The 57,671-nt window shown below is 45.8% G+C and carries 42 protein-coding genes and 1 riboswitch (1 of these 43 running past the window's edge); of the genes, 5 read left to right on the top strand and 37 right to left on the bottom strand.

What is annotated here, in order from left to right; translation table 11 throughout:
• A protein-coding gene (gene gldA, locus ABZD21_RS06920; protein WP_372773898.1) for a gliding motility-associated ABC transporter ATP-binding subunit GldA crosses the window boundary here: on the bottom strand, window positions 1-372 show its start. 540 nt of this gene lie to the left of the window's left edge; only the first 372 of its 912 coding nucleotides appear in the window; its start codon is at window positions 370-372; the stop codon falls past the left edge of the window.
• 303 nt (window positions 373-675) lie between these two features.
• Here gldA and ispG point away from each other — a divergent pair, with 303 nt between their 5' ends.
• On the top strand, window positions 676-2,535 hold the full coding sequence (ispG, locus tag ABZD21_RS06915) for a (E)-4-hydroxy-3-methylbut-2-enyl-diphosphate synthase (protein ID WP_372773897.1): 1,860 nt from the start codon (window positions 676-678) through the stop codon (window positions 2,533-2,535).
• 2 nt (window positions 2,536-2,537) lie between these two features.
• On the opposite strand, the gene ABZD21_RS06910 is transcribed toward ispG, so the two are convergent.
• The 15 genes from ABZD21_RS06910 to ABZD21_RS06840 all read right to left on the bottom strand — a co-directional run bounded on the left by ABZD21_RS06910 (window position 2,538) and on the right by ABZD21_RS06840 (window position 29,401).
• The gene (locus ABZD21_RS06910) at window positions 2,538-3,158 is read right to left on the bottom strand and encodes an HAD family hydrolase (protein WP_372773896.1); all 621 of its coding nucleotides are present in this window, start codon (window positions 3,156-3,158) and stop codon (window positions 2,538-2,540) included.
• 270 nt (window positions 3,159-3,428) lie between these two features.
• Entirely contained in the window at window positions 3,429-5,696 is a 2,268-nt protein-coding gene (gene bglX, locus ABZD21_RS06905) for a beta-glucosidase BglX (protein WP_372773895.1), read from the bottom strand.
• Window positions 5,697-5,911: 215 nt separating this feature from the next.
• Window positions 5,912-7,396: a glycoside hydrolase family 30 beta sandwich domain-containing protein gene (locus ABZD21_RS06900; protein WP_372773894.1), complete on the bottom strand. Its 1,485-nt coding sequence runs from the start codon at window positions 7,394-7,396 to the stop codon at window positions 5,912-5,914.
• Window positions 7,397-7,445: 49 nt separating this feature from the next.
• Window positions 7,446-8,798 (bottom strand): MFS transporter, encoded by a 1,353-nt coding sequence (locus ABZD21_RS06895; protein WP_372773893.1) that lies wholly within the window; start codon window positions 8,796-8,798, stop codon window positions 7,446-7,448.
• A gap of 116 nt (window positions 8,799-8,914) precedes the next feature.
• Complete coding sequence (locus ABZD21_RS06890) at window positions 8,915-10,351, bottom strand: MFS transporter (RefSeq protein WP_372773892.1); 1,437 nt, start codon at window positions 10,349-10,351, stop codon at window positions 8,915-8,917.
• 36 nt (window positions 10,352-10,387) lie between these two features.
• A complete protein-coding gene (locus tag ABZD21_RS06885; RefSeq protein ID WP_372773891.1) occupies window positions 10,388-11,341 on the bottom strand; it encodes a glycosyl hydrolase family 17 protein in 954 nt (317 codons plus the stop codon).
• A gap of 175 nt (window positions 11,342-11,516) precedes the next feature.
• Window positions 11,517-12,449, bottom strand: a complete 933-nt coding sequence (locus ABZD21_RS06880) for a hypothetical protein (RefSeq protein WP_372773890.1) — start codon at window positions 12,447-12,449, stop codon at window positions 11,517-11,519.
• A gap of 53 nt (window positions 12,450-12,502) precedes the next feature.
• Window positions 12,503-13,396: a glycosyl hydrolase family 17 protein gene (locus ABZD21_RS06875; RefSeq protein WP_372773889.1), complete on the bottom strand. Its 894-nt coding sequence runs from the start codon at window positions 13,394-13,396 to the stop codon at window positions 12,503-12,505.
• 27 nt (window positions 13,397-13,423) lie between these two features.
• Window positions 13,424-16,885, bottom strand: coding sequence for a hypothetical protein (locus tag ABZD21_RS06870; protein ID WP_372773888.1), 3,462 nt, complete (start codon window positions 16,883-16,885; stop codon window positions 13,424-13,426).
• A 124-nt stretch (window positions 16,886-17,009) separates the two neighbouring features.
• Window positions 17,010-17,864, bottom strand: a complete 855-nt coding sequence (locus ABZD21_RS06865; protein ID WP_372773887.1) for a family 16 glycosylhydrolase — start codon at window positions 17,862-17,864, stop codon at window positions 17,010-17,012.
• A 132-nt stretch (window positions 17,865-17,996) separates the two neighbouring features.
• On the bottom strand, window positions 17,997-19,640 hold the full coding sequence (locus ABZD21_RS06860) for a family 16 glycosylhydrolase (protein WP_372773886.1): 1,644 nt from the start codon (window positions 19,638-19,640) through the stop codon (window positions 17,997-17,999).
• 12 nt (window positions 19,641-19,652) lie between these two features.
• On the bottom strand, window positions 19,653-21,725 hold the full coding sequence (locus ABZD21_RS06855; RefSeq protein ID WP_372773885.1) for a hypothetical protein: 2,073 nt from the start codon (window positions 21,723-21,725) through the stop codon (window positions 19,653-19,655).
• 19 nt (window positions 21,726-21,744) lie between these two features.
• The gene (locus ABZD21_RS06850; protein WP_372773884.1) at window positions 21,745-23,232 is read right to left on the bottom strand and encodes a RagB/SusD family nutrient uptake outer membrane protein; all 1,488 of its coding nucleotides are present in this window, start codon (window positions 23,230-23,232) and stop codon (window positions 21,745-21,747) included.
• 11 nt (window positions 23,233-23,243) lie between these two features.
• A complete protein-coding gene (locus tag ABZD21_RS06845) occupies window positions 23,244-26,276 on the bottom strand; it encodes a SusC/RagA family TonB-linked outer membrane protein (RefSeq protein WP_372773883.1) in 3,033 nt (1,010 codons plus the stop codon).
• Window positions 26,277-26,500: 224 nt separating this feature from the next.
• On the bottom strand, window positions 26,501-29,401 hold the full coding sequence (locus ABZD21_RS06840; protein ID WP_372773882.1) for a triple tyrosine motif-containing protein: 2,901 nt from the start codon (window positions 29,399-29,401) through the stop codon (window positions 26,501-26,503).
• A gap of 91 nt (window positions 29,402-29,492) precedes the next feature.
• On the opposite strand from ABZD21_RS06840, the gene ABZD21_RS06835 reads away from it, so the two are divergent.
• Window positions 29,493-30,233 carry a 5'-methylthioadenosine/adenosylhomocysteine nucleosidase gene (locus ABZD21_RS06835; RefSeq protein ID WP_372773881.1) on the top strand — a complete coding sequence of 247 codons (741 nt, stop codon included), beginning with the start codon at window positions 29,493-29,495 and terminating at the stop codon, window positions 30,231-30,233.
• On the opposite strand, the gene ABZD21_RS06830 is transcribed toward ABZD21_RS06835, so the two are convergent.
• The 7 genes from ABZD21_RS06830 to ABZD21_RS06800 all read right to left on the bottom strand — a co-directional run bounded on the left by ABZD21_RS06830 (window position 30,230) and on the right by ABZD21_RS06800 (window position 41,577).
• Window positions 30,230-32,848, bottom strand: coding sequence for a TonB-dependent receptor plug domain-containing protein (locus ABZD21_RS06830; protein ID WP_372773880.1), 2,619 nt, complete (start codon window positions 32,846-32,848; stop codon window positions 30,230-30,232). The genes ABZD21_RS06835 and ABZD21_RS06830 overlap by 4 nt on opposite strands.
• Window positions 32,849-33,490: 642 nt before the next feature.
• Window positions 33,491-35,548, bottom strand: coding sequence for a M3 family metallopeptidase (locus tag ABZD21_RS06825; protein WP_372773879.1), 2,058 nt, complete (start codon window positions 35,546-35,548; stop codon window positions 33,491-33,493).
• Between the two features lie 32 nt (window positions 35,549-35,580).
• Window positions 35,581-36,180 carry a flavin reductase family protein gene (locus ABZD21_RS06820; RefSeq protein ID WP_372773878.1) on the bottom strand — a complete coding sequence of 200 codons (600 nt, stop codon included), beginning with the start codon at window positions 36,178-36,180 and terminating at the stop codon, window positions 35,581-35,583.
• Between the two features lie 424 nt (window positions 36,181-36,604).
• Entirely contained in the window at window positions 36,605-37,489 is an 885-nt protein-coding gene (locus ABZD21_RS06815) for a carbohydrate kinase (protein ID WP_372773877.1), read from the bottom strand.
• Between the two features lies 1 nt (window position 37,490).
• Window positions 37,491-38,981, bottom strand: a complete 1,491-nt coding sequence (locus ABZD21_RS06810; protein ID WP_372773876.1) for a mannitol dehydrogenase family protein — start codon at window positions 38,979-38,981, stop codon at window positions 37,491-37,493.
• A 27-nt stretch (window positions 38,982-39,008) separates the two neighbouring features.
• Window positions 39,009-40,721 carry a cytosine permease gene (locus tag ABZD21_RS06805; RefSeq protein WP_372773875.1) on the bottom strand — a complete coding sequence of 571 codons (1,713 nt, stop codon included), beginning with the start codon at window positions 40,719-40,721 and terminating at the stop codon, window positions 39,009-39,011.
• A gap of 22 nt (window positions 40,722-40,743) precedes the next feature.
• A complete protein-coding gene (locus ABZD21_RS06800; RefSeq protein WP_372773874.1) occupies window positions 40,744-41,577 on the bottom strand; it encodes a hypothetical protein in 834 nt (277 codons plus the stop codon).
• 365 nt (window positions 41,578-41,942) lie between these two features.
• Here ABZD21_RS06800 and ABZD21_RS06795 point away from each other — a divergent pair, with 365 nt between their 5' ends.
• A complete protein-coding gene (locus ABZD21_RS06795) occupies window positions 41,943-42,671 on the top strand; it encodes an NUDIX domain-containing protein (RefSeq protein WP_372773873.1) in 729 nt (242 codons plus the stop codon).
• A gap of 11 nt (window positions 42,672-42,682) precedes the next feature.
• On the opposite strand, the gene ABZD21_RS06790 is transcribed toward ABZD21_RS06795, so the two are convergent.
• The 11 genes from ABZD21_RS06790 to ABZD21_RS06740 all read right to left on the bottom strand — a co-directional run bounded on the left by ABZD21_RS06790 (window position 42,683) and on the right by ABZD21_RS06740 (window position 52,918).
• Window positions 42,683-43,174 (bottom strand): hypothetical protein, encoded by a 492-nt coding sequence (locus ABZD21_RS06790; protein WP_372773872.1) that lies wholly within the window; start codon window positions 43,172-43,174, stop codon window positions 42,683-42,685.
• A gap of 215 nt (window positions 43,175-43,389) precedes the next feature.
• A complete protein-coding gene (gene pepF / locus ABZD21_RS06785; RefSeq protein WP_372773871.1) occupies window positions 43,390-45,282 on the bottom strand; it encodes an oligoendopeptidase F in 1,893 nt (630 codons plus the stop codon).
• 236 nt (window positions 45,283-45,518) lie between these two features.
• On the bottom strand, window positions 45,519-46,298 hold the full coding sequence (locus ABZD21_RS06780) for a radical SAM protein (protein ID WP_372773870.1): 780 nt from the start codon (window positions 46,296-46,298) through the stop codon (window positions 45,519-45,521).
• A 28-nt stretch (window positions 46,299-46,326) separates the two neighbouring features.
• Window positions 46,327-46,815, bottom strand: coding sequence for a hypothetical protein (locus tag ABZD21_RS06775; RefSeq protein ID WP_372773869.1), 489 nt, complete (start codon window positions 46,813-46,815; stop codon window positions 46,327-46,329).
• The gene (locus ABZD21_RS06770; protein WP_372773868.1) at window positions 46,812-47,198 is read right to left on the bottom strand and encodes a DUF4296 domain-containing protein; all 387 of its coding nucleotides are present in this window, start codon (window positions 47,196-47,198) and stop codon (window positions 46,812-46,814) included. Before ABZD21_RS06770 ends, ABZD21_RS06775 begins: the two co-directional genes overlap by 4 nt.
• A gap of 213 nt (window positions 47,199-47,411) precedes the next feature.
• Window positions 47,412-47,623: riboswitch (cobalamin riboswitch) on the top strand.
• Window positions 47,624-47,765: 142 nt separating this feature from the next.
• Complete coding sequence (locus ABZD21_RS06765; protein ID WP_372773867.1) at window positions 47,766-47,963, bottom strand: hypothetical protein; 198 nt, start codon at window positions 47,961-47,963, stop codon at window positions 47,766-47,768.
• Between the two features lie 28 nt (window positions 47,964-47,991).
• On the bottom strand, window positions 47,992-49,353 hold the full coding sequence (gene radA, locus ABZD21_RS06760) for a DNA repair protein RadA (RefSeq protein WP_372773866.1): 1,362 nt from the start codon (window positions 49,351-49,353) through the stop codon (window positions 47,992-47,994).
• A 785-nt stretch (window positions 49,354-50,138) separates the two neighbouring features.
• Window positions 50,139-50,975, bottom strand: coding sequence for a hypothetical protein (locus ABZD21_RS06755; RefSeq protein ID WP_372773865.1), 837 nt, complete (start codon window positions 50,973-50,975; stop codon window positions 50,139-50,141).
• A gap of 9 nt (window positions 50,976-50,984) precedes the next feature.
• Entirely contained in the window at window positions 50,985-52,178 is a 1,194-nt protein-coding gene (locus tag ABZD21_RS06750) for a DNA cytosine methyltransferase (protein ID WP_372773864.1), read from the bottom strand.
• On the bottom strand, window positions 52,172-52,396 hold the full coding sequence (locus ABZD21_RS06745; protein ID WP_372773863.1) for a helix-turn-helix domain-containing protein: 225 nt from the start codon (window positions 52,394-52,396) through the stop codon (window positions 52,172-52,174). The genes ABZD21_RS06750 and ABZD21_RS06745 overlap by 7 nt, the downstream gene beginning before the upstream one ends.
• A 105-nt stretch (window positions 52,397-52,501) precedes the next feature.
• Window positions 52,502-52,918, bottom strand: a complete 417-nt coding sequence (locus ABZD21_RS06740) for a very short patch repair endonuclease (RefSeq protein ID WP_372773862.1) — start codon at window positions 52,916-52,918, stop codon at window positions 52,502-52,504.
• Between the two features lie 166 nt (window positions 52,919-53,084).
• Between ABZD21_RS06740 and ABZD21_RS06735 the strand changes: the two genes are divergently transcribed.
• Window positions 53,085-54,389 carry an MFS transporter gene (locus ABZD21_RS06735; RefSeq protein ID WP_372773861.1) on the top strand — a complete coding sequence of 435 codons (1,305 nt, stop codon included), beginning with the start codon at window positions 53,085-53,087 and terminating at the stop codon, window positions 54,387-54,389.
• Between the two features lie 141 nt (window positions 54,390-54,530).
• On the opposite strand, the gene ABZD21_RS06730 is transcribed toward ABZD21_RS06735, so the two are convergent.
• On the bottom strand, window positions 54,531-55,724 hold the full coding sequence (locus ABZD21_RS06730) for a DUF438 domain-containing protein (RefSeq protein ID WP_372773860.1): 1,194 nt from the start codon (window positions 55,722-55,724) through the stop codon (window positions 54,531-54,533).
• Window positions 55,725-55,847: 123 nt separating this feature from the next.
• Window positions 55,848-56,285, bottom strand: coding sequence for an Rrf2 family transcriptional regulator (locus tag ABZD21_RS06725; protein ID WP_372773859.1), 438 nt, complete (start codon window positions 56,283-56,285; stop codon window positions 55,848-55,850).
• 114 nt (window positions 56,286-56,399) lie between these two features.
• On the opposite strand from ABZD21_RS06725, the gene ric reads away from it, so the two are divergent.
• Window positions 56,400-57,101 carry an iron-sulfur cluster repair di-iron protein gene (ric, locus tag ABZD21_RS06720; RefSeq protein WP_372773858.1) on the top strand — a complete coding sequence of 234 codons (702 nt, stop codon included), beginning with the start codon at window positions 56,400-56,402 and terminating at the stop codon, window positions 57,099-57,101.
• A gap of 327 nt (window positions 57,102-57,428) precedes the next feature.
• Here the strand turns inward: ric and panD are convergent.
• The coding region (panD, locus tag ABZD21_RS06715) for an aspartate 1-decarboxylase (RefSeq protein ID WP_372773857.1) at window positions 57,429-57,671 on the bottom strand (243 nt) is incomplete at its 5' end.

Below are 57,671 nucleotides of genomic sequence, written 5' to 3'. Positions count from 1 at the left end.
CTCCGGGCCAAGTCCGGTCATTTCGATTACTCGGTCGGCCTGCTGTTTCTTGTTTTTTAGGTGGTACATGCCCGCAGTGAGCTCCAGATATTCCCGAACATACAAGTCAGTATAAAGCGGGTTGTGTTCCGGCAAATAGCCAATCTGCTGTCTGAGCCGATGATTTTCGGGCGAAACCTCTTCGCCGTTAATGCTTACTGTACCTTCGTCGGCTGCCAAATAACCGGTAATAATCTTCATTAGGGTTGACTTTCCGGCACCGTTTGGTCCTAAAAAACCGACGAGCTCGCCGCTATTTAGCTCGATGCTAAGCTGATCGACTGCTTTTTGCTTGCCATAAAATTTTGAAATGTTTTCTATTCGGATCGTCATGCCTTCAAGTTTGAGACCAAAAATAAGGAAATCGGGAAGATTCGCTTAACTTTAAGTCCTCGAAATTTAATTTTAAGGTAATCACCGTTTCATGCTTTTCAACTTCTTTTGACTGTCTGTTAAAAACGCTCAGCAATTTGAAGCTAACATTTGTCATCTTTTATTGCCCACAAGAGATAGAGTCGGGAAGGTGCCGTAAAATTGCAGCGAATTGGGGGTAATTTCTTATAAATTAGGCTTCGACATTTTGTATTTATTAACTTTAACTTAACTTTGTGGCTCTCTTAAAACGCGTGACTGAACATGGAAGATCGGAATTTTAACTATATCAAGGATTTGACGAAGTATCAACGCCAGCAAACGGCTGTAGTTCAGGTTGGTAAGATACCAGTGGGGGGAGATTATCCGATTCGTATTCAGTCCATGACTGATACTGATTCAAAAGATACGGAAGCGACAGTTGACCAGATTATACGCATTATAAAAGCTGGTGCCGACTATGTTCGGGTAACGGTAAAAGGAATGCCTGATGCTGAGAACCTGAAAAACATAAAGCGGGAGCTGGTTGCACGAGGCTATGAAAATTCGCTCATTGCCGATATTCATTTCAACCCAAAGTTAGCTGAAATTGCTGCGAAATATATTTCGAAAGTGCGAATCAACCCCGGTAATTTTTACGATAAACGGGCCCGGTTCGAGCATCATTTATACACCGACGAGGAATACAAAGAGGAGTTGCAAAAGATTGAAGAGCTGTTCATTCCTTTTCTGCAGGTACTGAAAGAAACAAACACAGCATTGCGGATTGGCGCTAACCAGGGTTCATTGTCCGATCGGATTATGAGTCGTTATGGCGACACACCTGCCGGAATCTCCGAGTCGGTGATGGAGTATTTGCGCATTTGTAAGAAAGTGGATTTCAAAAATGTCGTAATCTCCATAAAATCGAGCAACACCCGGATGATGGTGTACACGGTTCGGTTGCTGAATAAACGAATGCGATTGGAAGATATGGAGTTTCCACTTCATTTGGGTGTTACCGAAGCAGGCGAGGGTGAAGATGGCCGCATTAAGTCGGCAGTTGGCATCGGAGCTTTGCTGGTTGACGGTATTGGAGACACCATCCGGGTGTCGCTAACCGAAGCTCCTGAGAAAGAAATACCGGTGGCCAAGAAAATGGTCAACTACATTAAGTCATACCAAAATCACCAGCCAATAACGGCTCCGTTATTTGCCCAGGTAAACCCGTTTGAGTACGAGCGTCGCTCGGTTCGTCCGGTAATGAACATGGGCGGAAAGCAGGTACCGGTGGTTGTAGCCGACCTGCGCGAACGGAGTCTTTCAGAGATCCTTCCGCTTCGCGGGAAACAAATTCCGGAATATTTCCTGAATGGCGACCAGATCCTCGATCTGGAAGGCAATGTGTACCCGATTCTCGACCTCGAAGAATATTTGTTTGGTGGCAGTCACTGGGGACAAATGAAATTTATTCGAACCAATAAAATGGAATTCGACCGTTTCATGTCTGAGAACCCGGAAATTATTACCAAACTGAAACAAACCCGGAAAACCGTTTTGGTTCTGGAAAGTTTCAATAAAAATCCATTTGCGGAGCTACGTGCGTTTTTCATGACGTTGGAATCGCACATCTGGAAAGTACCTGTAATCATTCATCGAGCTTACAAAGAGACTAGTTTGGAAGACCTTCAGATTAAAGCGTCGATTGATTTGGGCGGGCTGTTGATTGATGGTTACGGCGACGGAATCTGCATTACCAACGAAGGTGAAAATGTTACGTTTACCGACTTGAAAGATCTCAGCTTTTCTATCCTTCAGGCCAGTAGGATGAGGGTAACTAAAACCGAGTTTGTGAGTTGTCCGGGATGCGGACGAACACTATTCGATTTGCATGAGACGACCCGGAAGATCAAAACACATTTCAAGCACCTGAACCACTTGAAGATTGGAATTATGGGTTGCGTGGTTAATGGTCCCGGTGAGATGGGCGATGTGGATTATGGTTTTGTAGGAGCCGGAAATGGTAAGGTAAACCTGTATAAAGGGCAGTCGCTCAAGAAACGCCATATTCAATATGAAAATGCTGTTTATGAATTGGAGAGCCTGATTCGTGAGAATGGCGATTGGCGCGAACCGGAAGACTAAAATTAGAAGAAAGATAATAAATCGGATTCGGGTGTGAGCCAAATGGTGTTCATACCCGTTTTTTTTGCTCCTTCAATATTGGCATCCGAATCGTCGACAAACAGCGTTTCCTCCGCATTTAAACCCGCATCATTCAATACGTGTACAAACGACTCCGGAGCTGGTTTGCGCAGGCCGATTTCGTTCGAGTAAAAGTCTTTTACAAAAAGCTGGGATAGCGAGTGTCCGAATGCCCGCTCAAATAGTCCCTGAAAATGTCGGATATGAATGGCATTTGTATTCGAAAACAGATACACCCGATAATCAGCAGAAAGTCGTTTAACCAGCTCAATGCGATCCCGGAAATAGTCTTTGATCATGGCACACCAGGCAGCGTCGATGGCTTCATCGGAAACTTGTTGAGGTAGCAGTTGTTGAATCCCGGCTCGAAATTCGTCTTCATTCAGCTTGCCCGATTCCATGTCGAGGAAAACCTGATGTTCGTATCCCCACCCTCCTGGGCGAATGAGGTCGGGCATACCCAATTGGCGAAAAGCCTGAATGGTTCGCTCCGCATCGATCGCTAAAAGCACCCCGCCGAGATCGAAGATAATATTTTTGATTTGCTGATTCTGCTGTTTCATACCGGTAAAACTACACAAAGACAGCTGGATTTTGAAGGGAAAGCCATCATTTTCTCATCCATCCTGACTATTTCCTGCAAAAGTGCAGGTTGCGGGAAAGCTTTGATTTTGGCTCACAGGAACCAGCAGAATCCGGCTGTTAGGAGTTCCGGCTAGCGGAGGTAAAAAAGCCGGGATCGTTGTTTATCCCGGCCATATCGTAGATCAGAAACGCCGCTGTAGCTTGTGTTAAGCCAGTCGGTGCATGTTCCACATCGCGAAACAAATTTGCTATTTCAGTACGAAACTGCCGGCAAGACCTTCCTGCGAACTGGTGCCGATAAGAACATCAAACTCGCCGGGTTCAACCAGAAACTCGCCTTCGCCATTGTAAAAACCTAGTTCGTTTTCAGTTAACACAAACGAAACTGTTTTCGATTCATTGGCTTTGAGGCTGATTTTTTCAAAGCCTTTCAGTTCTTTCACCGGACGAACCACCGAGGCAGCTCTATCATGCAGGTATAATTGCACAACTTCTTCGCCATCAATACCGCCGACGTTCGCCACTGTTACTGTCAGCTTAACGTTTTTGGGATCGGAATCATCAATGGTTAGATCGCTGTAGTCGAATTCGGAATAACTCAATCCGAAACCAAACGGGAACAGTGGCGAGTTTTCCTCGTCGGTATAATGCGACCAGAATACATTTTCTTCGGCGTTTGTTGGCCGGCCTGTGCTGAAGTGATTGTAATAAATCGGACATTGTCCTACGCTTCGCGGAAACGACATTGGAAGCTTTCCGGAAGGATTGTATTCACCAAATAACACATCGGCAATGGCATTACCCGATTGTGTTCCCAACTGCCAGGCTTCCACAATTGCCGGAATATTAGCGGCAGCCCAAGGTAGGGCCAGCGGACGGCCGTTCATCAGCACCAATACAATGTTTGGGTTGACTTTGTAAACCGCTTCCAGTAGCTCCTGTTGCAATCCCGGTAGGTCGATTTGGGTTCGGCTGCGGGCTTCGCCGGAGTGGAACCCATGCTCGCCCAGCACCATCAAAACTACCTCTGATCGTTTAGCCAGGTTAATAGCTTCGTTGAACCCACAGCGATCAGTTGTGTTGATATTCAGTTCTTGCACAAATGAAACCGGTCCGGTGACCACATCGGCTCCTTTGGCGTAAGCGAAGCCTGAAGAATGAATCATGAGACCTTCCAACACCGAAACTGCTGTGCTGTCGTCTGAGCCAATCCGCCAGCTTCCCAGCGGGCTTGTTTTATCGTTTGCCAGTGCACCAATAACAGCGATTTTTTGTCGGTTTTTTTGCAGCGGCAGCAAGTTATTTTCATTCTTTAGCAGAACAATCGATTTGCGGGCCATGTCCAACGCAGCCTTTTGATGGGCTTCATTGTAGAGCAGGTCCTTTTCACGAATTTCATCGCAATAGCGATAAGGGTCGTCGAATAATCCAAGCTCGTATTTCACCCTCAGAATCCGGGAAGCCGCTTCGTCAACGACAGACTCTGCTACTTTTCCTTCTTTTACCAGCTCTACCAAATGGCTGACAAAGGCGTCCGACTCCATATCCATATCAGAGCCGGCATTCGCGGCAAATTGCGCGGCCTCCTTCAGGTCTCTCGCATAGCCATGAGTTACCATTTCGGCTCCGCTGGCCCAATCGGAGACTACAAAACCTTTGAAACCCCATTCGCCCTTCAGGATATCGCGCTGCAAAAAGCTGTTTCCGGTAGCCGGAACTCCATTGACGATGTTGAACGCGTTCATCACGGTTTTTACGTCCGCTTCAACAAGTGCCTTAAAAGGCGGGAATACAATATTGTAAAGGGTGGAGGTACCTATATCAACCGTGTTATACTCGCGACCAGCCTCGGAAAAGCCGTAGCCGGCGAAGTGTTTTGCGCAAGCAGCAATGGTATTGTTCGCGCTAAGATCGTCGCCCTGGAAACCCCGAACACGCGCCACGCCAACTTTGGCGCCGAGATAGGGATCTTCACCGGCACCTTCCATTACCCGTCCCCAGCGTGCATCGCGGTAGATATCTACCATTGGTGCAAAAGTCCAGTTAATGCCCACAGCCGAAGCTTCAATAGCAGCCGTTCTGGCAGATTGTTCAATTGCTTGCAGATCCCAGCTAGCGGCTTCGGCCAAGGGGATCGGCGATAGGGTTTTATGACCATGAATTACATCGAGCCCAAAAATTAGCGGGATGCCCAGGCGCGTTTCTTCTACTGCTATCTTTTGCAGTGCAAGAACCTGTTCAACTCCGCGAACATTGAGGAACGAACCGACCTTTCCCAGCCGGAGATCTTCATATTTCTTTTTCGCGTCTCCACCTGTTGGCACGGGACCGGTAGCGTCGTAAAACCCATTGTACTGCACCATTTGACCGACTTTCTCTTCGAGGGTCATTTTAGCCAGTAAGCTTTCAACTTTTTCTCCGATCACATCCTGTTTCAACTCAGAACTTTTTTGATTGCAAGCGTTCAACACAAGTACTGCTAAAATTGCGATGATTGTCCATTTCGTTTTTTTCATTTTCAACTATTTTGAGTCACGATTATTAGTGGAATACGCATTAAGTTACAATAATATGGCGAACTGGTATTTTTCGGAAACGATGTTTCAAAATAGGTCATTCGGAACACGAAGGTCACTCTATCGTTGGTTCTACCAGTTTAGTCCGCCTGAAAAACTTAACGGAATTGGTTGAACGTTTCCCGACTGAATTAACTTTTTACGTGATGATTCAACTACTTTAACACAACCGTTTGTATTGCTTGTCCGGAAATTGAAAAAGCAATTTGTCTGTTGGGAACCGATACCTCCAACTGCTGCGGATTTTCACCGGTATTTAAAATAACCAATACGATGGAACCGTCCGGATTTTGAGCCGCCGTTAACATTAGGTTGGTTTCAGAAGTTTGGAATCCGATGCGAGTTGCTCCGGGTCTGATAAACTTACTAAAATGAGTTAGGGTGTAATATAAAGGAGTGAAGTACACTTCGTCCATTTCTGGATCGACAATGACCGGCGCGGTACACCAGTTTTTGAACCAGTTTGGTCCACCTTGCCGGTCGAGTACCATGTTCCAGTCAATCCAACCTTCAACCCAGTTATTCATACAGCCAATGATGTCGCGCGCGTAGCGATAAACCGGTACATATTTGGGATGGTGGTGTTTCTGATCTTCAGGAGCCCAGTCCCAACCCCAGTCAGTCGCTTCGGCCGACCAGTACCATTCATCATCTTGCCAGTGAGGAACTTCGGCGTCGACACACGCTTCGGACTGAATAATTGATTTATTTGGAGCTGCCTCGTGTGTAAATTGCAGCGATTCGGCAAACCAATCAACGGTGCTGGCATACCAGTGAACAGCCATACCATCGAAATATTCAGATGATTCATCATTTTCATACATGATCCGGGCCCACTCTTCCAGTTCATCACCCCGGTTTTGGTCGTACCCAAATATTTTAACTTCAGGGTGGGTTGCCTTCAACGTTGGTCCCAGGTGATTTTTCACAAAATCAACCATTTCTTCCGGAGAAAAGTGCATGCTTTCCCAATTGTTGTTGTTTCCAAGCGGTTCGTTTTCAACGGTCACACCCCAAATGTCAATACCTTCATTTTTGTAGGCATCAATGTATTTAGAGAAGAACAAAGCCCAGGTGTCGTTGTATTCCGGTAAAAGCTTGCCACCTCTCCAGTCGTTATTGTCTTTCATCCAGGGTGATGCGGTCCAGGGCGACGCCATAATTTTAAATCCATCTTCAGAGATGGCCATCGCTTCCTTAATCATTGGAATGAGGTCATCGCGGTCTTCATCGATTGAGAAATGCTCCAAGGTGGTGTCTCCCGGAACCGAAGCGTAAGAGTAATTACTCAACGAAAAGTCGCATGAGTTGATATGAGTTCGTGTTAAGGAATAAGCTGCTCCCCGGCTGCTAAAGTAAGCGTTGAGTATCGAGTCTCTGTTTTGCTTACTCAACTGATTGAGCAAATAAGCCGAAGCCTCGGTAAACGAACCTCCAAATCCGGTGATTGTTTGGAATTTTTCTTCCGGCAAAATTTTTACCACTACCGGATTTTCAAGCGTTTGAAATTCGGTAATTTTCTCAAGTTTATGTCCACTTGCTGATGTTTCAAAAACCTCCATATTTTGGTTGTTTTGTACGCTACAGCCCGCCAGTAGTAGGATGGCAAGCATACTTGTGAAGTAAGGAACTATTTTCATCGGGTATAATTTTTTGTTGAAATTCGGGTGTCTGTAGAATGGAGCGGTTTTAATCCTCAGCCCTTCTGGCTTCCAGATCCTTTTGCATTTCCATCGTGGTTTTATGATCGATATTATAGAAGTAAAGCAAAATAGCACACGACATATAAAGAATGCCCGGGAACACCGAGATCATCATTTTAATACCGGTAATGGCTGTTTCGGATTGTACGGCATTGGGCTCGAAATGAAACAGCGCTAAAAACCAACCGGCTAATGCGCCTCCGATTCCCCATCCGGCTTTTTGGGCGAAGGTGGCTGCTGAAAAGACCAAGCCGGTGGCTCTTCTTCCAGATTTCCATTCAGAATAATCGGCAGTGTCGCCCAACATGGTCCATAAAAGCGGAACAGCCGGAGCATAGGCCATTTTGGCTAAAATATTGAAGCCGTAGATCCAATAAATGTCATTCACACCAGGGATGTATAAAAGGATGAAGAAAAGACCTGAAAGCAGTGAGCTTGCGAGAAACACGTTCCGGTTTCCAAACCTTTTTGCCAATGGTTTCGAAAAGGGGATTGTTATAATTAAAGCGATTGTTCCAATAACGTTGAATAGCTGCACATTCTCTTCGTTGCCGATGTAGTATTTGAAATAATAGGCCACCGCGAGGTTCTGCATAGCAAACATGATAAAGGAAATGATGCCGACAAAAAACAGGATGACCCAGGGACGGTTGCGAAACAGGTTTTTGATGTCGGCACGCAGGTCGACTTGTTGCTCTTTGAGTGGTTGCACCCGTTCGCGGGTTGTTTTAAAGGTAATGAGGAACAAAACGAGGCTGATTGCGGCAAACAAGATTAACGTATACTGATAGCCTTTGGCACTGTTGCCTCCGCCAAAATAGTTTGCCAAAGTTAAGGCTGTACCCGAAACAATGAGCTGCCCTATAAAGGCGAAGATAAACCGGTAGGAATTCAGTCCGGCCCGTTCGTTCGAATCGGCAGTCATTACAGCTCCCAGCGAAGAATAGGGGAGGTTGATGGCCGTGAAAACTGTCATCAGCAGCAGGTAAGTTGCTCCGGCATAAATTACTTTGCCTGTTTCGCCCAAATCGGGAGTGGTAAAGGTGAGCACGGCCAGCACGCTGTAAGGAAGAGCCATCCACAACATGTAGGGGCGAAATTTTCCCCAACGGGTATGGGTTCGGTCGGCAATGATCCCCATGATGGGGTCGTTTGCCATATCCCAGAAACGAGCGATCAGCATGATGGTACCGGCCGCCGCGGCAGAAATCCCATAAGTATCGGTGTAGAAAATCAGAATCCAGAAACCGACCATATCCCACACGAAATGGGATGCTGTGTCGCCCAGGCTGTAGCCTATTTTTTCTTTGAGGCTAAGTTTCGCAGCAATATTATTCATTTGTTTCGTATTTAGGTTTTTATGATGGTCGGCTAAAATGTACCGACATTCAACTTTACGATTGACTTTTGATAATGTGAAATAAGCATTTTCAACTTCAATAGGAAATTGTTTTATTACTGATGAAGTGTTTTACCGCGACGGGAAACCAATGCCTGACGAATCTCGTGCGCTCGTTCTTCGGTGATATTGTATTTCCAAATGATTGCAATGGCCATCAGGGCTGTCACAATAGGAATCAGAATATCGGCAATGCGCAGGTTCGTCAATGTTTCTGCTGATTGCAGGTCAATTGTTTGGTCGAAACCGACTGCCTGTAGAACAATCCCACTCGTTAGTAAGGCCAGTGCCGTACCAAGTTTCACCATCCACCAGTAAACAGCGCCGAACATTCCTTCGCGACGCTCACCGTTGTTCAGCTCATCGAGGTCGCAAACATCAGCGGTCATCGACATCATTAGGGTGAACAGACCTCCAATTCCGAATGAAAGGAACGGAATGGGCATGAACATCATCCAGGGATTTGCCGGATTGAATCCCCACCATTTCAATCCATAACCAATAATCGATATGAGGGTGGCAATGATGAACGCGTTTTTCTTGCCCACTTTTTCTGAAATTTTCGTCACCACAGGAATCACCAGAAAAGCGGTCGCCATGGCACTTACCGTTCCAAACCAGGCAGGCCAGGTTCCCGACGCGACTTTATCGCCCTGAAACAGGTAGTAGACAATAATGAACATGGCAAATTGAGCGATGGTTTGGAATCCGTTGAAAATGAAAAAAGTAGCACCGCATAGTTTCATAAATGGTTTGTTTTTCACCGTCAGCAGGATTCCCCGGAAAAACTCTTTGGTGTTCGCCGCGAGTTCTTTCGTCGACAAGTCGGCCATTTTATCTTTGTCCGGCACAATCATCTCGCGGTTAAACAGTGCCGGCATAATTCCCAGAATCATACATGCTGCGCCAACCCAAATGGCCAGGATTCTGGCTCCTTCCGGAGCTGTGGCAAAGATATCCGGATCGTAAATAATCACCCAAAACCAAGGCGCGATCATCCAGGCTACCTGTCCCATCCATTGCGATACAGCCATCAAACGGGTACGTTCGTTGTAGTCGGGAGTCATTTCGTAGCCTAAGCCAATTAAAGGTGTGGCAAAAATGGTATAGCCGATGTAGAAAAAGACTGAGACGATTAGGAAATAAACGAAATTATAGGTTTGCGAATTGTCGGGATTCAATTGCCACATGACCATAAAAGCGACACCGGTAATTGCACTTCCGACTAAAATATACGGTTTTCTTCGTCCCCATTTCGATTTTGTGTTGTCGGATATGAAGCCCATGATCGGGTCGGTCAGGGCATCGATGAGCCGGGGAAGGGCTCCCAGAATTCCAGCCATCACCGGATTCATATTTAGCGACATAACCAGCACAACCATAAACACTCCGAGCGCTGCCGGAAATAGCTGGTTTGCCAAATGTCCCGAACCAAATGCTAATTTTTGCCCGAAGGGTACAATGTCTTCTTTCGCCGTTTTGTAGTGTGCCATAAGTTTGATTATTGATTTGTGTTGGTTCTATTGTGGTTATTGCATTACTTTTTTAGGTTTTCGGTCAACAGTAAAGAGTCCCCAGTGTTTTTCGGCTCCGTTTGGATTTGCGGGATCACCTTTCCAGTCTTCGTCGAATGCTTCAAAGAAAAAGGTGGTGATATTCATTTCTATTGCCCAGGCGTATAGATCGTTATAGTATTTGAGTTGTTTTTCTTCGCTGGCCCGTTCGCCAAACTCCGAAGCGATGCTTGCCCAGCCTGCCTCGGTGATAACAAGCCGGCTATCCGGCAGCGCATCACGTACTTTTTGCACATTTTCGATGGTGTACGACATGGCTTCGTTGATATCTTTGCCTTCCCAAACCGGATAAACATGAATGGCGACAAAGTCGAGCTCGCGAGCTAATTTTTGCCCATTGGCCGCCCACCATTCATAATTGTCGGCTACGGTAACCGGCTGATCAATCGCTCCTTTTACACGTTGAACATAGGCGATAATACTGTCTGTGTCAACTTTGTGGTCATTCCAGTCAACCAGTGCTTCGTTGCCAACATTTACAGCAATCACCTGCTCCGGATATTGGTTGGCAAGCCGGATTCCCCGGTCAATTTCCTGTTGGTTGAGGAGGTAGTTCTGATCCAATTCTTCCTGGGGAATGGGTTCGGTTAACCAGACACATGTTTCGTGATTACTCAGTTCAGCTTTAAGCCAGATGCCAAGCATCACCTTAATATTCAGTTTGTTTGTTTTAATAATTCGAAGGACTGCTTCGGAGTTTTCGCCGCAGTCGTACAAGCGAATTAGGTTGAACTGTGAGTCGGTTGAGATTATTTTGAGGTCTTCCAAAATTTGCGCATCCGTAGGATTTACTGCACCGTCTCCCCGGTCGGGGTGCTGTCCGGTTCTGAAGCCTGAGTAACAAACAGCTCTGGCGACACCGTTCAATAAATCGTCTGTTTTTTGTTGAATCGGCCTTTGTTCCGGCATAGCTGGTTCTATAATTTTTTGATTCGGCTGTCGATTTTGAAAGCAGCTGATAATGCTAAACGTCAGTGCAACGAGTAGAGCTAACCTGGATCTTTTAAAAAGAATAGAGCGATTTTTCATCTGTCGTATATTTCAAATCAGTTTTTGGCAGTATTGTCTGAATCCCGTTTAGTCGCTATCGTGTAGCGAAAAGCGATTTCATAACCTGCTTGGGTTTTCGGTCAACGGTAAAGAGGCCCCAGTGTTTTTCCGGTTCCAGTGGTTCAGGAGATCCTTTCCAAGGCTCATCGAAGGCTTCGAAAACAAAGCAGAGAATCTTGTCCTGCTCGCACCATTCCATTAAGTCGTTGTAATAGGCTTCCTGTAATTCTTCGCTCACATTTTCGGGGTCGATACCACGTCCGTTGGAATTTGTTGCCCATCCGGCCTCGGTGATAACAACCGGCTTGTGCGGATACAGATTCGCTACTCCGAGGTAATTTTGTTTGGTATATTCGAGCGACTCGTGTATGTTTTTATATTCCCAAACCGGATATGTGTGGATGGAGATGAAATCAATTTCTTCAACCAGAGGTTTTAGCTTGTTGTGCCAGGGCACATAGTTTTCGCAGAAGCTAACCGGCTGTTTGGTATTGGCTTTGAGCATCCGAACGTAGTTGATCACGCTCTCAACCGGTACATAGTGGTCGGTCCAGTCAACAGTGGCTTCGTTGCCGGCTGAGAGGGCTACAATGATGTCGGGATACTGGTTTGCCAACCGAATCAGTTTTTCGATTTGATTCCGGTTCTGTTCTTTGTTTTTTAGCAACACCTCTTCGGGGTAGCTACCGCCCCAAGGGCAGCCAAAGTTGTTCATCTCGGCAGCAATATAGGCTCCGAGCATGATTTTAAAGTTGAGCTTTTCGTTCCTGATTACTTCCAGGACGGTATCTGTCTGTTGGTCGCAGTCGTACAGACGAAGGTATTTCCAGTGATTGTGTAAAATCGTCAGGTCTTCCTTAATTTGCTCATAGCTGGGGTAAATTCCCGAATCGGGACTTTGACCCTGCCGAAATCCGGAATAACAAATCGCTTTCCCAAATTCAATATTGAAGGTGTTATTTCGCATGATAGAATGAAAAAAAAACCGCTGGCGAAACAATGCTCGCCAGTGGTTATTAATTACTTATTGGTGTATTTCAGCTTTCCGTCCTTGTCCCAAAGTCCCCAGTAGGCACCAACATCACCTTCAACGCCTTGTTTCCAGGCTTCGTCGAACGAAGAGAACCAGAACAGCTCAATGCCTTCTTGTTTCGACCATTGTTGAGCGTTGATGAAATATTTGATGGCATTACTCAAAGATGGTTCCGATGCTTCAATCGCCGATCCGAGGTTTGGCCAGCCCGTTTCGGTGATGATCACCCGTTTGCCGGGGGCGGCATTTTTCGCTTTATGGTACATGTCTTTCATGTACAGCAGCGAGTAGTCGATGTGGCAGCCTTCCCAAAAGGGATAGCAATTGGCAAAAATGACATCGCAAGCCTCGGCAATTGCCGGTCGGTCGCAAAATTCGTAGTAGGCATCAACGTAGCCAACCGGAATGGTTGGAATCGCTTTTTTAACTTTCCGGATGTAGGAGAGTAACACCTCCTCCGGAAGATCATCACGATAGAGTACTTCATTGCCAACAGCCGCCAGATCGATCACTCCTTCGTTGGCCAGTTTGATCAGGTTCTGAATTTCTTCCTCGTTTTTTTCTTCATCTTCACCAAGCCAGGCACCCACCATTGTTTTTAATCCGTATTGTTTGGCAACCTTCGGTATTAGCTCGTTGCCCTCGGAAACCGAAAAAGTTCTAATCCACTTGGTATACGGGCGAATAATCTCCATTTTTTGGTGGATTTGTTCCTCGGTTATTATGTCTCCCGGGCTTTGGAAATCCAGATACGGACTAAAACAGAGCCCGTGCATACCTTGGTTCAGGATATCGGTAAACAGGGAACGAAGGTCGGATTCCTGCGTATTCGAGAAATCGCGGCCAGCAAGAGACAGTATATTTTCACTTCTGAATGACATAGTAGTTCGTTTTTTTTTTCAGCGTTTTTATAGCTTCGTGAATGACACCTTAATTCCGGTGATTGAGCCATCGCGACGGAATATTGGTGTGCTGATATTCTCTCCGATCGCATGACCTTTTAGCACCGTTTCTTGTCCGTTGGCGTAGGAAATGAGCGTCTTGTTTTCATCAGATATTTCGTAGACCACCGGAACCTGGCAGATTGTAAAGGCCAGTTGCCCGGGTTGAAGGTCGATCGTTTGAGTTTGGCCGCTGATATCGGTATGCTCAAAGGTGTCTGCTTCTTTCAACATTTCCAGCGGATTCATCAACGAGGTTTTGAACGAGATTACTCCCCGGTCAACATGAACACCCAGTTCGCCCATTCGCGAAATAACGTCTTCCTTCACCTGACCGGTCATTCCGGGTTGTTTAGCGCCGGCATGGGCCGGTGTGTGCGAGTATGCGTCAATCGGGAAGGCACCATATAAATCAGGCGATTTGTACAAGCCAAGACCTGCCTTAATTTCATAGTAGTGATCTTTTATTTTGCCCAAAGTTGCCGGATTGGCACCCTGTGTCACTCCATCGAAATAGCATTCCTGTACGGCAAGTAACAACTTGGAAACCATGTGCCAATAAATACTGCCAAGGCCTTCGTAGGCGAAGAAAGTGCCCGAGCGGCCGGTAAACGACTGGTGATCGAAAATTTCTTCGAATGCATCCAGAATGAGTTGTTTTTCTTGCTGAAGAAGGTGTCCGTATTTGTCGGCGTTAAGTTGGTTCAACGCTTTCTCCAATGTGTCGGCATTCCGGATGGTGCCGTTGAAATGGCATACACCGGTTACATCGCGCGAAAGGATCGACGTATTGTTGTCTTCAATCAGTTTGGTTAATAGGGATGAAGCCTTCATGCGTTCATCCGGAATGTTGTTTTTGGCTTCAAAACGCGGAAGATCACGGTCCGGGTACAGGATGTAGCTGTATTGGTCGGGACGGAACAATTTGCTGGCTTTAAGCGCATTCATTACGTCAAGACTCTCAGTTACCGAAAGGTAGCCTGAGCTCAAAACAGCCACTTGTCCTTCGAGCATTTCGTAGAGATAACGAATAGAAACGCTATCGTCGGCAAACGAAATCAGGTTGTAGGCATGGTAAAGTCCATCGGGGCGTTTGTTTGCGCGAATCGACTGATCCATATAGGCCAGACAAAGGTTGCTGAAATTCAGCAAATCGTTAACCGACACTTCTGATTTTGCACCGGAGAATGAATCGTTGTAAATCCGGTCGCGGTAGCTGCTGGCCGCTTCTCCCAAGCTGTCGGCAAAACGACGTCTGTCGGCGTTGGAAAATCCACTTTCAAGCAGGGCTTTATTTTCGGCAAACAGCTTGTGGATGCTGTCGAGTAAGGTTTTAACTTCTTCGGAAATGGCGACTTTTTCAAGTGATGTGTGGCTAAATTTACCGATCCAGAAGTTCAGGAAACGTCGCAGGTAATAAAGTGTCACCATTGACACTCCGTTTCCGACCAGCGCGTTATTCGCATCGTTCCATTCGGGGCGCTGGGTGTTCAGCCAGATACCCGCTTCGGGAATAAAATTACTCAGCTTTGCCAGCAAGGTCACCAGTATCTTTTCGGTTAGGTTAACGCGGTATACCTCACTGTTTTTGGTTTGCAAAAGGCGGGCGTCGGCGCCAATTTGGCTCACCGAAGCTTTGATCGCTGCATTCAGGTTGGCATCAAAAACAATGGTGTCCTGTGGGTTTTTCACCATCTCGCTGTATGGCTTTATGCGATAGGGGACGTTGGCATAGGCGAAAATGTCGAGGTGCAACAATTCGTCCAGTTTGGCCGGATGATATTTTTGTGACAGTTCGAGGAACTTTTCGAGATAGATAATTTGGTGGTCGCCCCAATAGCCGATATACGCCCATGGGTCTTCCGGATCGGGACACTCCCAATCAATCCCTTCGCGGGTAATCCGGTAGGGGTTGTATCCGTCAGGAGTCGACGCGTTTACAAATTTGCTGATCATTCCTTCAATAAACTCCGGATACGACAGGCTTAATGCCTCCCAGTTTTGGAAGATATCGCGCCAGTTGCCCTGGTAGTTCAGTTTCGGAGAGCCATCATTATTTTTTGTTTCAATGGAGAAAACGTTCCATGGACGGCTTGGATCGCCGTGTCGGCGGCTGAATGTGAGCGGAAGATATTCGTAGCTAATCCGCATCAGATCCGCATTGCCGGTTTTTTCGGCTTGTTTCAGCAAATCGTCATATTGAATTTCGGTTGGCAGTTGATTGAGCCAATCGCCCCATTGCTTGTTAACCAATTTGTTTATTTGCGACACATAGTGCTTGAAATCGGCTGTGTCGACCGTGTAGTTGTTTGTGAAGATACCACCACGCATCACATTGAACATTGTGTTGGTGAAATGGCGAACAGAGCAGAGCGTTTCGTGGCTCATCTGCAGGCCATCAGCATTGGCAACAATCTTTTTAAGGTTTGAAGTTCCCGTCTCAATGTTTTCATTAAGTTGGCTGATAATCTGGTCGCTGCTAAGAATGAATTGGTTCAGATTGGCAACAGCAGTATTGTCCTGATTAATCTCGGCAACAATGTACCACGCTTTGCTGGCCTCTTTAGCCAATTCTATTGTTGTGTTTACAAAATAAGCGCCACGGGTTGCTCTTACATCAGTTTCGGTTTCAACAGGGAGACCAAGTTTGAAGTTTTCGAGTTGTTTGGCCGATACCAGAACCTTCCGTTTTTCATCAAGTCCGTATGACCATACCGTTGTGGTTTTCAACGATTCGCTTGGTTCGGCGCGGTCAACCGGAATTGCACTTAGCATGAAGAGACCGAGTCCGGATTCCGGCAGTAACTCGTTCTTTTTGTAGCCATCCAGCAAGTTGCTGTATTCATTCTGAAAGTTATAGTCAATTCCGTAGGGGAGGATATTCTGAATGCCGTCGAGCACTTCAACTATTAAGTTGTCGTGGCTTTTATTTGTGATAACCGATTTGCGGACAAACCCAAAGCGTTCGCTGTTACTCCAGCTATAGGTAAAAGAGAGACCCAGATCCAGGTTGATTTCTTCAAAGATGATTTTGTTCCCGCAAGTGTTTTTATACAGGTTTCTTTGAACTGAGTACATTCCTTTCTGCTTTTTTGAGAACGGTTCCCAGAGGAACGTTTTGTCGTCCTTTTCAACCAAAATCACGGTTTTAGGTCCGGTTAAATCGTGGAAGTCGTGAATTTTATCGTCGGTATAATACGGAAACAAAGCATTGTTCCGATCTTTTCTACCGGCAGATAACGACCCGTTACTGGAAAGGAACATCCAATGATCCGAATCACTGACGATACTCATAAAGAAGTCGGGCATTTGATCTACCTGACTGATCTTGTAGAATTTCTCGTTGTTGATATCAACAAATGTACCTTCAACCTTTGATTGGTTACTGTTTAAACAGGTTTGTCCTAAGTAAATGTTACGTTTATTCATTTATCAGTTTTTTTTCAATTCAAAATCATCATCTCCCCGCTGTTCTACATCACTGTACTGATCGTAGTTTAAACCCTTTTTTATCGGTTAATTTCAAATGTTACCCGATGTCAGAAATGAATCATCAATCAGCGTTGTCCGATTGAGACTCTTTTTTTTGGTATATTCTTACATAGTCAATTTCCATCGTCTGAGGGAAAGCTTCATCGTCGATTCCCTTAATGTTTCCCCACAGGCCGCCAACAGCCACATTCAGAATGAGGTAAAACGGCTTGTCGTAGGGCCATTTCGATGTTCCCAGACCCTCATTTTCGTACACGAAATAGAGTTGGTCGTCAACGTAAGCTTTTACGAAATCGGGTGTCCACTCCCAGGTATAAGAGTGGTAAGCCGTGGTGGCATCGTTAATGTGGATAGTATCCGTTTTCTGAGTTCCCACCTGCCATTGGTAGTCTTTTGAATGTGCGGAAGCATGAATAACACCGGGATCGTGCCCAACATGTTCCATAATGTCGAACTCGCCCACATCGGGCCAGTTTCCATCGGGGAAGCTCCAGCCACCGGGCATCATCCAGATTGCAGCCCAGGTTCCTCGCCCGGCTGGTATTTTTGCACGGGTTTCAATTTTTCCATATTGCCAGTCGGCTTTCGAGATCAGCCTGGCCGACGTATATTTTTTATCCTGATAATCTTCGCGAAGCGCGGTAATATTCAGTACACCTTGGGCTACACTCGCATTTTCAATGCGTCCATCGGTGTAGTGTTGGGCTTCTTCGTTTCCCCATTTGAATTCATTGCCAACCGTGTCGTAAGCCCATTTAGTTGAATCCGGCAATCCATTATAATCAAATTCATCATTCCAAACCAGTTGGTAGTCATCCGGTGAGGTCTCTTCTGTCTGCATTTGCTTGCTTGTTGAGTTGCAAGCGATCATACTCCATGCGATAAAAATGAGGAAAATGTGATTCCTAACGTTCATTGTATTTTGTGTTATAGATAAAGTTAGCCTGTAACTGTACCGAAAACCTGTACAGCGAATAATCGGATAAGAGGGGAGATTGAATTCTCTCCCTCTTATCCGTATTAGTAGTTCAGTTTAGACTGAAAATTATTAGTCGATATTTTGGTAAACCCTTACGTAATCGATTTCCATCGTTGCCTCAGTAAACGAAGCGTCGATTTCTCCACCTAAGCTTCCGCCCATTGCTACATTCAGGATGATGAACTGATTGGCGTCAAACGGCCAGGTGTCAGCATCTTTTGTGTCTGGAGCATAAGTGTAGTAAACTTCATCGTCAACCAGGAAAGAGATTTCGTCGGGTGACCAGTTCACCGAATAGATGTGGAATTCGTCAGAAGAATCTGAAACGGTTGTACTTGCCATATTTACCGTTGCGCCCGAGCTGGATGGAGTGTGGAGTGCACACTGCACATAACCCGGATTGTTTCCGATCGCTTCCATGATATCCATTTCGCCGCAAGCAGGCCATCCGGCAGTTGTAATGCTGGAGCCCAGCATCCAGATTGCTGGCCAGGTACCGCCGCCAACCGGAAGTTTAGCTCTTACGTCTACCCGTCCGTATGTAAAGGCGAACAAATCCTGCGTTTTAAGGCGAGCCGAAGTGTAGGAAGAGCCATCCGCTTTCGCTGTAATTTTCAGGGTACCATCCGATACGCTAACGTTCTCGGTGTTGCTGGTGTAGGTTTGCGATTCACCATTGCCCCAGCCACCTGCACCCAGGTCGTAATTCCAGTTCGAAGCATCAGGAGCACCAGCTGTTTCAAATTCATCCGACCAGACCAAGTCTGTATATTCAACATCAACGCCGGCTGTTTCTGTTCCAGGTTCAATTGATGTAAGGGTTTGGTACCAGGCGTATGTTTCGTCTTCTTCAATACGTACTTTCAGGGTCGTCGCGGTAACTTCAATAATTTCGAATTCGCTCTGTCCAACATACCAACACATGAAACCTTCATCGGAGAACGACATGCTTGTTCCTCGGTATCCGCCATCAACCGTTGCGATCGATGAAGCAGGAGAGAACGAAACATTTTTCACTCCATACAATGAGGGAACAACGTCATCGCCATAGCAAAGGTCGCCTGTAACTCCCAATGTGCCAGCATAAGTACCGGGAACAAAAGCCGAGCCGGCTGTTTGTTCGAATGTCATTCCGTCGTCGGTTTTAGTGAATACAAATACAGCGTCGTACATACAGGTTTTCTCCCAGGCAGCGGCAGAATACCATTGGTCATAGGTTTTAGCTGGATCTTCGAAGTTTGGTCCCAGTCCAATGTGCCCCTCTTCATCAGCAGCCCAGTACCAGGTTTTAGAGCTTCCTCCGGTTAGTAATTCAAGGGCTTCGTCATCGGAAAAGCTGCTATAAACCTCAACCTGAATGGTTTTGGATGCAGAAAGGCCACCGGTACCAATTGCTGAAACTGTTACGTTATAGGTAACTATGCCCGTTTTTGAAAACTGATGAGAAATGGTGCCATCAGCGTCAATTTTATCGTCTTTTCCATCACCAAATGAATAGTTGAACGTGATTTCATTGTCGGCTGAGGCGGTAAAGTTTACAACGCCAGTTCCATCTCCGTAAGGGTTTTCACTGTCGACCCCAACGATTTCATAGGAGACTTCAACATTTGAGGGTGTTACCAACTGCCCAAGTTCGTAGTTGTTATCGTCGCACCCGCTGAAGATTAATTGGACGCCCAGAAGTAGGGCTATCAGATATGTTATACTTTTCATTGTACCTTATTTTTAGTTTTTCACAAGCTTATATCTCCACCATGCACCTAGGACTTCAATGTCCAGGATCATCACTGTATTTCCTTCCGAGAGCTCGATATCATAAGTAATCGATTCGGGGGCATTGGCCGGGTCCTTCAATTCACCGCCGTTGTATGCTTTAGGAATACCAAGGTAGGCTCCTTTGCCGTCGAGTGTTACTGTGCCGGCAACGGCATCGTAAGTGAAGGTAGCAGCAGCTGTTCCGTCGTGCGGAGCGACCGGTGTACCGCATGCATCACTACCACCTTGCCATGCCTCAACCCAGGTGTCGTCACCCAGTACGTTGCTGAATGAACCATCGTTGCCAAAGACATAGGTGTCGTCGAAGAAGCAAGCTCTGGTTGTTACATCGTCAACGCTGTTTGACCAATAAGACAGATCGCCAAGGGACGGTCCTACACCCAGAGCATCGGCTTCGGGGGCCATTTGCCATGTTCCGGCAAGCGGAGAAACAACAACATCGCTTGATTTCACCAGCTGGAATCTCCACCAGCCACCGTCGACTTCAATTACCAGTGTCAATGCACTATTGTCATCCGAAAGGGTGGCCTTGTAGGTGATTGAAGAAACTGCATCGTCGGGGCTGAGTAGTTCACCGCCGTTATAAACTTTGGCTAATCCCAGGTACGCCCCTTTTCCATCAATGGTCAGAGTGCCGGCGGCTTCATCGTAAGCGTAGGTAGCCATTGCTGTTCCGTCGTGCGGCGCAACCGGAGTTCCACAAGCATCGTTTCCACCTTGCCAGCCTTCAATCCATGACTCGCCTCCCAGATCGTTGCTGAAAGATCCGTCGGTACCAAAGGTGTAGGTATCATCGAAATAACAAGCTCTAAGGGTTACGTCATCGACAGAGTTACCCCACCACCAATATTCGCCCTCGACGGGACCTACAGAAAACGCATCGGCCACCGGAGCCATAACCCATGTTCCGGCAAGAGGAGATACCTCGGTTGGAGGAGTTACTTGTTTCACGCCGTCGAAATAGTAGGTTGAACCATCACCAACGTTTCCAAAGTCGAAGAATAATACCACTTTTTGGTATTCGTTAGCCACATCAATTGACGAGAAGTTGAATTCCAGTTCTTCCCAGGCATTTGCTACGGTTGTTGTAGCGTCTACTTCGGAAGCGATGCTGCCGTCGGTCAGATTTTCAAATTTCAACTTAACGACCGCGCCTGATTTTGGTGACCAAACTTTCACTTTGAAAAGTGTCTTGGTTGAAAAGTCAATCGGGTTTTCCAGAGTAAGAGCAGTTCCGGCCCAGGTTTCGGCGCCAGAGGCTTTTACAGCCTGAGCTACTCGTGAGCTGGTGTTTACGCCTGTCGCGTCAGGGTTGTCGATAACTGAAGACGACAGTCCGCCGAAATCGCCAAAGGCATAGTTCACCAGGTATGATTCAAAATCAATTGGCAGATTAATAGGATCGGAAGCCGCGTCAATAGTGAGCGTTTCAGTATATTCCGTTGTTGCCGCTCCGGCACTTTTTGCAATTACTTTTACGATATAGTCACCTGGCTCAGCATAGGTGTTTGTTGCTGTTTCTCCGGGTAAAATGTGAGTCGCTTCTTCATCTTCCACATCACCAAAATAAATATCTATGATGGTGGCGTAGGTTGCCGTTGCTGAGATAGATACGATTTTTGGGTTCGCAGCATTTTTAGTAATCGTCACCACCAGATCCTCAGGAGCTTTAAAGGTCACGTTCAGCTCCTTGGTTGCTTCGGTTGTGAGGTCGGTAATCCCGGTTGCAGCTATCACAACCGAATAAACACCTTCAGTATAAGTATGTGTAACCGAACTTTGGCCGGTAATTTCTCCTGAATCTGTTCCGTCGCCAAAATCGATATTGAATCGGGTCGCTCCTTCGGCATTGGGAACGATGGTCACCAAGCCGGTATTGTCCTGAGTGATATCGAAGACCGCGTCAACGTTTGACGGAGCCTGAATATAGTCCAGCGAGTAGAATTTATCTTCGTCTGTTGTGCAGGAGAATGCGAACAGCGTGATAAACAACAGCGCAAGTATATTTTTGTAGTTTTTCATTTTTTAAGAATTTATTGGTTTAATAATTGGGGTTTTGACTCCAGTTTCCATTCGAAAATTCAACTTCTTCCAACGGAATAGGGAAGACTTCGTGTTTGCCTTCAACAAAACCATCAATTTCATCTGCTGCTTCACCAGTTCTTACCAAATCGAAGAAACGATGTCCTTCGCCCATTAATTCTACCCGACGTTCGTGATAGATTGCATCGGTCAGGGCAGTACCTGTGAGTGTAATATTGTGGTCAGAGTCGCCAAACGCTCTTTCACGGACTTGATTTAAGTAGCCTTGAGCTTTGCTGTCGTTCGGGCTCGATTTACGGTTGTGAGCCTCAGCAGCCATCAATAAAACATCGGCATAGCGGATTGCGCGGTAGTTGTTTGGGTTCGTCAGGTTCAGGTCGCCCTGGGCTTCAGAACTTCTTGTGCGAGGAATGTATTTCCGGTTGAAATAGCCGGTGTGTTCATATCCGGTTGAGTATTCTGCTCCGGTTTCGGCAGACCACGCCTCAATATCCAAAATGGCCACGTCTTTTCTCGAGTCGCCATCTTCAAACTCGTCAACTACTTCTTGTGTTGGCACGTTAAAGCTGAATCCTGAAGTGTACAATGGACCTGAGTAGCCGCGAACGCCACTGAAACCAACGGCTACGTTACCCTCGCTACATTGAAGACAACCAAAGGCGGCACCTTCAACATCGGTATATTGGACTTCAAAAATTGATTCAGATCCGTTTTCTCCGGCAAATTCGAAAATGTCAGAGAAATCCTCCACCAATGTATAGTTTCCATCATCAATCAGGTCGTCTAAAATCAACGCAGCTTCGTCAAATTTATCCTGAAACAAATAAGCTTTTCCGAGCAGAGCCTGAGCGGCACCACGAGTAGCACGTCCAATTTCGGTCGGAGTTTCAGGTAATACTGATTCGGCAAACAACAAATCTGATTCGATTTGCGCATAAACTTCCGAAACCGATGAACGGGGAATGCTGGTCTCGTCGCCCAAAGTAAAGCGTTCGTCTACTTTCAACGGAACAGGACCAAACCATTTTACCAGCTCGAAATAGTAGTAGGCACGCAGAAAGCGAATTTCGCCGATCATTTGCTCTTTACTATCGAACTCGATTTTATCTTGAAACTCCATGAAATAGTTGGTGCGTTGTACACCGGCAAACATCCAGTTCCAAATATCTTGCAAGTTGTCGTTTGACGACGTATGGATCATGTCATCTATTTGCTGCCAGCCAACTACGTCGGTCGCACTTTCACCACCGCAAAGAGTGTTGTCTGACGCGAATTCACCTACAATCACATTGGCATAAGTTGATTGAAGCATATCGTAGGCAGCTACCAGTGCGCTGTAGTAATCCGATTCTGAATTGAAATAGTTTTCAGAATCAATGGAATATTCCGGGTCGATTTTAACAAAATCATCGGTACATGAGAATGTAAATGCAGCGAATGTTAATGCGACCGTGAAAACAATTTTTTGAACTATTTTAGTATTCATCGTTCTGTTTTTTAGAAGTTAAGATTTAAGCCGAAAGTGTATGTTCTGGCAGCGGGATAGAATCCGTTGTCGAACCCACTTCCAATCGGATCGCCGCTTGAGGCAGCCGGATCGTAACCTTGATAGTCTGTCAGGGTGAACAAATTACTGACGCTGGTGTACAGTCGCAGTGACTTGATTGAGAGTCTGTCAGTTATTGAGGCAGGGAATGTATAGCCTAGTTGGATGTTTTGCATGCGCAGGAATGAACCATCTTCAACAAAGAATTCCGAGAACACATTGTTCGATGTTGCAGCGGTAGTCACGCGAGGGACATAGTTGCTGGTTCCTTCGCCGGTCCAACGGTTTAGACGATAGCTAAGTTTATTTACATCGGAAATTACCCGCTCATAGTTGCGAACGATATCGTTTCCGAGTGACGCATAAGCGTAGGCGATAAAATCAAATCCTTTGTAATTGAGGGAGATATTTAACCCCATTGTTGCGTCTGGAATCGGATTGCCAATATCGGTACGGTCGTCAGTGTCAATTACGCCGTCTCCGCTAACATCTACAATACGGATGTCGCCGGGTGATGCATTGGCTCCCAAAGCGATTTGAGAAGGGTGAGCATCAACTTCTTCCTGATTTTGGAACAAACCATCAGTTTTGTATCCGTAGAAATAACCAATTGGTTTTCCAACTTCCATGCGGGCAGGTGAGGGTTGACCGACACCGAATGATCCGCCTTCAACATAACCGGTACTGTTGTTAACTTCAAGAACTTCGTTGTTCAGTGTTGTAACGTTGTAGTTTACACGGAAGGTTAAATCTTTGGTGATGTTGCCACGATAGCCCACCGCAAATTCAAAACCACTGTTGCGAACTGTTCCCGCGTTTACTGTTGGTCCGGAAGCACCTGGTGCTGATGTGCCCAAAATGCCCGATACCGGGATGTCGCTAATCAACAGATTGTTGGTTTTCTTAATGAAATAGTCGGCGTTAATATCCAACCGGTTATTGAAAAGTTTGAGGTCAGCACCGGCGTCAAACTGTTCCGATTGTTCCCATTTGATGGATTCGTTCGGAGATGAACCAACGGCGGTTCCATTTACCAGTGAACCATCGAAAACATAAGTTGCCTCGCCGTCAAGCTGAGAAATATACTTGAAATCGTCGATCTTGTCCGATCCTAAAATACCATAGCTTAAACGAAGTTTCAAAAGATCGATCTGATCGAATTTTTCCATGAAACTTTCTTTGGTCATGTTCCATCCCGCAGTTACTGATGGGAAATAGGCAGCCGTGTTGTCGGGACCAAATTTTGTTGAGGCATCTCGTCGTAGCATGGCTGACAAGAGATATTTAGCCTGGTAATCGTATTGTAAACGGGCGAAATACGACAATCTTCGTTGATCGTAGGTCCATGAGCCCGATGTTTTTGTGTCGGAAGTTCCGTTGGCTAGGCTAATGTCAGCAAAATCCCACGAGTTATTCGGAATATCATATCCGGTTCCATCCAGGTGGTCGCCCCACGATTTGTAAACCGTATTACCTAAAGTAGCGGTTAGGTGGTGGTCATCGCCAAAAATGCGATCGTAGGTAACGAATGCATCAAACGTATAATCGTTGTAGTTGTTCCGATCCTGATAGACGCTGCTGCGAGATACGTCGAATACTTTCCCACCGTAGCTAATTTCTTTCGAGAAGCTTTTTGACTTATCGTTTGTCGTGTTAAATCCAACCCGGGTTGTCGCCGTCAGGTTTTCCATCAGGTCGAATTCAAGACTGAAGTTACCATTCCACTTACCCAAATTGTATTCGTTGTAAGTATTTTCGAGCTGTGCCAATGGGTTAATTACCTCGTTTCCTAAGCTTGAAGGAGCGAGATAGTATTCGCCATCTTCATCATATACAGGCATTGTTGAGGGCATATTCAAGGCATTGAACAAAACAGAACCCAAGCCAAATTCGTTAATCGTTTTCCGATCTACGTTTGTGAAGGTGATTGACGATTTAAACTTGATCCATTTTGACAAATCGGCTCCCAGGCTTAATCGGCCGGTACTCCGTTCGTAACCTGTTTTAGGTCCTCCAATAATACCTTCCTGATTTAAATTTGAGGCACTAAACGAGTAAACCATTTTATCGGTACCACCCGAAATGTTTACGTCGTTGCTGTAAACGGGCGAAGTCTCGAAGATTTCGTCTTGCCAGTTTGTGCCAGTACCCAAATTGGAAATACTTGTAAATGGCAAATCATCGCCGGCAGCAGCATAGGCTTCATTTAGTAAAACGGCATACTCGGTTGCATTCAGCACCGGCAGTTTCCGAGTTGTTTCCTGAATCCCGACTGAACTGTTTACACTAACTTTTGTCGCCTGATTCTTTTTACCCGACTTGGTCGTAATCAAAATAATTCCGTTTGCTCCAACTGTTCCGTAAATTGCGGCCTGAGCATCCTTAAGTACAGTAATTGTTTCAATGTCGTTCGGGTTTAAGGTATTCAAATCACCTTGGTAGCCATCGATAATAGCTACCGGAGAGGCATCGCCATTGGTTGAAATACCACGAATACGAATGTCCAAACCTGAACCCGGAGCACCCGACTGTGATGTTACATTTACCCCAGACATGGTTCCTTGCAGAGCTTGTTCAACTTTTACAGGCTTTAAATTTTCAATTGTTTCGGCGTTAACCATAGAAACTGCACCCGTAACATCTTCGCGTTTTTGAGTACCGTAACCAATCACCACAACTTCGTCAACACCAATGGCGTCGTTTTCCATGATGATATTGAAAGTGGTTTTTCCGTTAATAACTATCTCCTGAGATTTCATCCCGATAAAGGAGAGTTGAAGCGTTCCGTTGGATGGTGCCTGGAGGGTGAAATTTCCATCCATATCGGTTATTGTACCCTTTAAAGTACCTTTAATAACTACCGAAACACCCGGTAGCGGTTGTCCGTCATCTTTGGAATTAACCTGACCGTTAATGGTCAGATCCTGAGCGTAAGCACTAAATCCAAAAAATGCACAAAACAAAAAAACTAGTAATTTTTTCATAAGTCACTTTTTAAGTCTTGTTAAACTAAATCTGACGCAAAAGTGACGCTATAGGGGGATATCGCCAAAAAATGAGCTACTTCAATAATACTACATGCGTAGGTTTTAACATACTACATAAATACTACACGTGTTGTGTTAATGCGTTGAAAGACAAACGTTAAGAATTTTTAAAGTTGTGGAATATCATACTTCAACCATCGTGCTGCTATACAGCATGTTGGTTAGATTCCCGATATCAGGGTGGTCAAATTGGTGTTTCGGTCTACCTCCAGTTTTTTCCGTAAACGGTAACGGGAAATCTCGACTCCACGCTGGGAGATGTTTAAAAGTGTCGCAATTTCTTTTGAGGATATGTTCATTTTGATGTAAGCGCATAATTTCATCTCGCGTGGTGTGAGGGTGGGGTATTTCTCCAATAGTCGTTTGAAGAAGTCTTCATGTACCTCATCGAAATAAGTTTCGAACAGCTCATTTTGTTTCTGGTTATCGAATTCTTTATCGATTCGGTTAATGATTAAGCTAATTTTCGACTTGAGGGCGCTTTCCTGAGTTTGGGATTGCAGTGTTTTGAGCTCGGATTTTATTTTCCCTAAAAATTTATTCTTTTGAATTAAGCTCATGGTTTGGTTGGCCAGCTCTTTGTCCAGGTGAATCATTTTTCCGTGAAGCTTTTCGTTTCGCAGTCGGATGATTTCTTTTTCCGAAATCAATGCTTCACGCTGGTAGGTTTGCAATTGATTTCGGTATTGCTGAAGATGCTTGAGTCGTTCTTTGCGTTTCGAAATTTGAATGCGGTAATACACAAACCAGCTTAATAGAATAATAAGTAGGAGGCCCGCCAGACTATAAAAAATATAGGCGGTGAGCGAGCGATACCAGGGGGGTGTAATTTTGAAACTGAAACTGGCAATATTGCTTTCCTGACCGTGTGTGGTACCCGCTTTTATTTTCAAGGTATAGTTTCCTTCGCGGAGGTTCATAAATTCGCAAACGGTTGATTCGGACCATTCAGACCATTCTGAGCTGTAATTTTCCAGGTAGTAACTGTAGCGGATGTTCTTGCCGTTGGTATAATCCGGGCAGGTGAAGGTAAAACGCAGGTGATTCCCTTTGAACGGATAGGCAAACCTTTTTTGAAGAGCTTTTGGCTGAAGGGCCGCAGGAAAGTAGGCCTTGTTGCTCTGCTTGTTCAGTACTTCGCGGATGAAAACCTTCATTTGGCTGTTCGACTGGGTCGCGTAGTTCGGCGAGTAATGCGCTAAACCGTCCTCTAGCGCGATGAACGTGTTTTTCTGATCGGCGACATAAATATGCTCAAAGCCTGCAATTTGACGGCCGCGTAACTTCTGAAAAGGGAGACTCACATCGGTGTAGCTGCCATCTTCCTGAAAACGCAGAACCCCGGGGCCTTCAGGTGCCGAGTACCAGATGTTTTTAAATGAATCTTCGAAGAGATAATTGATTGAATGTTGGTGATCGAACAGTTTGTTGTAGTCGTTTGCTGACTCAAAAGCATTTTTTTGTTTGTTGTAACGATAAATTCCTTCCGGTGTGGTATAGACCAAATTGTTTTTCATTTTCATCAGATTGATGAAATTGTCCGTTGGAAGGCCATTCTTCGAATTGTAGTGCGTTGAGCTCAAAACCGAATCGAGCTTATCGTTCAGGGTAATTTTATATACTCCTTTGTAGCCATGGCTCATCCATAGGTTGCCATCAGTATCTTGCTCGATCAGGCGGGAGGCTTCAGAGAATCCTTTGATCCGGTCGACGAAACGCCACGATTTTCCATTCTCTGTTTTGCGGAAAAGAGTGAGGCCGTTGAAATTGCCTCCAATCAGAATGTCGGAATAGCCGTTAGGCGACAAAAATGTCCAGGCTCCGTTCACATCCGAAATTTGCGTGGCTGTTTCTCCTTCAATCACATACGTACCGTTGTTGTGTCCACATAGCAGAACGCCATCGTGCACTCCCAAATACCAGGTTTGTCCAACCGTTTTTGGAATTAGCCGAAATGGAATGGGGGTCAGGGTTGTTCGCTCTGGCCAGTCTTTTACAAACAGGCCATGATTGGTTCCGACATACAATTTGTTCTGGTGGATAAGTGTACTGTAGGTGGCACCAAGTCCTTCAGGATCGTCAATGTAGGTGAATGAGGAATTAATTTCGATGTAATCAATTCCATTGTCCAGCCCCAGCCAGAGATTCTCGTCTTGGTCTGCACCGATCGCCAGGATCGTGTTGTTTTGCAAGCCTTTCTTTTTGTTGATGTATTGAATGATTTGACCACTCTCATCGGTTACCATCAGCCCGTTTTGGATTGTTCCGAAAGCAAAATAGGAGTTGTTGAACTTCGTAGCCGAAAAAATCTGGTTTTCAATCAGAAAATTGTTGGCTTCATTTTCCCAGGGAGTCAATGTTTCTTCGTCATAAATATACACCCCGTTGTTGACGGTTCCGATCAATACTTTGGTCGCGCTCAAGGGCAGAATCGTCCATATTTCTTTGTCGGCCAATACTTCCAGTCCGTCTATCTTTACCAATTTTCCTTGTCGGTATTCCATCAGGCCTTCCTCTTGATCCTGAATCCACAGCAGTCCGTTCACATAAAACGAAAAGTGAATTCTGTTTTTCAAAGGAACTTCAATTAGTCGGTCGTCGCGGTAGATGAATAAGTGCGTGTAACTTTGAAAGATAACGCCGATGTTTGTGATGTGAATGCGCCAGACCTCATCAAAGTTTTTCTGGTTGTCTTCCAGTTTGTCGCTCAACGAGTGATAGGTCAGCAGTCCGGTCGCATCGGGTTCCATGTAGCCAAACTCGTTTTGCTGACCGATGTAAATCCGGTCGTTTTCATCCATCTTAATACTTCGTACAACCGAGGGGTTTTGCAGTCCGTATAGTTGCCAGTGCGAACCGTCAAATTCAAGCAGCCCGTCGTTGTTAGCGAAATACATGAAATTTTTGCTGTTGCGTTCAATTTGCCAGTTCTGAGCCCCGGCGCGGTAATTGTGCTTTTTTATGTTGTGTATTTCCGGAATGCCAATGTCTTTGATCTGCCCGTGTCCTGAAATACACAGGGAAAACAGAATGTATGTGAGGATAAAGTGTTTAAAGTGCATAAAGCAAATATATAAATCAATATTCTTGCATACTAAGCATAGTTAAAATAAATTGCTGCTTTAATTCTATCAAGCAACCAAATCTCATAAAATGAAAACCGGTTTAATTGGAGCAATGCGCGAAGAAATTCTTCTGCTCGAACACGACATTGAAAATTTGAAGATTGTTGAACATGGTGTTCGCAAGTTTTACGAAGGCACCATTGGCGGCAAAGAAGTGGTTATGTGTTTGTCCGGATGGGGGAAAGTTGCTGCGGCTTCAACCGCAACAAGCCTGATTAACCTGTTCGGAGTCGACCAAATCGTGTTTATCGGTTTGGCAGGTTCGTTGAAAGCCCATCTGGAAATCGGCGATATTGTAGTGGCCGACAAGTTGGTTCAGCACGATATCGATTTAAGCAGACTGGATGGTTTTCATGGAGTGGAGCCTCCTTTTTATAAGAAGTTCAGGTTTCCGGTTCGCAAAAGTGCTCAACGGCGGGCACTGGAAGCTGTGACACAATTTGGCTATAATTTGCACGATAAGAAATATCCGGAGATTAGTTCGGATTATCATCCCAAAGTATATATTGGTGCCATAGGTACTGGCGACCAGTTTGTTGCTTCGGCGAAGGGAAAAGAGAAAATTACCGCACACCACCCCGACTTGTTGTGCACTGAGATGGAAGGTGCAGCAATTGCACAGGTTGCTGCCGACTATAGCATTCCTTGTTCGGTTATTCGTATTATATCGGACAATGCCGATGAGGAAGCGCATGATTCATTTGCTCAGTTTCTTTTTCGCGACATCAGTAAAATCTCGGTTGAGATTGCCCGGTTGATGTTTGTCTAAAAATTGAGGCTGAGTCCGGCTCGCCAGCTTGTATTTTTTCCGTATAGAGCCATGTTTGAGCGGAACATTCCGACTTCGCTCTCGTTGGTAAACAGTTGGTTGATGTATTGACTTCCAAGTATGTTTTGCACTTCGGCGAAAATATTAATTGTCCACTTTTTTCGAAACTGGTGATAGTAGTTCAGTCCGGCTCCAAGTTTATCAAAGGCTGGCAGCTTAATCTGCTCAGGAGTTTCGGTCTGGTCGAAATCGTGCACCATCATTGGCGCGTAAGTTCCAAATGACCGATAATAATTCAGGTTGATTTCCAGTCCTTTATAGAAATTGAATTCATTTTTGATGTAGATGCTTTTGGGTGCGGCGTTATCGGTTTGGTATCCCGAAAAAGGCAAATTCGTTTCACTAACAAGCTGATTGTTGGTGTCGTATGTTTGCGCTAATACCGAGTTGTCCAGTGTCCATTCGCCGTATGAGGCATTTACGTAAAGGTTGAAGCGCTTGAAATATTTCATTTGTCCGCTGAACTCGACACCACGATGAAACTGGTTAATTCCGGAAAGTACCGCCAATGATTCGTCCTCGTTTAACATCAGGCGCTGAATGTCTGTTCGGTTTTGTTGATACATGGCATAGCCACGCAGCGAAAGAAAGAAACGTCCGCTGCTAAGAACGTAAGCCATTTCGCCGGAAAACAGGTTTTGGTTTTTTGCGGCAGTATTTTCCCAATTGTTTTCAGCAGGGAAAAGTACATCAAACCGGACGGGACTGCTTGACGCCCCGCCGTTTAGTTGAAGGGAGTGGATCGAATTTAACCGGTAGGTGATGCCGCTCTGCACTCGCCAGCCAACTTGATTGATCCAGTCGGTTTTTTGCTGTGAGTCGGAATTTAAATACGAGTAATAGTCTTCGCGTTGCAGGCTTTTGATGTAAAAAGCTCCCTCTGCGTATCCAAAAGCATGGTTGCCTGTTTTTTGTGCTTTTATGCTGAAGCCTGCCTTTCTGATTTGCGATTTGTAATGATAATCAACCGGTTCAGCGCTTCCTGTTTTCGGAAGAAAACTGGATTCCAAAAAATTCTGAACCGCTTCCGAATTTCCGTTTAGATCTGCTTCGCTCAAAAATTCGTCCGCTCCAAGTAGGTTGTTCACTGCTCCGAAATGATCGGCTGTGTATTGCTCGAGATCGGCTGCCATGTAAAACTGTGTGTTTTTGTCGAACTCATGAATGAGCTGACTTTGCAAGCCAAATCTGGTTGTGCGGTTTGCTGCAGCTAAAATTGAAATTCCGTCATTTTCCGAAATAACCCGGTTGGCGTTGTAAATGGCAATTGTGTCATAATCAATCAGTCCCCGATCGCGCGGTAATTGGTCCGGCAGCATTCCGTTCATGTAGCCACCGGGATAGGTTTGTGCACTGTTTTCGAGTTCGGCATACAGTTGGCTCACCAGTTTGGTGTTTACCCGAAGGTGCCAGTGGTGGGTCAGCACAGAGAGATTCGCCAGGCCAAAACTTCCGTTCCAACCCAACTCTTTGTTGTCCAATAATCCCCATTCACTATTGTAATCTATTCCATACAAACTGGTTCGTGCAACAGAATCCGGACGGTTGCGCAGATCGGCTTGCCAGCTTTTTAGCACCGAGGTAAACAGGATGCTGTGCATGTGGCTAATTTCTTTATGCAAATTGAAATAGAGCCCATAGGATTCAAATCCGGTAAAGTCGGGAACTCCGTCTCCGGCAGTTCGATCAAGCTTTAATGAAAAAGCTAAATTGCGTTTGCTCACGCCGGAATGGATGGTTGCCGCTGTTTTTAAATAGCCGTTAACACCCGTTGAAGAAAGTAAGCGTACTCCAGACTTTTTGTTCGGCATAAAAGGAAGTACGTTTATCAGCCCGGTCTGACCCAATTCGCTTTGTTTTCCCGATGCCATCCCGGCGGTGAACTGAACGTGTTGCGCCCAATCATTCAATCCGGGGTAGAGCGAACTGTTCATGCGGCCTGTTTCAGGATTGTTGAGGCTGACACCATTGAAAACAACCTGATTTTGATTGGCCGAAAAACCTCGAAGGCTGATTTCTGAACTTCCATATCCACCACCATTTTCCAGCAGATAAACAGAGGGTTGGCCGACAAATAACTGGTTGAAATCGGTTCCTCCCGACTGGTTTAACAGGTCGATTACCGGCGTGTTTCTGGTTGCCGCTGGATGTTGAGCAATATTTACCCGGGCGGCAATGTCGCGTTGTGCCAAACGGCCAACAGCAACAGGCTCCAGGCGGACAGCTCCGATTGGCGTCAGGATTCCTTCGTATGTCGATACATTGTAAAATTCGCTGAATATGTCGGGATGAATTGCCTCAAGTTCGAAAAAAGCAGAAGGTAATAGCATGCTGAAATACCCAAATCGATTGGTGACCGTGTAAATGCTTGTTCCCTTTATTTGCACGATAGCCTTCTCCAGGGGTTCGTTAAATTCTTCCTCAGTCACTCGTCCATCGATCGTGGCTGCTTGTTGGGCAAAGATTTTCGTTTGCGGGATCAATGCGAAGACGAGCAATACTAGTTTGATCACGGTGTTAGCGATCCGGGAATTGATGGTGCGGATTGTTTTCATGGTGGTCTCCTGTTTTTTAACCAAGTAATATGGCTTAATCTATGCTTGAAGAACGGTTTAAGCAAGCTTGAAGTATTTTGGAGAATTGATTTTTTTGCCCGCTAGTTCTTAATAATTCTTAATGGTGGTTTTTTTGAAGTCGTTACAGAGTGTTTGGCATAGTAATTGATCCATTATCTTCACTAGTTTACCTCAAAGCCAGTAGACAGAACTAGAAACAGAGTTAACACAGAAAGAAAAGGTTAAAAAAGCAATCGCAAAAGCGGTTGCTTTTGTTCTGTGTGTACCGTGATAACTTCTTTTTCTGGAAAATTCCAATCGTAACTCGATTTAAACGGCCATAAGACGAAGTTTTGGCATGGTACTTGTACTCGTTTGCTTCAGTAGTTTGCCTCAAAACAGGTAAGTGAAACAACAAGAATAGTTTTTTCAGACATACATAAAGAGAAAAGGTTAGAGAGCGATTACCCGACGGGGTGATTGCTCTTTTTTTTTTGCTTCGTTTACCAATGTTGAATTGGATGGCAACGACGTATTGATTTTGAAATTCCGGAGATCAAAATGAAAGAGGAAGACCCCGAAACCAGTTCGGGATTTTCCTCTTCGATGTATGTTTGAGAATTTTGAGCGAACCAGGTTGGTCTATTTTTTTAAGCCACTGCGTTCCAGTAAGGCATCTATTGTTGGTTCCTGTCCGCGGAAGCGTTTGTAAAGCTTCATCGGGTGTTCGCTGCCACCTTTTTCCAGAATGTTTTTACGAAACGAGTCGGCTGTTGCCCGGTCGAAAATGCCATTTTGTTGAAATACCGAATAGGCGTCGGCGTCGAGAACTTCGGCCCATTTGTAGCTGTAGTAGCCAGCATCGTAGCCTCCGGCAAAAATGTGCGAAAAGGCTGTGCTCATCAGCGATCCTTCAACCGGCTTAAGCAACTGAGTTGGTTGCATCGCTTTGGCTTCAAATTCCGGAATGCTTTCCGTCAGTGCTTCGTCGCGGGTGTAATAAGCCATGTCGAGCATGCCAAAGCTTAGTTGGCGCTCCTGAAAATATCCCGACTGGAAATTCTTAGCCGAAATGATTTTCTGAATTAGCTCTTCGGGTAGCTTTTCGCCGGTTTCATAATGCACGGCAAATTGGTCGAGCCATTCTTTTTCGTAGGCCCAGTTTTCGTGCATTTGCGACGGCAACTCTACAAAATCCCAGTAAACGCTGGTCCCCGAAGTGCTGGCATACCGACATTGGCTGAGCATCCCGTGCAGGGCATGGCCAAATTCATGCAGGTAGGTGGTCAGCTTGTCGAATGTAAGTAGCGAAGGTTTGGTTTCGGTTGGTTTGGTAAAGTTGCAAACAATACTGATGTGTGGCCGTTTGTTTTCGCCATTGAGCAGATATTGCGAGCGGTAGTCGGTCATCCAGGCGCCGGAGCGCTTGCCCTCGCGAGGGAAAAAGTCCATGTAGAAAACGGCGATAAACTCACCTTTGGCGTTAAATACTTCGTAGGCTTTTACATCCGGATGGTAAACTTCGATGGTTGGATTTTCCTTGAAATCCAGTTGGTACAATTGACTGGCCAATCCGAAAACTCCTTGGGTTACATTTTCCAGTTTGAAGTAGGGTTTCACCTCCTCCTCGTTGAATCCGTAGCGGGCATTTTTGAGCTTCTCCGAGTAGTAAGCCCAGTCCCAGCGTTCGATGGTACCTTCGAAGCCGAGCTCGCTGGCGAACTGCTGAACTTCGGCTAAATCGGCTTGGGCAAACGATTTCGAAGCCTGGTGCAATTCGTCGAGGAAGGTGACCACTTTTTCAGGGGTTTCGGCCATTCGGCGTTTCAGCTTAAACTCGGCATGCGAATTAAAGCCCAGCAGTCTTGCCTTTTCAAGCTTCAGATCCAATATCTTTTTAATGATTTCCTTGTTGTCGTACTCATTGTCTTGGTTTCCCTTGCACGAGGAGGCCCGAAATAGTTTCTCGCGCAAATCTCTTCGGTCCGCGTATTTCATAAAGGGGAGGAAGCTCGGATGTTGAAGGGTGAAAATCCAGCCTTCTTTTTCTTTTTGTTTTGCGGTGAGTGCAGCTGCTTCGCGCACAAAACCAGGCAGTCCCGAGAGTTCTGCTTCATCGGTCAGTTGCATCTCAAAGGCGTTGGTTTCGGCCAGTATATTTTGCGAAAACTGAAGCCCGAGTTTACTCAGTTCGCCCGTAATCCGGCGGTATTTCTCTTTATCTTCGGCATTGAGGTTGGCGCCGTTTCGCACAAAACTTTGGTAGCTGTTGTCGAGCAGGGTCTGCTGTTCCACCGATAGTTTTAATTCATCTTTTTGCGCATAAACCGCTTTTACACGGGCAAACAAATCTTCGTTCAGGCTAATGTCGTTCCCGAATTCCGAGAGCATTGGCGCAACTTCCTGAGCAATTTTCTGCATCTCGGCGTTGGTCTCGGCCGAGTTTAGGTTGAAGAAAACTCCCCGGATAATGTTCAGCCGTTCGCCGGTGTGTTCCATTGCTTCAATGGTGTTTTCAAAAGTCGCTGCTGCCGGATTGTCGATAATGTCCTGGATTTCAGCCTTCGCAAGTCCGATTGCTTCTTTGAAAGCTGGTAAATAATGGTCGTTTTTAATTTTAGTAAACGGAGCGGTATCGTGTAGGGTATTGAAAGGCTCCAATAGTGGATTTAATCCGATTGCTGTATCTTTTGTTTCCATACTCTAATGCTGGTTTTTCTGTTTTCGGGCGATTATTTTTTTCTTTTTGTTGTCTTCTTTTTCTTCTCAACCGACCAGCCAAATTTACCAATCTGCTCACCAACTTTGAAATAGTGTCCGTGAACGTAACAAATTGGCTTGGCTTGTTTTAGGCTGAATGCCCCGGTTTCGGGGTCGAGGTAGCGCTCGTCGGCAATCACGTTCACCACTTCCGAGATAAACATATCATGGGTGCCAAGGTTCACAATGTCCTTCACCTTACACTCGATTGAGATGGGAGCTTCGGCCAGAATAGGGGCTTTTACGATGGTGGCCGGAGCAGGAGTGAGGCCCATTTCTTTCCATTTATTCACTTTCGAACCTGATTTTACGCCGCACCAGTCGGTTGCACGGGCGAGTTCTTCGGTGGTGAGGTTGATCACATATTCCCCTGTTCGCTTGATGATTTCGTAGGAATGGCGGGATGGCCGCACTGAAATGTAGCACATGGGCGGATCACTACAAATGGTTCCGGTCCATGCTACTGTGATTAGGTTGTATTCCTCGGGTGTTTCACCGCAGCTAACTAAAACAGCAGGAACCGGATAAACCATTGTTCCGGGTTTCCAGTCGGTTTTTTTGGGCGTTGTCATAGTGTCAATCTAAAATTAAGATTCAAAAAAAAAGGCGAAAATGAATGTGTTCGAGTGATCGGAATGGCGGATCAGCCGAGCTTGTCCGTCAATGGATTTCACTTTCGCTACAGGAAATGTACTGCAAAGTTAAAATTCCGGATGGGATGCGAAAAAGCATGGCCAATTTAGAGTCGGTGACGGCGCTTTTGCGGAATGCATGTAGGTTATTCTATTCGCTTGTTTCAGCTGTCGGAATCAATTGCCGGGCGATGGAAATAAAAACGGGGAGCCTTGCCAGGTTCCCCGTGAAAATATAGTGAGTTTGTTTTCGAAGCCTGGCCAGTCGAATTCCGATTGTGTTGGAGTAGTTTCGGCTAGTGCCTGGAATGGCTTCTTTGTGTTGAAATAGTCGAAGACAAAACGGTAATTTGAATGCGTTCGATTATTTTGGCTCGATCATGTTCATTATTTCGCTTGCTGCAAGAACCGGGTTTGCTCCTTCTTTTGATGCTACGATGGCACCGACAGCGCTGGCGAAATCAATGGCTTCTTGTGGCGTGCTGCCATTCAGAAGCTTGCTAATGAGCGATGCCAGGAATGAATCTCCGGCTCCGACTGTGTCGGCAACGGTTATTTTGTACCCGCGATTGTAAATAAATTCATCGCCAACAAAGAGGATGGCGCCATCTTTTCCCCGCGTTACGCAAATTTGGTTGGTGTTGGTATGTGAGGCCAAAAAACGAATTGCTGCTTCAAACGATTGGCTGTGGAAGCCCATATTACCGCAAATCAGAAAAATTTCATCGTCGTTCAGTTTAATGAAATCAGCCTGTTTCATCAGGTTCATCAGGGTTTCCTGAGAAAAGTGCGGAGGGCGCAAATTCACATCAAAAACCTTGAACTTCGCTTCTTTAAGCAAGGCGCATAAGGTATCTCTGGAGGTGCTGTTGCGCGCAATCAAACTTCCATAAATAAAGGCATCCGAGTTTCGCACTATTTCAATGTCTTGTGCCGAAATTGCTATGTCGTCCCATGCGCATGGCATCTTAATTTCATAAGTTGCCGATCCTTCCTGGTCGAGATGAACCAGCACGACGCTGGTTTCATAGTTCTTGCTAATCTGAATGTGGCCGGTGTTAGCGGCATAGGCCTTCATCTCCCGAATGATCTCGTGCCCAAGCTCATCATTGCCAATCGCGCTGATGACTGTGGCGTTGTTTCCGAGCGATTGAGCCCGGAGCGCCACGTTTAACGGGGCTCCACCAAGCTTTTTGCCGGAGGGGAGCATATCCCATAATACTTCTCCGTAACATACAATGTTTTTCATCTTAGCCGAGTTTAGTGTTTAATTCTTTCACACAGTCTTTCACTTTTTTGGTACGCAGCATGTTAAGTGAAGTCAGGAATGCATCGACAAATGTTTTGTTCTTTGCCAGATCACCAAAAATTTGTTCAATCTCGAGGAAGCGCACCGGGTTTTGATGCGATAGTGCCGCGGCGCGGATCAACTCGTTGCTCATGGCATCCTCAATGGGGTAGGTGTTTCCGTTTTCGTCCTGCCCATCGTTGTATCGGCACCACGCCGCGACAACAAATGCAGCCCGGGCAAAACTGCCGCCGGTTTTTAGTTGTGCTTTGATTGTTGGCAGTACAAAAATTGGGAACTTAGCCGAGCTTTCCAGACAGATTCTCGAAATGAGGTCTTTAATGTAGATGTTCTGGAAACGTGCGATCAGGCTGTCCTTGTATTTTTCCAGGTCGATATCACCCAGGTTGCCAAGTGTCGCGCTGGCTTCTGCGTCCATGAATGCCCGAAGGAAGGTTTTAAAATCTTCGTCGCGAGCTGCTTCGTCGATGGTTTTGTAGCCGTGCAAGGCGCCAAGCATTCCCAGTACCGAGTGGCCGGCGTTCAGCAGGCGGAGTTTCATGTTTTCGAAAGGAACAACGTTTTCAACAAACTGAGCACCCACTTTTTCCCATGCAGGTCGTCCTGCTTTAAAATCATCTTCGATTACCCATTGAATAAATGGTTCACAAACAACCGGCCATTGGTCGTCCAGGAGAAATTCTTCCTGAAGATTGGCGATATCGGTTGCAACGGTTACCGGAGTAATGCGATCGACCATGGCGTTGGGGAATGACACGTTCTCTTCAATCCAGCCCATCAGTTCGGGTTCTGCTTTTTCAACGTAGTTTAAAAGCGACTTTTTGGCCACATCGCCATTGCCTTGGATGTTGTCGCACGATTGGATGGTGCAACCACCGGTGCCTCGCTGCATGCGCAGTTTTAGTGCTTGGGCCAGATAGCCAAATACGGTTTTTGGCGACATTGGGTTTTTCATGTCTTCAACGATTACCGGATTGCTGAAGTCGAATTCGCCGGTGCCTTCGTTTAAGTTGTAGCCACCTTCGGTAATGGTTAATGAAATGATTTTAATATCCGGATTTGCCATCTTTTCGATGACAGCGATCGGATTCTCCGGCGCAAAAATAAATTCCACAATCGATCCAATCACCCGTGCGTTTAGCGAGCCGTCGAGCTCTTTGATCACCAGCGTATATAAGCCGTCCTGGTCTTTCAGTATGTTGTAAATGCGCCGGTCGTAATCCAATAGTCCGATGCCGCAGATTCCGCAGTCCAGAACGCCGTAGCGCTCCATCAGTTCGTTGGTGTAATAGGCTTCGTGAGAGCGGTGGAAGTTTCCAACACCAATGTGTACAATGCTGGTTTTTACTTGGTCCCGGTTGTAAGATGGAACTTTTACGTTGGCGGGCAGTTTGCTTAAGTTTTCCTGATTTAAAGCGATTGATGTTTTCATATCTTAAATTTTTTTGATTTACGATTATTAGCTGATTAATGCTTTTTTCCGGCGAAGATTCCAGTAGGCAAATACAAAATAGCCAATGGTGCAGTAGAACGCGTATCTCCGGAAAAGATCTTTGTTGAATTGGTAGGTTTCCATATCGGGACTTCCAAACATGGTGTTGATTGCCAGTGCGGTAATTGCCAGCAGACAAGTAATCGCGATGATGTTTAGTATTTTCGACAGGATTGAAGTGTCTTTGTGTTGCACTTTTTCGTGCTTGGCTTTTTCTTCCTGATAGATGGCAATGTCTTTTTGAAGTTGTTCCTCTTCCTTAATTTCTTCAGTGTAATCTTTTGACGCGCCATTCATTTTTGCCATTACGGTATATAAAATGGCGGTGAAGAACCATGTTGGAATGAAGAGATAGTAGAACGACATGATGTTTAGCGCATTCAGCCCGAATCCAAGGGTGAGACCTGCTCCCCATGCTATAATGGCTGGTTTGCTGGATGTTAGTTTTTGGTAGTACGCCCAGTATCTGGTTAATCCGATTTTTGGGAAGACAAAATGTTCGGTAAATACGATCGCGCCAACCGGCACAACCAATAGTCCGGCGTAGGTAAGCATTGGGAGTATTTTCGAGAATACGAAGGGGAAACAGGCTGTGATAACGGTAATGATTCCGACAACCAGGGTTGTTTTTCTTCGTGAATGGTTTTTGAAGATGGCTTGTGCGGCAAGACCGGCACGATATAGGTTGGCGTTTGCAGTAGTCCATCCGGCAATAATTACAATCACAAAACCCGATGCGCCTAAGGCGTAATACGCTACATCACCCGGGTCTAACGACATCACAGGTTTGTTCATTAATACACCGGCGCCAGCGCCCATAATACCAGCGGCAATCCACGCAATGTAGTGCCCGAAGAGCATCCCAAAACTGGAGTAAACACCATAGCTGGCTTTTTTCGCAAAGCGAAGAATGGCCATATCAATTAGTCCGACGTGTGTGATGGTGTTCGCGGCCCAGGCAAAACCGATAACCTCAAGCAAGCCAATGCCGGGTTCTCCGGAGTTTGTCACCCCTTGCCAGATGGACTGGTCGCCAATCTGCAGAAACTCGTTAAAGTTTGAAATTGAGGTTGATCCGATGACGGAGTGAGCGAGTGCAGGTAGTAGAACCAGAGCGCCGGCAACAAATAAGGTGAATAGCCAGGGGGCGCATATCGTGGAAAAGTCGGCGACAGTGTTGAATCCGTATATGGCAACCAAGACCACAATAAGGCCCACGATAATAACAATGAGGATGAACCAAACATTGGTTGAATACCAGTTTAGCTGTGCCGGAATGTTAAAAAGAAAGCGAACGGCTGACGATGATACTGTGATCATGGCAGCGGATATGACAATGAAAATGATTGCGTTGGCCCAATTGTAAAGCTTGGTCATCGAGTCTCCGGCAATCTTATTGAGGTAGGTGTATAAACTAAGTCGTGTTTGCACAGCGATTGGCGAAGTGAGGAATGTCCAACTAAGTACTGCCAGAATGTTCCCGATAAGAAGTCCAAAAAGGATGTCGCGAGTGCTGGCTCCCAGCGATACAAAGGTCGCTCCAATTACGAATTCGGTAGCGGCAACGTGCTCGCCCGCATATAGTCCGGCAAAATGTTTGCCACCGTGAAGCTTGTTCTTGGCAACCGGAAGTTGTTCTTCATCCAGTTGATCGAAGTTTCGTGTTGAATAATTTTTCATTGGTATGATGTTTTAGTTTGATTTAGAAAAGTGAAATGGCCAGCTGTAATGCGCCAACTTTTGACTCCGGGTTCCAGAAGGCAGTTCCCGAAACAGGGAATTTCTTCGCTAGCAGAGTGACATCGTGGCTTACGGTTAGTCCCAGGTTTACTACGTTTGCGTTTTCGCTATAAAAGGTTTTTTCAGTAGCGAATGAAAAAGCACCTCCTGCAAATAAGGTCAATTTAGTGTCCTGATGGGGAAAGAGCGTGTATCGCAATTCCGCATAATTAGAGAACGAGTTGGTCGTGGACCCGTCTTCATTTATTTCGTAATCGCCTCCGTTGCCAAACAGAATGGTCGACCAGTAAATGGTAAGTGGCACGTCGTCGGATAAGGTGTATTCCGCCACGATATCGACAAAGTTCGGCGAAGTTTTTTTATTGTAGCTAAAAATATTTGGTTCGTCGTAGTCGCTGTAGTTGTTGTGGCTAATCAGCGACAGCTTGAAGTTGTTGCTAAGGCGGTAGGTGCTGTAGTATGAAAACTCTTTGTAGTTGCCGTTAAAGCTTGCGCCTCCCCATAATCCGGCAATAAACTTTTCGTTCGCGGATACATACTCTATGCTTGATGCGATCATCGCTCCCGGGGTGACAACGAAGCCATGCCACAGGTGCATGTTTTTCAGTTCTAGGTTGACGCTGAAATTGTCTGCGATTGATTGTTCGTCCTGTGCGGTGGCACGATTCGTATGCAGTAGTAGTGCAATTAAAATGATGGTGACAGCTGATAATGGCTGGTTAAAGCGTATATCATGGATCTTTCTTTTGGCTGGTTTTTGTGTTCCTCTCTCGATTTTAGTTCCCTTTACTTTCATGATGAATGTTCATTAGTAAATTACTGATTAGTTTTAAAAGCGTAAAAAGTACGTTAGCTGAACAAATGTAAGTGATTATCTTTTTAACTTGCAAATATTTTGGGTGTGTTAGTTTGCTTAAATCATGTAAGTGGCAGAACAACAGCAATATAAATGTGTGTGTTGTTCAGCATGTGTGGTTGTGTTGTGTCGTTTTATTGGGTTCTAATGACGGTTTTATTGTTGTTGAGGTTTATCAAACGTACAAGATACATTGGTGGGCTTTGGTGGCGTGTTAGTGAGGAAATTTAGGAAATATCTAAATTGGTTCTTATATTTGTTTGCGTTAGGTGAAATTAAAAACGTGTATGTAACGTTTAATATTTATGGATTTTAGAAAGATTCCGAACATATCTGTTGATTGTGTCATTTTTGGGTTCGACCAGGATGGCATTAGCATTCTTTTGTCGAAACGAACGCTGCAAATGTACGACGACAAATACCCCGTAATTGACGACTGGGTGTTGACGGGCGACCACGTAATGAAAAGTGAACGGCTGGATGAGTCGGCCGAGCGTATTTTTAAAGAGCTTACCGGGCTCGGGAAAGTGTATAAAAAGCAGTTTCGAACCTTTGGAAATCCAACCCGGATAAAAAACGAAAAGGATTTGCTTTGGCTGAAAAGCAGGGGCGTTAATCCCAGGGTGATGTCGGTGGCTTATTATTTTTTACTGCCGGCAGAAAGTGTACAGCTTAAAGATGAGAATATTCAGTGGTATCCCATCCAAAAACTACCAAAGCTCGGGTTCGATCACGAAGAAATTATCAGGCAGGCCTATGCCGATTTGCAGCTAAAAGTAATGAGTGAGCCGGTTATTTTTGAGTTTTTGGATGATCGGTTTACGCTGAATGAGCTGCAATTTGCTTACGAGTCGGTGCTCGATGTTGAAATTGACAACCGTAACTTCAGGAAGAAGGCCATTAGCAAAGCTTACATTGTGCCGCTCGACGAAAAAAGAGTTGGAGGAGCTTCGAAAAAGCCTGCCGGTTTGTATATGTTCAGCCGCGATATCTACGAGAAAATCAGTCGTAAGTATCACATCATTAATATTTAAGTCCATCGTAGTCAGAATTTCATGGCTAATCCCAATCCATTGCTTGTTGATCCAAGTTTTATGCTCAGGCCATTTGCTTCGCGGTAGCCACTGTTGTAGTAAGCGAGGGCTTTGTGGGCTTTTTTTCGGAAGGCAATTTTAAATGGAATCGACGCGATAAGGCAGCCTCCACCAATATAGGCGAGGTTCCAGTTGGGATCGGTGTTGTCCCGCAGCGAATCAATAATCGGATAAGTAATCAGGATGCTTGCCGCCGCGCTAAAAAGCCTCCCAAAGCTGTAGCTAACGGCCATTGGTTTAGCGTACTTCAGCATGTTTGGGTCGCTCCCAAATAGCTTGACTAGTTGCTCGGGTGTCATTTCAATTCCGCATTTCACGTAATATTCTTTCGTAATCAGAAAACCTCTGGTTGTGAGGCCAATGGGTTCGTTCGCGAACTGAGCAAAGCTTTCAGCCTGGGATGACGCAATTAGAATGAACAATAGAAGACAGAATCGTTTCATGCAATTGGAGGGTTTTAAATTCAATTTAAAGCGATGCCGAACAGGCTCGGGCATGCAATTTAATAGATTAATGGGACAATGCTATGGGGGCGTGGTTCAAAATTAATGATGCAGGAAGGGCGATGGTGGGTTTTTATTTTGACTTTCGGTATCCCAAAAAAGAAACAGACCGCCGGGGAGGCAGTCTGTTTCGTATTTTTAGCGCAATGTGCCGATTAAAGCCCTTTCTTATTCAGAATGGTTTCAATCTCATCCATCACCTTATTCATGGCATCAATCGCTTTTTCAAACGGTTCGGCTGTAGTCATGTCTACGCCGGCATTTTTTAGCAATTCAATAGGGTAATCGGAACTGCCGGCAGCCAGGAAATCCATATAGTTTTTCAGCGCCTTTTTGTCGCCACTCATCACTTTCTCGGCCAGCGAGATTGACGCGGTGAACGAAGTGCTGTACTGATAAACATAGAAGTTATAATAGAAGTGCGGAATGTAGGCCCATTCCATTGCGATATAGTCATCTACGTGGCAAATTCCCTGATCGTGTCCGTAGTAACGTTTCACAATGTCGCTGTATATTTCCGAGAAGCTGTCGCCGGTAAGTGGTTTTCCCGCTTCGGCTTCTTCATGTATTTTCAGTTCAAACTCGGCAAACTGGGTTTGGCGGAAGAGCGTTCCTTTAAATCCATCGAGCCAGTTCATTAGCAGCGATAATTTAACGTCATCGTCATCAACTGTTTTAATCATGTGATTAAACAGGAGTACTTCGTTGAAGGTTGAAGCCACTTCGGCCACAAAGGTTACATAGTCGGCAGTAGGATAGGGCTGGGTTTTATTGCTGAAATAACTTTGCATGGTGTGTCCCAGCTCATGCGCCAGTGTGCTCACGTCGTTATACAGGTCGTTGTAGTTGAGTAAAATAAATGGATGGCCGTCGTAAAAAGCGCCGTTTGAATAGGCTCCGGTTACCTTCCCTTCGGTCGGGTAAACATCAATCCACCGTTCGTTGATGGCTTTTTCAACGGTCGAAACATACTCTTTGCCAAGCGGTTTCAAAGCCTCGATAACCAGCTTGCTACCTTCGTCGTAGCTGTAGTTTAGGTCAATGTTTTTCACCACGGGTGCATACAGGTCGAGGTACTTAAGCGTATCCACGGCCAGCATTCGTTTCTTTATTTCCAGATACCGGTGGAAAGCCGGCAGATTTTTATTCACATTATCAACCAGCGAGTGGTACACATCAACCGGAATGTTGTTGGGGTAGAGCGATGCTTCCAGCGACGATTCGTAATGGCGGGCTTCGGTGCGAAACAGATCGGTTTTCACATTGGCACTCAGCATTTCGCCATAGGTGGCTTTGTATTGGGCAAAATTATTCCAGTAAGCACGAAACACAATCTCGCGGTCGGTGCGGTTATCCGAAGCGCGGAACTTGCTGTACTCGGCACTGCTGACTTTCAGTTTTTCGCCGTTTGAGAGCGTCACTTCCGGCGAAGGCATCTCGGCATTTCGGAATGTGTTGTACACCGAGGAGGGAGTGCCGCTAATCATTCCCGAAAGCGCCATGATGCGTTCTTCTGCTTCGCTCAATGAATGTTTTTGGGTGCGGAACATGTTTTCCAGCGGAACCCGGTAAATTTCCAGTTTTGGCTCGTCTTTTATAAACGTTTCAACGGTTGGCCAACCGGCACCTAAAATTTCGGGCTCAATAAAAGCCGCTTTGGCTCCGAAAGTCGAGAACAGATGGCGCAGCTCTTGTTTCATACCATTGTATTTCGAGTCGCGCGAGTCCAGGTCTGAGTTCATGCTGGCATAAATGTACAGCTTCGAGGCTTCTTTCGAGATGGACGTGTTGTATTGAAGGGCTTTAAGCAAGTTGTCAGCCGACTGAGTCAGGCTTCCTTTTAGTTGTTCAACCTGCTCCAGTTTTTTGGTGATTTCTTCCATGGCTGCGCGCCAGTCTTCGTCGGAGCTGTATAAGTCGCTTAAATCCCACTTGTATTTGTCGTCGAGGGTAGCCCGGTTATTTTGTTGCGCATATAAATTGCCTGCAACAAGCGTTAGCAAAACAAATAGAACGATTGATTTGCACATGAATAGCCAATTTTTCATAGAATAATGGATTTTAATTTTCACAGGGAATAGGTATGCGAAAATCCGGAATATTACAGTTTTTGCTCAAAATTGTGTCTCTGGTGTTTTCAATTGCCTGTTGCGCGGTGTTTTATTTTGAAGGAATGTTCGCCTGTAGAAAATCGCTAAACAGTCACGGTTGACTGAAGTCAGTGTGCTGCAGTCGTAAATTCCGCCAACATTGAGTCCGGTTTTGTTAAGCTAACGAAGTCAAATTAGGCTGAAACCTGTACCTTGAAACCTTCCTCTCTCAGTCGGTCGGCAATTTGGTCTAGCTCTTCAATGCTGACTTTTTCGAGTCCCTGAGCGGGAGTGTCGCGGGCAATCGTATAAATCATCACCTGTCCCGGGGCAATCTTTTTCAGAGCAGCCAGCCAGGCATCCAGTTCTTCCGGACTGGTATTGTCTATTTTTCGGCCTTTGTGTTCGCCCCGCACAAAAAGGGTTTGAATGATTGCCGATGATCCGAACCGGGCGAGCTGATCAATGACCGACTCTAAATTGAATGATCCCATTGGGCAGTCGAGCAGTTCCACGGTTTCGGCAATGGCCGAGTCCAGTTTCAGAATGTTGTCATCCACTTTCAGTAAAGCCTGAAAAACCGGTTCCCGATGAATCATGGTTGAGTTGGAAAGCACAGCAATGCGGCAGTCGGGTGCGTATTGGTTTCGCAGGCTGATAGTGTCGTCAATAATTTCGGCAAACTCGGGGTGAAGCGTTGGTTCCCCGTTTCCGGCAAAAGTAATCACATCGGGCAACTCGCCGGCATCGTTCATTTTTTGTAGCTGAGCTTCGAGGCGGTTAGCCACCTCTGCGCGTTTGGGTAGTTCAGCTTTTTGCTCCCGTTTGCGGGGAGTCCAGCCACATTCGCAGTAAATACAGTCGAACGAGCATACTTTGCTGTCGACAGGTAATAGGTTTACACCCAGCGAAACACCCAGCCGGCGGCTTTTTACAGGGCCAAAAATGATTTTATCGAAAAGGAAAGTTGCCATTGAAACAAATTTGCGGCAAAAGTAAGGATTATATTAGTTTTTTCAACCGGCTATCTTCGCTCAGGCGAAGCTTCGAATAGTCGATCCCGGAAAGAACAACCAAGCCGGGGCGCTTCCCAACTTCCAGCGTTCCGGCTTCGTTGAGGCCCAGAACCGATGCAGTCCGGGCCGTAAAAAGCGCAATCAGCTCAACAAGCGAAGAGTCCGGTTCGTGAATTTGAATATTCTTCATCCAGTTGAAACTAAATTTTGGATCTTGGCTGCTTGCCGGACGATAGCGCTCGAAAGGCTTCAGTTCGGGCAAGCGGCCGAAAAGCTCTTCCTGTGTAATTAATGACGAAAGATTAGGGAAGGCCGGGCAAATAATGCCACTGTGAAATTCCATCCCGGCTTGCTCCCTCAGCCCGTTTTCATTGGCGGTAATTTCAAGAATGACCCCCGACTTGTCGAGTTCAACAATTCCCTTCGGAAGCACATCGCCCTTGGCTGTTACTACTAGGTGAGCCGCGAATTTCATTCCTGTTCGGGGTTTACTTTTATTTCTTGCTTGGTTCTGAAATCCTCAATTTTCAGATTCAGTCGTTCTACCACCTCTTCATAAATTTTTTCGTAAACTTTCGGGCTGGCAGAGTAATAAATGATCGACCTTGCCAGAATCGAATCGTTGATATTGTGTTTGTTTAGTACCGCCTGGTAAACAGCCTCCGACTCAATCTTCAGGCTATCGTTCGCGTTATAGCGATCGTGGTCGGCAATTGCTTCTCCCAAATGCATATCATAAAGTACATCCACCATTTCGGCTTCGCTGAGCAGTTCCTTTGGTTTTGGGTAGCCCTTATTTTTGCACGAAAGGGCAAACAGCAAAGCAAGCAGGAAAAAGAGCGGTACAAATTTCTTCATCTCCGAATAATTTTTGAAATCAATTGTGCGCCAAAGTTAAGATTCCCGAACTGATATTCCCAGAGCCGACTAAAAAACTGCGTCACCGTGCGTTGGTGGTCGGTTGAAGTCTGTGTTTCTTGGGCTTTCAGTCCCATTCAGGATGCTGATAAGCTTGTGTAAATTTTCGGCAGAAATCTTAATATTTTAATTTGGGTTGAAGGAATAAGCCTTACTTTTGGGACTGTTATCGGTTTCGCGACTGTTTCGGCAGTCAGGATGAAAAGGGAATCCGGTGTAAAACCGGAGCTGTCCCCGCAGCTGTAAGCCCGTGAAACGATTTCGGAAATGTACGCCACTGTTCGCACCCAGCTGCCATTGGGACGAGCGGGAAGGTATCCGAAGTTGGGTGAGCCAGAAGACCTGCCGGTAATTCGAAGTTTTCGGGGCAAAGACGCAGCCCTCCGTGGCGCATCCCTGGCTTCATTGGCTCCCGCTTTCTGCCAATCGTTGGGAGCAATGTAACTGTTAAAAGCTGTCGGTCAGGGGCCACAGCTTTTTTTTATGGCTTCAAAATCTACCTTTAATTTATTCAACCCACTTCGGGGCTTGGTTTCCCCCAATTTCATTGGGGGTGATGAATGGTTTAATGCCTTCGGGATTTAGTTTGCCGGCTGGTTTGGGTGCAATTTTCCGGGGAAACTCCGAAGGAGTGTCAGGTGCATCACCGCCAGTGAAACTGGCGGTAGAAAGGCTTAATGACCCGGGAACGCTGAAGGCGTTCAATGTTTTTTTGTTTTAACGCTCCCCTCCGCTATTTCCGGAATACCCGCCGAAAAAACTCATCAACCCGAGAAACGGGTTCAATATGAATGTTGAATTTACTGAAGTTGAGGGCTTTGCCGTTGGCCGGGACGAAGATTCGTTTCATGCCTAGTTTTTCGGCTTCGGCTATGCGCTGCTCCAAGCGGTTTACAGCCCGTATCTCGCCCGACAAGCCTACCTCGCCGGCAAAACACTGGGTTTTGTCGACCGCCAAATCGAAGTTCGAGGAAAGTACGGCTGTGATCACTGCCAAATCAATGGCCGGATCATCAACTTTGATTCCCCCGGCAATATTGAGAAAAACATCTTTGGTGGCCAGCTTGAAGCCTGCCCGTTTTTCGAGTACCGCCAACAGCATATTCAGCCGGCGAAGGTCGAAACCGGTCGACGAGCGTTGCGGCGTTCCGTAGGCGGCTGTGCTCACCAGACTTTGGATTTCGATCAGCAGCGGACGGTTGCCCTCAATCGCGCAGGCAATAGCTGTTCCGCTCAAGCCCTCGTCGTCGCGGTTAATCAGCAGCTCCGAAGGGTTGCTAACCTCGCGCATACCCGTGTTGTTCATCTCGAAAATACCTAGCTCCGAGGTAGAGCCAAAGCGATTTTTAATGGCTCGCAGAATTCGGTACATATACTGGTTTTCACCTTCGAACTGCAACACCGTGTCCACCATGTGTTCCAGTACTTTGGGGCCGGCCAGGCTTCCTTCTTTGGTAATGTGGCCAATTAGTATTACCGGGATGCGCCGTTCTTTGGTGAACTTCAGAATGCCGTTGGTGCACTCGCGAATCTGGCTCACACTGCCCGGCGACGATTCAATATACGAAGTGGCAACCGTTTGAATGGAGTCGATCACCAGCAGTTCGGGCTCCATATGTTCGCAATGGGTGAGAATGTTTTCGAGCGAAGTTTCACTTAGGAAGAAACAGTCCTCGTTTTCACGTTTCAGGCGGTTGGCTCGGATTTTAATCTGCTGAATACTTTCCTCGCCCGACACATACAAAATCTTTCGGCCAATCAGGTCGAGCGCCACTTGCAGCACCAAAGTCGACTTGCCAATGCCCGGTTCGCCCCCTACCAGCACCAGTGAGCCCGGAACCAATCCGCCACCCAGGGTGCGGTTAAGCTCGCTGTTGCGGGTGTCAATCCGTTCAACCTGCCCGGCACCAACTTCCGACAGTCGTTGCGGTTGCGCGCCACTGGCCGAGCGCGAGGGAAGCGGGCTTTTCGTTTCCTTCACCTCTACTTCTTCAACAAAAGAGTTCCACTCGCCGCAACTGGTGCAGCGTCCGACCCACTTGGGCGAGCTGTTCCCGCAATTCTGACAGGTATAAATAGTTTTGAGTTTGGCCATTCCGGACTTGATGATTGATTTTGGTGAATAAAAGTAATGGTTTTGACTGAATCGTCTGGCATCGGATTGAACGCAAAGCCACGAAGGCGCAAAAAAGGTCAGATGAAAGCGCTCCGGTGATGTTGATCGGTTTGGCTGGGTTGCATGCGCCGCAGGCTGACTTTGCCTTTGTAACGTCAATTTCTTTTGGCCTTAGGCCGGGCTGGCCGATACTTTTCCAGTCGATGAAAAGGATCCAAAATCTTGTCAAAACGAACCCTCAACCGAGCGTTTTGACGGCCCGCGCACCGTTTTGAGAAGCTTCATGGCAATTTTGCGAGTTTCTTTCAACTCACCCCAAGCTCGCTACGCTTGCTTTTCCCCTCTCTATAGGTAGAGAGGGGACGAGTCGGATCAATCCGGCAGGGATTGTATCCGGGTCAGGGGAGAGTTAAAACTTGGTAAACTTCAAACTCATTCACACCGATTGCTCCTGTTTCGGAGAAGCTGATTTCTGTGTGGCGAATTTGTTTGGCGTTGGTATTTTTGCGGGTTTTTTTCAGCTCACCCTTGGTTGATATACTATAGTTTGCCCCAATCCGAATTGGCTAATTCAAGGACAAATTCATCAATAGTGCCATGAGTGTATTTCACTTCTATGAGGTGAAGGCTCTCGAATTCATACCAACAATAATCATCTAAATAACGGTGGAATAGGAATTTCTTGATTCCAACTTGGTCTGGATAGAAGAATTCCGAGTCGATCAATGATTTTCGGATTTGTTGTGAAAATTTTTATCTAGCGATCAGATGATAGTCTCTAAAGAATAAAATTTATAAATGTCTTGCTCTGTCCCCCTTATAATATTCAGTACTTCAGGTCTCTTATCCAAAAGAGTGTCAATAATAGGACGCGAAGTGGACTGTTCAGAAAAGTGGATCGCCCTATGGCAAAATGGACATAGACAGAAAATGTTATCGAGTAAATCGAAGTTTTTGTTGTACTGCTTCTGCAAAGAGATTGGGATCAAATGATGTGCTTCTAGGTATGGAAGGTTTGTATACTTGGAAATAAATAATTCATGGGATGGATTGCACTCACATCTGTAATCTTCTACGGTCATTCGATGTTGAGCAAGTTTTCTGTCTCGTGTGAAAGCTTCCTTGCTTGCTAACTTTGCGATCTTTATTTCATCTTTTTCTTGTATTAAGGATTGGTAGATTGAGTCTGAATCATCTTCGAGTGCACCTATGTTTTCGGCTCTCCACTGGTTTTCAGGCATTGATCCGATCCATAGTTTATTTTGTAGTTTAAAAAGGAACCAGACGGTACCAGATTCCGGCTTAAAGCCAGCTGTTTGGGATATGTATAGCCTTAGTTCTGGTTTGTTATTTTTAGGAAAGACAAGATTCAGATATATCTTTTGTCCCGAGGGATATAATAGGAATTCTTTTTTTGATAGGCGGGGATTTGACGCAACTTTTCCAACTGTGATATTTGAAAGGCCGAAGTGATTGATTAGTAATTCAGCTTCTGCATCTGTGGCTGTGATCTGTGAGTCGTAATATTCTCTTTCTGTAACGATTGAATAAGAACCATCTTTTGTCCCAAATTTCAAAAATTGATTAATATTAAACTCCATATGCGTTTTTTATAAGTATTTAGTTATCGATTCAGCGATTCTCTCGATCACGGGAACCGAGACAGAGTTGCCAAATTGTTTATAAGCCGATGAGTTGCTTTTATGGTAAATAAAAGATTCCGGATATCCTTGAAGTCTAGCGCACTCCCTGGGGGTTAATTTCCTGGGATTCTTCCCTGGTTGAGGAATGAGACATTCTTTTCCGTCTTTGTAATACCTTGCAACAATTGTATTTGAAGGTTTGTCAAGGTCAGCTTCTTTTGTTGAAAATCCGGTTCCCCGTTCTAAGTTTCTTTTGGATCTGTTCTTATGTCCTTGCCAAAGTCTGTCTGAAATGGTATACTTTTCATCGACAGAATTTTCCAATATCGATCTCAAGGGGATTGGCTCACCTTCAAAAGAAGGAAATTTGTAGTTAATGGTGGCATCTCTAAAACAAACCATGTAGGTCCGTTGTCTTCGTTGAGGTACTCTTGTTTGGGAATTTACTACTTCAGAGCTGAAGCTATATCCTAATTCCTTGATCATTGTCTTAATAGTCTCGAAAGTTCTACCCTTATCGTGAGATCTTAGGTTTTTTACATTCTCAAGAAAAACAGCTTTAGGGCGTTTTACGTCAACAATTCGGAGAATGTCAAAGAATAGGTTACCTTGATTAGAATCATTGAATCCATGTTCTTTACCTAGAAAATTTCTTGCTGAGACACCGGCAAGGCTAAATGGTTGGCATGGAAAGCCAGCGGCTAGCAGATCGTGATTGGGAATTAGTTTATCGAGTAGGTCATCTGAGATATCAGGACCGGTAAACTTCCTAATGTCGCCAAATGGGATTTCTCCGAAATTCATTTCATAAGTTTGCTTCGCAGCTTTATCAATTTCTGAGGAAAAGACACATTTTCCATCTTGCTTCTGTAATGCAATTCTAAATCCTCCAATTCCCGCAAAAAGGTCAATAAAAGTGAACTTTGGGTTTTCCGGAGGAGGAAATGGAACATCCCATTTTAACGGAAGCTTCAATGCAGTTTCTTCAACCTTGTTCAGTTTCGAACCATTAAGTTGTTCCTCGAATGGTTTATAGTAATTGTCGCGACTGTATTCAGCTGGGCTTTGAAGGTAATGAGTGAAACCTGCTAAAAGATCATCGAGTTCTTTTTTTCTTTCGAACTCTAACTTTTTGCGGATGTCTGAGTATTTAATCAACATGCGTCGAAAAGTTTAGAGGTGAAAAATTCTGAGAATGAGATGTCAAATGCTTTGATGATTTTGTGGATAGCTTGAATGGAAACATTTCGTTTTCCATTTTCCACGCTGGTTATATAAGTGCGGTCGAGATCTGCTTTGAGTGCTAAAGCTTCTTGGCTGTAGCCCTTTTCCGCTCTCAGCTCTTTGATTCTTTGTCCAAAATTCTTTTGAATGTCCATGGGTCAAAACTACCCTGATGTTGATTATGGGTCAACGGACAATGAGTCACATTGGGTGTTAGTTTTCCACAAAATGACTCGATGGTTAGTAAGTCGGAATGCAGTTTATGGAAGAATTTCTGTGAGGAGATTATGAAGGGTCTTTTCCCGATTTTCTTTCTTCAATTCACACCCCCAAACCGTAATTACTTTCCATCCCTGCACATTCAGGGCAATTTCGGCTTCGCGGTCGCGTTGTTGAGTGCCTTTAATTTTTTGGAGCCACCATTCAGTTCGGGTTTTGGGGAGTACAAAATATTTACAGCCTTTGTGTCCGTGCCAAAAGCAGCCATTTACAAAGATGACGGTTTTGTATTTTGGTAGGACGATATCGGGTTTTCCGGGCAGGCTTTTCACATTCAACCGATACCGAAAACCCTGTGCAAACAAATACTTCCGCACCAACAGTTCCGGCAAGGTATCCTTTCCGCTGATGCGGCTCATGTTGTAGCTGCGGGTTTGTTTGTTGTGTACATCGGCCATTGGGTAAAGTTAGGAAACGGGTAGCACAGCGCAAAGGAAGTCGGTTGGCAGTACGTACATAAACAGCTTGATTTTGACGCGGCAACCAATTACTTTTAGGCCGACGCCGGTGGGGTTTCAAATCAGCCCACAAGAGTACGAGGAGCCGGTGCCGACACACAAGCCGATGAGAAAGCAACAAATACCTGCAAGTTTGCGGTGGACCGCACTTTTAATTGCGAGCCTGGCCATGTTTGGCAATTATTACCTATACGACAGTGTAGCCTATGTGGGCAAGGAACTGATGGATGAGCTGGGTTTTTCGAACGAAGACTTCAGCCGGCTCTATTCGGTATACAGCGTGGCGGCTGTTGTTGTGTTAACCTTTAGTGGGCTGCTCATCAACCGCTTTGGTGCCCGGGTGGTTATTCTGGTTGCCGGAGTCATATGTGCTGTGTCGGGCTTTGTTACTGCGGCAACCGACCAGTTGACCGTGATGTTGGTCGGGCGGTTTTTGCTCGGGTTTAGCGCCGAGCCGCTCATTGTGGCCATCACGGTGGTGCTGGCCAAGTGGTTTCGTGGTAGGGAGCTTGGCTTTGCCCTCGGTGTGAATCTGTTTATTGCCCGGGCCGGTTCGTATGCTGCCGACTGGTCGCCAACCTGGGCCAAAGCCATTTACGCGCAGGGCTGGCATCAGGCTTTGGTACTGGCCGGAATGATTGGTTTGCTCTGTGGCATTGGCGGAGTTGTTTATTTTGTGCTCGAAAAGCGGGCGTCGAAAAACTATGTGTTGGGCGCCGGGCAGGAACCCGATCGCTTAAACCTTCGTGAATCCTTTCAATTTACTCCTTCGTTCTGGTTTGTGGTCATTCTTTGTATGACCTTCTATTCGGCCATTTTTCCGTTCCGCGGCTTTGCGCCCACCTTTTTTGTGAATGCACACGGGGTGTCGGGCGAGTTGGCCGGGCAGCTCAATAGCATGGTCATTGTGGCGTCCATGTTAGCCACTCCGTTTATTGGCTTGCTGGTCGATAAAATCGGACACCGGGCGCTGATGATGTTTATCGGTTCGGTCATTATTCTGCCGGTTTTCCTGTTGCTCATTTATGCTGATATCAACCTGTTTATTCCGGTTACCATGCTGGGGGTTGCAACTTCATTGGTGCCGGCAGTGATGTGGCCGTCGGTAGCCTATATTGTTGAAGAAAAAAAGCTGGGAACCGCGTATGCATTGATGACCCTGATTCAGCAAATTGGAGTTGCCGGTTTCGTTTGGCTGGTGGGAAAAGCCAATGATCTGTCAGCCGCTTCGGCTGCCAATCCAACCGGCTATCATGCGGGGATGTGGATTTTCAGTACACTGGGCATCGTCGGGCTGGTTTTTAGTTTTCTGCTTTATAAAACCGAAACAGGCCCACGCGGGCATGGACTGGAAAAACCATCGGCCAAAGCGGCACCTGTGATTAGTCCGGATAAAAAAGATGACCGGTAAGCTTTATGAACCGTCGCCCAAAAAGCACACAACGCGGAATCATGGCAGCGAAAAGTCCTCTCCTTCAGCCTCCCGTTGCAGGAGTGCGTGGATTTTTGTTGGGGGCACCTTCGCTCAATGTCAGTTCCCGAACACCGATTGTTATTCCCAGTCGAGTAGCCGCTTCTCGCCGGTAAGCTGTTGAATGGCGGTGATTTCCTGCGACACTTCCACCACGCCACGATATGTTCCGGCTTCGTCGCGAAGGGCAAAATACTGAATGAGCAAGCGTTCGCCCTTCATGTTAATCCAGAAGCTGGCCACATCTTTTTTGCCTTCGCGGAACGACTGCACAATTTTTTCGACCACATGCACGCTCTCTTTGGGGTGGCAGTTGTGCACATCGCGGCCAATAATGGCTTTGGTGCGCGGAAAAATGCGCTTTTTGGGAGTGGAGAAATACTGCACCTTATCGTGCTCGTCGACAAACGTGATGTCGACCGGTAGGTGGTTGAACAGCAGTTTTATTTGTTCCAGGCTCAGGCGTCCGGTTCCCAAGTCGGCCAGACCTTCGGCAAACAATTCGGGCTGGGCGGCAACGGGTGTCGTCTCGGGTTGGTAAAAGGGAAAGCCAATTTCGAGACTTTCAGCCAGCAGCGCTTCCAGTTCGGCCGAGGGAATTGTGTCGGCCACCAAGGGGTACAAAATACGTTCTTCGCGAAAGCGAATGGCAGCCATGTTGAAATACAAATCGCCGGTGCACCGGTTAAATTCGTTGAGCTGCAGGTAGTTGTTGCTGAGTAGTGTGATGGCTTTTTTCAGGTTGCGGCGAATATCGTCGTGGAACGACCACATGACCGAGAGACAGCGAAATTCGGGCAAATGCTTCTCAATAACCGGAAACAGCAAATTTTCTTTAATAAGGTAGTATCTTCCAAACGGTTCCAGCGCTTGCAGTCCGGTCAAAACAGACTGCCTTAAATCCGCGTTGGCCGGGGTGCTGTTCAGCGCTTTAATGTCTGGTTTCAGTGCGTTCAGCTTTTCGGTCATCAGGCGGTTGTTTTCCTGCAAAATACCCAAGTAGCTGTTGGCCGGAGGTGCCGTGTACGGATAGTCGGCAAGAGGCTTGTGCAGCAAATTCAGCAGTTTGTTGATACCTTTTTTCAGCTCGGGCATGGGTATGTTCTCCTTCACCAAGTCGTCAACCAGGTAAATTATATCCGACGGAATGCACCGGCTTATAATCTCGTGGAACTCCTCGTAAAGCGCTTTTACATTTTCGCTCGCAAGAATGGCCCGAAAAAGCGTCGTTAACTTTTGCAGACGTTCGGTTTTGTGGTTGGTAAATTCAGACATCGATATTGGTTTTAAAAAATGGTAGAAAAGGGATTGAATTCGCTTACGGTTTTCAGGTGACGAAGATACGGACTCCGGTTTTTTGTCGCGCTCTAATTTGGGTTGAATGGAGTTCGGCTCGTTCTATTTGCGGCTGAAAACCAGATCGAGGGTCGAACTGTGATTCCCGGCCAGGCTCTGAATTGTTTCGCTCTCGACCAGCGTGTTGAGGGCGTCGCGAATGGGAGCATAGCTGAAATGAAGGGGGCAGGGATTGTTTTCGTCGCAGTGTTTTAGCCCAAAGCCGCAACCTTCGAAAAGCGTATTTCCTTCAATGGCTGTAATCACTTGTTTCAGCGAGAGCGCCGGATGTGCCGGGTGAATGGAGTAACCGCCGTTTTTCCCTTTGGTGGATTCAATAAATCCTAAACGTACCATTCGTTGAAGAATCTTCGCCATAAAATGGGGAGGCGTTTCAACTTCTGTTGAAATTTCGGAAATACCCGGACGACGGTCGTTCTGGTTCTGCGACTGAATGTAAACTAAGCCTCGTAAGGCATATTCGGTTTCTTTTTTAAACACGGTTTGCAGCTTTTTTACAAAGGTAAATATTTTTACAATCGACAAGTAGACCTTTTAGTCTACGAAAGAATTTATTTGTATATTTGTGCCATCAATCAAAATAAAAGTAAAGACATGGAAGAGTTGAGTTTGGGCAAAATGCAGATTGGCGAGATCGTTGCTGACGATTTCAGAACAGCGAGTGTATTTCAGGAAGCGGGCATCGATTTCTGTTGTGGAGGAAAGCAATCGGTTGGCGAAGCTTGCCGGGATTTAAACCTCAATCAGGCGGAGTTGGAGCAAAAAATTGAAGCCGTAAAACGTTCGCCGATCAGTCAGGCCTTGAATTTTAAGGACTGGGAACTCGGGTTCTTAATGGACTACATTGTAAATACGCATCATAAATATGTGAAGGCAACATTGCCCGATTTGGTTTTTTATACCGATAAAATCGCTTCGGTTCATGGTGCCAATCATCCGGAGCTGATTGATATTGCGAAAAAGATAGTTGCTGTAAATACCGAGCTGACCCAACATTTGAAAATGGAGGAAGAGGTGTTGTTTCCGGCAATAAAAACGTTGCTGGCAAACCCAAATGAGGCTTCGAAAGCAACAATTAGCAGCGAGATTGCCCGCATGTTGGGCGAACACGATTTTGCCGGAGGCGAATTGGATGAAATTAACCGCACGACCGAGGGCTACAAACTGCCCGATGATGCCTGCAATACTTACAAAGTCGCGTTTCAAACTTTAAAGCAGTTTGAAGATGATATTCACGTTCATGTGCATTTGGAGAATAATATCCTTTTCCCCAAAGCGCTGCAACTGGCGAACTAAATTAGTCAGATTACAATCGTACATCTCCCATCTCGATTTTACCAATCGGGCTGGGATTTTTTTTGTGTTTTGAGTCGTTCCGGGAGCTAGTGGATCTGGCGGCTTTCACTCAAATCCGGTCGCTCGACGAGTCATTCGAACAGGCAATCAAGGAAACACAATAGGTTGATCTCTACCGGTATCCGGCCATTGAACTGTTTAATAGGAAAGCCTAATTAACATTACAAACCGGCATCAGTGCAGAATTGTTTCGTTGTTCACCGGCTTCCTTCAACTAAAAAACCCGAAGCATGAGCCTCGGGTTTGTCTATTGTTTGGTTGTTGTTTCTACACAATTTTGTTGGTTTCCGTGTCGGGGAAAACCAGTTGCGGTTTGAAGCTTTTGGCTTCTTCAAAGTCCATGGTGGCATACGAAATAATGATCACCACGTCGCCAACAGCCACTTTACGGGCAGCCGGGCCATTCAGACAAATAACACCTGTGTCGCGTTTTCCCTTTATGACGTATGTTTCCAGCCGTTCGCCATTGTTGATGTTCACAATCTGAACCTTTTCATTTTCGATCAAATT

Source organism: Mangrovibacterium sp. (assembly GCF_041596335.1).
GTDB lineage: Bacteria > Bacteroidota > Bacteroidia > Bacteroidales > Prolixibacteraceae > Mangrovibacterium.
The sequence above is the reverse complement of the archived record's forward strand: the minus strand, read 5'-3'. Positions and strand labels throughout refer to the sequence as shown.

Excerpts from the sequence above, each read along its gene's own strand:
- ABZD21_RS06840 (WP_372773882.1), bottom strand. The coding sequence starts at position 29,401 with ATGCACTTTAAACACTTTATCCTCACATACATTCTGTTTTCCCTGTGT.
- ABZD21_RS06885 (WP_372773891.1), bottom strand. The coding sequence starts at position 11,341 with ATGCCGGAACAAAGGCCGATTCAACAAAAAACAGACGATTTATTGAAC.
- pepF (WP_372773871.1), bottom strand. The coding sequence starts at position 45,282 with ATGAAAAATTGGCTATTCATGTGCAAATCAATCGTTCTATTTGTTTTG.
- ABZD21_RS06900 (WP_372773894.1), bottom strand. The coding sequence starts at position 7,396 with ATGAAAATAGTTCCTTACTTCACAAGTATGCTTGCCATCCTACTACTG.
- ABZD21_RS06795 (WP_372773873.1), top strand. The coding sequence starts at position 41,943 with ATGGATTTTAGAAAGATTCCGAACATATCTGTTGATTGTGTCATTTTT.
- ABZD21_RS06815 (WP_372773877.1), bottom strand. The coding sequence starts at position 37,489 with ATGAAAAACATTGTATGTTACGGAGAAGTATTATGGGATATGCTCCCC.
- ABZD21_RS06845 (WP_372773883.1), bottom strand. The coding sequence starts at position 26,276 with ATGAAAAAATTACTAGTTTTTTTGTTTTGTGCATTTTTTGGATTTAGT.
- ABZD21_RS06830 (WP_372773880.1), bottom strand. The coding sequence starts at position 32,848 with ATGAAAACAATCCGCACCATCAATTCCCGGATCGCTAACACCGTGATC.
- ABZD21_RS06910 (WP_372773896.1), bottom strand. The coding sequence starts at position 3,158 with ATGAAACAGCAGAATCAGCAAATCAAAAATATTATCTTCGATCTCGGC.
- ABZD21_RS06745 (WP_372773863.1), bottom strand. The coding sequence starts at position 52,396 with ATGGACATTCAAAAGAATTTTGGACAAAGAATCAAAGAGCTGAGAGCG.
- ABZD21_RS06860 (WP_372773886.1), bottom strand. The coding sequence starts at position 19,640 with ATGAAAAGTATAACATATCTGATAGCCCTACTTCTGGGCGTCCAATTA.
- ABZD21_RS06880 (WP_372773890.1), bottom strand. The coding sequence starts at position 12,449 with ATGCGAAATAACACCTTCAATATTGAATTTGGGAAAGCGATTTGTTAT.
- ABZD21_RS06805 (WP_372773875.1), bottom strand. The coding sequence starts at position 40,721 with ATGAAAAATTATTCAACACGAAACTTCGATCAACTGGATGAAGAACAA.
- ric (WP_372773858.1), top strand. The coding sequence starts at position 56,400 with ATGGAAGAGTTGAGTTTGGGCAAAATGCAGATTGGCGAGATCGTTGCT.
- ABZD21_RS06820 (WP_372773878.1), bottom strand. The coding sequence starts at position 36,180 with ATGACAACGCCCAAAAAAACCGACTGGAAACCCGGAACAATGGTTTAT.
- ABZD21_RS06735 (WP_372773861.1), top strand. The coding sequence starts at position 53,085 with ATGAGAAAGCAACAAATACCTGCAAGTTTGCGGTGGACCGCACTTTTA.
- ABZD21_RS06870 (WP_372773888.1), bottom strand. The coding sequence starts at position 16,885 with ATGAATAAACGTAACATTTACTTAGGACAAACCTGTTTAAACAGTAAC.
- ABZD21_RS06770 (WP_372773868.1), bottom strand. The coding sequence starts at position 47,198 with ATGAAGAAATTTGTACCGCTCTTTTTCCTGCTTGCTTTGCTGTTTGCC.
- ABZD21_RS06875 (WP_372773889.1), bottom strand. The coding sequence starts at position 13,396 with ATGTCATTCAGAAGTGAAAATATACTGTCTCTTGCTGGCCGCGATTTC.
- ABZD21_RS06825 (WP_372773879.1), bottom strand. The coding sequence starts at position 35,548 with ATGGAAACAAAAGATACAGCAATCGGATTAAATCCACTATTGGAGCCT.
- ABZD21_RS06835 (WP_372773881.1), top strand. The coding sequence starts at position 29,493 with ATGAAAACCGGTTTAATTGGAGCAATGCGCGAAGAAATTCTTCTGCTC.
- ABZD21_RS06895 (WP_372773893.1), bottom strand. The coding sequence starts at position 8,798 with ATGAATAATATTGCTGCGAAACTTAGCCTCAAAGAAAAAATAGGCTAC.
- ABZD21_RS06775 (WP_372773869.1), bottom strand. The coding sequence starts at position 46,815 with ATGAAATTCGCGGCTCACCTAGTAGTAACAGCCAAGGGCGATGTGCTT.
- ABZD21_RS06855 (WP_372773885.1), bottom strand. The coding sequence starts at position 21,725 with ATGAAAAACTACAAAAATATACTTGCGCTGTTGTTTATCACGCTGTTC.
- bglX (WP_372773895.1), bottom strand. The coding sequence starts at position 5,696 with ATGAAAAAAACGAAATGGACAATCATCGCAATTTTAGCAGTACTTGTG.
- radA (WP_372773866.1), bottom strand. The coding sequence starts at position 49,353 with ATGGCCAAACTCAAAACTATTTATACCTGTCAGAATTGCGGGAACAGC.
- ispG (WP_372773897.1), top strand. The coding sequence starts at position 676 with ATGGAAGATCGGAATTTTAACTATATCAAGGATTTGACGAAGTATCAA.
- ABZD21_RS06755 (WP_372773865.1), bottom strand. The coding sequence starts at position 50,975 with ATGGAGTTTAATATTAATCAATTTTTGAAATTTGGGACAAAAGATGGT.
- ABZD21_RS06740 (WP_372773862.1), bottom strand. The coding sequence starts at position 52,918 with ATGGCCGATGTACACAACAAACAAACCCGCAGCTACAACATGAGCCGC.
- ABZD21_RS06865 (WP_372773887.1), bottom strand. The coding sequence starts at position 17,864 with ATGAACGTTAGGAATCACATTTTCCTCATTTTTATCGCATGGAGTATG.
- ABZD21_RS06780 (WP_372773870.1), bottom strand. The coding sequence starts at position 46,298 with ATGGCAACTTTCCTTTTCGATAAAATCATTTTTGGCCCTGTAAAAAGC.
- ABZD21_RS06890 (WP_372773892.1), bottom strand. The coding sequence starts at position 10,351 with ATGGCACACTACAAAACGGCGAAAGAAGACATTGTACCCTTCGGGCAA.
- ABZD21_RS06750 (WP_372773864.1), bottom strand. The coding sequence starts at position 52,178 with ATGTTGATTAAATACTCAGACATCCGCAAAAAGTTAGAGTTCGAAAGA.
- ABZD21_RS06850 (WP_372773884.1), bottom strand. The coding sequence starts at position 23,232 with ATGAATACTAAAATAGTTCAAAAAATTGTTTTCACGGTCGCATTAACA.
- ABZD21_RS06790 (WP_372773872.1), bottom strand. The coding sequence starts at position 43,174 with ATGAAACGATTCTGTCTTCTATTGTTCATTCTAATTGCGTCATCCCAG.
- ABZD21_RS06810 (WP_372773876.1), bottom strand. The coding sequence starts at position 38,981 with ATGAAAACATCAATCGCTTTAAATCAGGAAAACTTAAGCAAACTGCCC.
- ABZD21_RS06730 (WP_372773860.1), bottom strand. The coding sequence starts at position 55,724 with ATGTCTGAATTTACCAACCACAAAACCGAACGTCTGCAAAAGTTAACG.
- ABZD21_RS06800 (WP_372773874.1), bottom strand. The coding sequence starts at position 41,577 with ATGAAAGTAAAGGGAACTAAAATCGAGAGAGGAACACAAAAACCAGCC.